Source organism: Cryobacterium sp. BB736, assembly GCF_014980265.1.
GTDB lineage: Bacteria > Actinomycetota > Actinomycetes > Actinomycetales > Microbacteriaceae > Terrimesophilobacter.
The window spans coordinates 1-43,389 of the sequence record NZ_JABXWQ010000005.1; the positions used below are offsets into that span (position 1 = coordinate 1).

Annotated in this window: 44 protein-coding genes and 1 pseudogene; 23 read left to right on the forward strand and 22 right to left on the reverse strand. The window is 67.1% G+C overall.

Features of this window, described 5'->3' with window-relative positions; genetic code table 11:
- Positions 1-121 precede the first annotated feature (121 nt).
- Positions 122-1,267 (reverse strand): acyl-CoA dehydrogenase family protein, encoded by a 1,146-nt coding sequence (locus IRG63_RS12005; protein WP_193510285.1) that lies wholly within the window; start codon positions 1,265-1,267, stop codon positions 122-124.
- A 67-nt stretch (positions 1,268-1,334) separates the two neighbouring features.
- Between IRG63_RS12005 and IRG63_RS12010 the strand changes: the two genes are divergently transcribed.
- Positions 1,335-2,366 (forward strand): hypothetical protein, encoded by a 1,032-nt coding sequence (locus IRG63_RS12010; protein WP_193510286.1) that lies wholly within the window; start codon positions 1,335-1,337, stop codon positions 2,364-2,366.
- Here the strand turns inward: IRG63_RS12010 and IRG63_RS12015 are convergent.
- Genes IRG63_RS12015 through IRG63_RS12030 form a run of 4 tightly spaced genes read right to left on the reverse strand, consistent with a single transcriptional unit; the run spans position 2,363 to position 7,715 of the window.
- On the reverse strand, positions 2,363-4,615 hold the full coding sequence (locus IRG63_RS12015; RefSeq protein WP_168627778.1) for an AAA family ATPase: 2,253 nt from the start codon (positions 4,613-4,615) through the stop codon (positions 2,363-2,365). The two genes, IRG63_RS12010 and IRG63_RS12015, sit on opposite strands and share 4 nt — an antisense overlap.
- A gap of 48 nt (positions 4,616-4,663) precedes the next feature.
- Positions 4,664-5,467: a hypothetical protein gene (locus IRG63_RS12020; RefSeq protein WP_168627779.1), complete on the reverse strand. Its 804-nt coding sequence runs from the start codon at positions 5,465-5,467 to the stop codon at positions 4,664-4,666.
- Positions 5,468-5,475: 8 nt separating this feature from the next.
- Positions 5,476-6,825, reverse strand: a complete 1,350-nt coding sequence (locus IRG63_RS12025) for an FAD-linked oxidase C-terminal domain-containing protein (RefSeq protein ID WP_168627780.1) — start codon at positions 6,823-6,825, stop codon at positions 5,476-5,478.
- Complete coding sequence (locus tag IRG63_RS12030; RefSeq protein WP_168627781.1) at positions 6,822-7,715, reverse strand: ribokinase; 894 nt, start codon at positions 7,713-7,715, stop codon at positions 6,822-6,824. The genes IRG63_RS12025 and IRG63_RS12030 overlap by 4 nt, the downstream gene beginning before the upstream one ends.
- Positions 7,716-7,781: 66 nt before the next feature.
- Here IRG63_RS12030 and IRG63_RS12035 point away from each other — a divergent pair, with 66 nt between their 5' ends.
- Together IRG63_RS12035 and IRG63_RS12040 are read left to right on the forward strand one after the other, a co-directional pair.
- Positions 7,782-8,288: a DUF6328 family protein gene (locus IRG63_RS12035; RefSeq protein WP_193510287.1), complete on the forward strand. Its 507-nt coding sequence runs from the start codon at positions 7,782-7,784 to the stop codon at positions 8,286-8,288.
- A 42-nt stretch (positions 8,289-8,330) separates the two neighbouring features.
- The gene (locus IRG63_RS12040; protein WP_193510288.1) at positions 8,331-8,747 is read left to right on the forward strand and encodes a YtxH domain-containing protein; all 417 of its coding nucleotides are present in this window, start codon (positions 8,331-8,333) and stop codon (positions 8,745-8,747) included.
- Between the two features lie 19 nt (positions 8,748-8,766).
- On the opposite strand, the gene IRG63_RS12045 is transcribed toward IRG63_RS12040, so the two are convergent.
- Complete coding sequence (locus tag IRG63_RS12045) at positions 8,767-10,212, reverse strand: aspartate ammonia-lyase (RefSeq protein ID WP_168627785.1); 1,446 nt, start codon at positions 10,210-10,212, stop codon at positions 8,767-8,769.
- Between the two features lie 72 nt (positions 10,213-10,284).
- Positions 10,285-10,710, reverse strand: a complete 426-nt coding sequence (locus IRG63_RS12050) for a DUF1761 domain-containing protein (protein WP_168627786.1) — start codon at positions 10,708-10,710, stop codon at positions 10,285-10,287.
- A gap of 161 nt (positions 10,711-10,871) precedes the next feature.
- Between IRG63_RS12050 and IRG63_RS13855 the strand changes: the two genes are divergently transcribed.
- The gene (locus IRG63_RS13855; protein WP_370566258.1) at positions 10,872-12,137 is read left to right on the forward strand and encodes a DUF2510 domain-containing protein; all 1,266 of its coding nucleotides are present in this window, start codon (positions 10,872-10,874) and stop codon (positions 12,135-12,137) included.
- Positions 12,138-12,144: 7 nt separating this feature from the next.
- Here IRG63_RS13855 and IRG63_RS12060 read toward each other — a convergent pair whose 3' ends face one another.
- Entirely contained in the window at positions 12,145-12,567 is a 423-nt protein-coding gene (locus IRG63_RS12060) for a hypothetical protein (protein ID WP_193510289.1), read from the reverse strand.
- Between the two features lie 87 nt (positions 12,568-12,654).
- Positions 12,655-14,109, reverse strand: coding sequence for an NCS2 family permease (locus IRG63_RS12065; protein WP_370566260.1), 1,455 nt, complete (start codon positions 14,107-14,109; stop codon positions 12,655-12,657).
- 105 nt (positions 14,110-14,214) lie between these two features.
- Here IRG63_RS12065 and IRG63_RS12070 point away from each other — a divergent pair, with 105 nt between their 5' ends.
- From IRG63_RS12070 to IRG63_RS12085, 4 genes are all read left to right on the forward strand, one after another.
- Entirely contained in the window at positions 14,215-15,876 is a 1,662-nt protein-coding gene (locus tag IRG63_RS12070; protein WP_168627788.1) for an MFS transporter, read from the forward strand.
- A gap of 88 nt (positions 15,877-15,964) precedes the next feature.
- Positions 15,965-16,141: a hypothetical protein gene (locus tag IRG63_RS12075; protein ID WP_193510290.1), complete on the forward strand. Its 177-nt coding sequence runs from the start codon at positions 15,965-15,967 to the stop codon at positions 16,139-16,141.
- A 19-nt stretch (positions 16,142-16,160) separates the two neighbouring features.
- On the forward strand, positions 16,161-16,652 hold the full coding sequence (locus tag IRG63_RS12080) for a glutathione peroxidase (RefSeq protein WP_349236210.1): 492 nt from the start codon (positions 16,161-16,163) through the stop codon (positions 16,650-16,652).
- Between the two features lie 43 nt (positions 16,653-16,695).
- Positions 16,696-17,301, forward strand: coding sequence for a DedA family protein (locus tag IRG63_RS12085; RefSeq protein ID WP_370566259.1), 606 nt, complete (start codon positions 16,696-16,698; stop codon positions 17,299-17,301).
- Positions 17,302-17,306: 5 nt separating this feature from the next.
- On the opposite strand, the gene IRG63_RS12090 is transcribed toward IRG63_RS12085, so the two are convergent.
- On the reverse strand, positions 17,307-17,897 hold the full coding sequence (locus IRG63_RS12090) for a YdeI family protein (RefSeq protein ID WP_193510291.1): 591 nt from the start codon (positions 17,895-17,897) through the stop codon (positions 17,307-17,309).
- A gap of 39 nt (positions 17,898-17,936) precedes the next feature.
- Between IRG63_RS12090 and IRG63_RS12095 the strand changes: the two genes are divergently transcribed.
- Complete coding sequence (locus IRG63_RS12095) at positions 17,937-18,221, forward strand: GNAT family N-acetyltransferase (protein ID WP_193510292.1); 285 nt, start codon at positions 17,937-17,939, stop codon at positions 18,219-18,221.
- Between the two features lie 8 nt (positions 18,222-18,229).
- Here IRG63_RS12095 and IRG63_RS12100 read toward each other — a convergent pair whose 3' ends face one another.
- Positions 18,230-18,982, reverse strand: a complete 753-nt coding sequence (locus tag IRG63_RS12100; RefSeq protein WP_168627793.1) for an SDR family NAD(P)-dependent oxidoreductase — start codon at positions 18,980-18,982, stop codon at positions 18,230-18,232.
- Positions 18,983-19,089: 107 nt separating this feature from the next.
- Between IRG63_RS12100 and IRG63_RS12105 the strand changes: the two genes are divergently transcribed.
- Positions 19,090-19,758, forward strand: a complete 669-nt coding sequence (locus IRG63_RS12105) for a histidine phosphatase family protein (protein WP_193510293.1) — start codon at positions 19,090-19,092, stop codon at positions 19,756-19,758.
- Between the two features lie 21 nt (positions 19,759-19,779).
- Here IRG63_RS12105 and IRG63_RS12110 read toward each other — a convergent pair whose 3' ends face one another.
- Together IRG63_RS12110 and IRG63_RS12115 are read right to left on the reverse strand one after the other, a co-directional pair.
- On the reverse strand, positions 19,780-20,511 hold the full coding sequence (locus IRG63_RS12110) for an alpha/beta fold hydrolase (RefSeq protein WP_168627795.1): 732 nt from the start codon (positions 20,509-20,511) through the stop codon (positions 19,780-19,782).
- Positions 20,512-20,733: a hypothetical protein gene (locus IRG63_RS12115; protein ID WP_168627796.1), complete on the reverse strand. Its 222-nt coding sequence runs from the start codon at positions 20,731-20,733 to the stop codon at positions 20,512-20,514.
- 124 nt (positions 20,734-20,857) lie between these two features.
- On the opposite strand from IRG63_RS12115, the gene IRG63_RS12120 reads away from it, so the two are divergent.
- From IRG63_RS12120 to IRG63_RS12150, 7 genes are all read left to right on the forward strand, one after another.
- Positions 20,858-21,769, forward strand: coding sequence for an oxygenase MpaB family protein (locus IRG63_RS12120; RefSeq protein ID WP_168627797.1), 912 nt, complete (start codon positions 20,858-20,860; stop codon positions 21,767-21,769).
- A gap of 34 nt (positions 21,770-21,803) precedes the next feature.
- A complete protein-coding gene (locus IRG63_RS14125; RefSeq protein WP_210422929.1) occupies positions 21,804-25,001 on the forward strand; it encodes a beta-phosphoglucomutase family hydrolase in 3,198 nt (1,065 codons plus the stop codon).
- Positions 24,991-25,398, forward strand: a complete 408-nt coding sequence (locus IRG63_RS12130; RefSeq protein WP_210422930.1) for a CoA-binding protein — start codon at positions 24,991-24,993, stop codon at positions 25,396-25,398. Before IRG63_RS14125 ends, IRG63_RS12130 begins: the two co-directional genes overlap by 11 nt.
- Before the next feature lie 34 nt (positions 25,399-25,432).
- Entirely contained in the window at positions 25,433-26,737 is a 1,305-nt protein-coding gene (locus IRG63_RS12135; RefSeq protein ID WP_193510296.1) for a GNAT family N-acetyltransferase, read from the forward strand.
- A 72-nt stretch (positions 26,738-26,809) separates the two neighbouring features.
- Positions 26,810-27,667 (forward strand): DUF4190 domain-containing protein, encoded by an 858-nt coding sequence (locus IRG63_RS12140; protein ID WP_193510297.1) that lies wholly within the window; start codon positions 26,810-26,812, stop codon positions 27,665-27,667.
- A 177-nt stretch (positions 27,668-27,844) separates the two neighbouring features.
- A complete protein-coding gene (locus IRG63_RS12145) occupies positions 27,845-28,063 on the forward strand; it encodes a hypothetical protein (protein ID WP_168627801.1) in 219 nt (72 codons plus the stop codon).
- Positions 28,064-28,066: 3 nt separating this feature from the next.
- Positions 28,067-28,330: an acylphosphatase gene (locus IRG63_RS12150; protein WP_168627802.1), complete on the forward strand. Its 264-nt coding sequence runs from the start codon at positions 28,067-28,069 to the stop codon at positions 28,328-28,330.
- Here the strand turns inward: IRG63_RS12150 and IRG63_RS12155 are convergent.
- On the reverse strand, positions 28,327-30,078 hold the full coding sequence (locus IRG63_RS12155; RefSeq protein WP_168627803.1) for a DUF2207 domain-containing protein: 1,752 nt from the start codon (positions 30,076-30,078) through the stop codon (positions 28,327-28,329). The genes IRG63_RS12150 and IRG63_RS12155 overlap by 4 nt on opposite strands.
- Before the next feature lie 20 nt (positions 30,079-30,098).
- The gene (locus IRG63_RS12160; protein WP_193510298.1) at positions 30,099-31,217 is read right to left on the reverse strand and encodes a winged helix DNA-binding domain-containing protein; all 1,119 of its coding nucleotides are present in this window, start codon (positions 31,215-31,217) and stop codon (positions 30,099-30,101) included.
- Between the two features lie 222 nt (positions 31,218-31,439).
- Here IRG63_RS12160 and IRG63_RS12165 point away from each other — a divergent pair, with 222 nt between their 5' ends.
- Together IRG63_RS12165 and IRG63_RS12170 are read left to right on the forward strand one after the other, a co-directional pair.
- Complete coding sequence (locus IRG63_RS12165) at positions 31,440-32,447, forward strand: DUF2510 domain-containing protein (RefSeq protein ID WP_168627805.1); 1,008 nt, start codon at positions 31,440-31,442, stop codon at positions 32,445-32,447.
- A gap of 28 nt (positions 32,448-32,475) precedes the next feature.
- The gene (locus IRG63_RS12170; RefSeq protein WP_193510299.1) at positions 32,476-32,994 is read left to right on the forward strand and encodes an O-acetyl-ADP-ribose deacetylase; all 519 of its coding nucleotides are present in this window, start codon (positions 32,476-32,478) and stop codon (positions 32,992-32,994) included.
- A 20-nt stretch (positions 32,995-33,014) separates the two neighbouring features.
- Here IRG63_RS12170 and IRG63_RS12175 read toward each other — a convergent pair whose 3' ends face one another.
- Positions 33,015-33,860, reverse strand: coding sequence for a CPBP family intramembrane glutamic endopeptidase (locus IRG63_RS12175; protein ID WP_349236212.1), 846 nt, complete (start codon positions 33,858-33,860; stop codon positions 33,015-33,017).
- A gap of 351 nt (positions 33,861-34,211) precedes the next feature.
- Positions 34,212-34,553 carry a DUF488 domain-containing protein gene (locus IRG63_RS13860; protein WP_349236213.1) on the reverse strand — a complete coding sequence of 114 codons (342 nt, stop codon included), beginning with the start codon at positions 34,551-34,553 and terminating at the stop codon, positions 34,212-34,214.
- Positions 34,554-34,613: 60 nt separating this feature from the next.
- Here IRG63_RS13860 and IRG63_RS13865 point away from each other — a divergent pair, with 60 nt between their 5' ends.
- The gene (locus tag IRG63_RS13865) at positions 34,614-34,940 is read left to right on the forward strand and encodes a cupin domain-containing protein (RefSeq protein ID WP_227412136.1); all 327 of its coding nucleotides are present in this window, start codon (positions 34,614-34,616) and stop codon (positions 34,938-34,940) included.
- Between the two features lie 24 nt (positions 34,941-34,964).
- Positions 34,965-35,531, forward strand: a complete 567-nt coding sequence (locus tag IRG63_RS12190) for a DUF1992 domain-containing protein (RefSeq protein WP_168627809.1) — start codon at positions 34,965-34,967, stop codon at positions 35,529-35,531.
- A gap of 55 nt (positions 35,532-35,586) precedes the next feature.
- On the opposite strand, the gene IRG63_RS12195 is transcribed toward IRG63_RS12190, so the two are convergent.
- From IRG63_RS12195 to IRG63_RS12210, 4 genes are all read right to left on the reverse strand, one after another.
- Positions 35,587-37,722 carry a DEAD/DEAH box helicase gene (locus IRG63_RS12195; protein WP_168627810.1) on the reverse strand — a complete coding sequence of 712 codons (2,136 nt, stop codon included), beginning with the start codon at positions 37,720-37,722 and terminating at the stop codon, positions 35,587-35,589.
- A gap of 223 nt (positions 37,723-37,945) precedes the next feature.
- Entirely contained in the window at positions 37,946-38,662 is a 717-nt protein-coding gene (locus IRG63_RS12200) for a DUF4097 family beta strand repeat-containing protein (protein WP_193510300.1), read from the reverse strand.
- Positions 38,663-38,702: 40 nt separating this feature from the next.
- On the reverse strand, positions 38,703-40,226 hold the full coding sequence (locus IRG63_RS12205; protein WP_193510301.1) for an FAD-dependent oxidoreductase: 1,524 nt from the start codon (positions 40,224-40,226) through the stop codon (positions 38,703-38,705).
- 101 nt (positions 40,227-40,327) lie between these two features.
- Positions 40,328-40,663 carry a DUF6804 family protein gene (locus IRG63_RS12210; RefSeq protein ID WP_193510302.1) on the reverse strand — a complete coding sequence of 112 codons (336 nt, stop codon included), beginning with the start codon at positions 40,661-40,663 and terminating at the stop codon, positions 40,328-40,330.
- Positions 40,664-40,841: 178 nt separating this feature from the next.
- Between IRG63_RS12210 and IRG63_RS12215 the strand changes: the two genes are divergently transcribed.
- Positions 40,842-42,188 (forward strand): M20/M25/M40 family metallo-hydrolase, encoded by a 1,347-nt coding sequence (locus tag IRG63_RS12215; RefSeq protein ID WP_193510303.1) that lies wholly within the window; start codon positions 40,842-40,844, stop codon positions 42,186-42,188.
- A 4-nt stretch (positions 42,189-42,192) separates the two neighbouring features.
- Here IRG63_RS12215 and IRG63_RS12220 read toward each other — a convergent pair whose 3' ends face one another.
- Complete coding sequence (locus IRG63_RS12220) at positions 42,193-42,798, reverse strand: GDSL-type esterase/lipase family protein (protein WP_193510304.1); 606 nt, start codon at positions 42,796-42,798, stop codon at positions 42,193-42,195.
- Positions 42,799-43,034: 236 nt separating this feature from the next.
- On the opposite strand from IRG63_RS12220, the pseudogene IRG63_RS12225 reads away from it, so the two are divergent.
- Positions 43,035-43,389: pseudogene (locus IRG63_RS12225) on the forward strand (hypothetical protein); the annotation flags it as partial.

Genomic DNA, 43,389 nt, shown 5'->3' on the forward strand with positions numbered 1-43,389 from the left:
CCCCCCCCGGCCCGCCCCCCCCCCCCCCCCCCCCGGCCCCCCCCCCCCCCCCCCCCCCACCCCCCCCCCCCCCCCCCCCCCGACTCGATGGGTGTTGGGGGCAGCGGATGCGCAGGGTGGTTCAGTCGAGCGGACCGAGCAGGTGGCGTGCCGCAGTCGAGTGGGCGGAGTCGACCGTCGACGGCTGGAAGACCCCCGCGATCACGTCACGGTAGAGCCGCCCGAGCTCGCTCGACGAGTTGAACGCAGCTCCCCCGGCCAGGCTGATTGCCTGGTCGACGACGTCGCGCACCGCGTGCACCGTGCGCACCTTGAGTCCGGAGAGCAAGCGATACCACTCTCCACCGCGGTCGACCTGCTCGTCGATGTCACGAGCGACCGCGTCCAGTTGCGGCCACACGCCGTCCATGGTGATCGCCGCATCAGCGACCCGCCAGCGCGTATCCGGGTCCTGCGAGCGTGGTGTGCCATCGCGCTGCTTTCTCGTGGTCGCAGCAGCCGTCGCGAGCTCGAGTGCCCGTGCTCCGATGCCCGCGTACACCGCGGACAACAGCAGTTCGAAATTGGCGAAGATCGACCACAGGAGCAGGTCGGCGCTCGGGCCGGGGTCGACGCGCCGTACGACACGGTCCGGCTCTGCCCGCACACCGTCCAGGCGTGTGCTGTTGCTTTGCGTCGCTCGCATCCCGAGCGTGTCCCAATCGTCGAGGGTCTCGACCCCGTCGGCGCCGCGCGGGATGAACGCGTAGACCAGCTTCGGCGCATCCGGAGACGACGTGTCCAGACCGTGCAGGCCGAGACGGGTCCACGCCGGAGACAGGCTGGTGAAGATCTTCGTGCCGGTGAACCGGAAACCGCCGTCCGCCTCCGGCGTCGCGCTCGTGGTGCTGCCGAACAGCATCAGATCGTTGCCTCGCTCGCTGATGCCGAAGCCGAACAGCTCGCCTGCGGCGGCCTCGTCGAGCACGAATTTCAGCGAGTCGTCGCCGCGGTCGAGCATCGCCTTGGCGACGCCGGTCCAGATCAGGTGCATGTTCACGCCGAGCGCGGTGGAGGGGGCGGCGGATGCCAGCCTCACCTGCTCGCGCACGACCGCCTGAGCGTCCAGCCCTGCTCCCCCGAGTGATGTCGGCACGAACGCGCGAAGGTAGCCGGCCGCTTTCAGGTCATCAAGGTCCTCGGCGAAGAAGGCGTTGGCACTGTCGTAACGGGCAGCGCGACTCCGGAATGTCTCGAGCAGCTCGTCGCTGAGCAGTGATTCGGCCACGTCTCAAGCATGCACCACCGTATGACCGCTGACATGATGAGGAGGTCCAATTTCGAAAGGGAGTCACGTGAAGGTCGACTACTCGGCTCTGACGAGAGCGGTCAGCAGGGACGAGTTGCGCGCCTACGCGAAGCGGAATCGCACCCACCTGGGCGGTGTCGGCGCCATCGCGATCGTGGTCGTCGCAGCCGTTATCGGTGTCATCCTCATTCCGATGGCCGTAGGCGAGGTCGGCCCTGGCTCGCTGTCGATGCTGACGTTCGCCATCATCGTCGTGATCGGTATCGCCGGCTTCACCTGGCTTTCGACAGCGATTGCGCTGCGGAAGAGCTTCCGGATGCACGCGTTCGCCGAGGCGAACGGCTTGCATTACACGGGCCGAGAGGCGGGCACCGACTACCCAGGGGCGATCTTCGGCATCGGCAATGCACGCACCATCACCGAACGCCTCTACCGCGACCATGACGGGTATTTCGATCTCGGCAGCTATCGGTACACGACCGGGTCGGGCAAGAACAAGCGCACCCACAACTGGGGTTACCTGGCCATCAAGCTTCCGCGCCGGCTGCCGCACATGCTGCTTGATGCCAAGGCGAACAACTTCTTCGGCAGTAACCTGCCGGTGTCCTTCGGTCGCAACCAGCGACTCTCCCTCGAGGGCGACTTCGACGACCACTTCACGCTGTATTGCCCGAGGGAGTATGAGCGGGACGCGCTCTACGTCTTCACGCCCGATCTGATGGCGCTGTTGATCGACGAGTCCGGCGAATTCGATCTCGAGATCGTCGATGATTGGCTGTTCGTCTACACCTCCGGTCCGCTCGAGTTGACCAACCCCACCCTGCTGTCGCGGCTGTTCCGCATCGTCGACACCGTCGGCGCGAAGACCTTGAGCCGCACCGTTCGCTACGCAGACGAACGCGTGGTCGGTGACTCGCTGGAATCCGGAACTCCGGGCGAGGCGCGGCTGGCGCCCAACGTCATCGCGCACGGCGGACGGCGGCTGAAACGGGGCGTGCCGGTCGTCGGTCTGATCATCTTCGCCGCGGTGGCGCTGTACCTGGTGTCGCGGTTCGTGAGCTCGGGCTTCTTCCTCTAGCCCGCCTGGCGCTGCTCTTCCATCAGGAACTCCAGGCCCGCCGGCAGTTCGCCGTCGCTGACGAGCGTCAATCGCTGCGTTGGGCGGGTCATCGACACGTAGAGGGCGGATGCGCCGCGCTCGGTGTCCCTGACGATGGCCGCGGGGTCGACGACGATGACCGAATCGAATTCGAGACCCTTCGCGTCGCGCGGGCTCAGCACGTTGATCAGGTTCATCAAGTTGTCGGCGCCGTAGCCCACCGTGAACTCGCGTGACAGCGTGGCGTGCAACTCGCCGAGGCGGGACGGCACGGCGATGACCGCGAGGGTGCCGGACGAGTCGACCTCGCGGTCGGCCCGCACCGCGTCGAGGACATCGGAGGCGACCTCGATCGGCCACTCCCCCTCGCGCACCGACGTCGCTTTCGTCACGGGGAGGTCATGGGCGACAGCCATTGATTCGGCCGCTTCGGCGATCTGGCTTGGCGTGCGGTAGTTGACGGTGAGTTCCTCGAGCCGCCAGCGGTCGCCTTCCGGCGTGTTGCCGATGAGGGCGTCCAGTGCGTGCTGCCAGGTCTCCGACGCGGTCACCGAGGCCGCCTGTGCGATGTCGCCGACAATCGTGAAGCTGCGGTTCGGACCACGCCTCAGCAGCAGGCGCCACTGCATCGGGCTGAGCTCCTGCGCCTCGTCGACCACGATGTGACCGTACGCCCAGCTGCGGTCCGCGGCCGCACGTTCGGCGGTCGTGGCGCCCTGTGCGAAGTCGGCAAAGCCATCCGCGACCGACTCGGCGTCGACGTAGCCGTCGAGTCCCATGTTGCCGATCGCGGCTTTCGCGTTCTCGATGTCGCGCTTGCGCTGCTGCTTCGCCTCGCGGCTCGCGTTGGCTCTGGCCAGTTCGAACTCCCCGAGGTGCTCGGCTGCCTCATCGAGCAGGGGGACATCCGAGATCGTGAACGGCGCGTCCCGGCCGCGGAGCAGAAGTGCACGTTCGTCGGCGGTCCAATCCGGTGTCAGCTGCGCAAGCCAGTTCGGGCGCGCGAACAGGTCCTGCACGAGCTTCTGCGGTGTCAGCGGAAGCCACGCGGTGTTCAGCAGCACCCGCACGTCGTGGCTGGTGCGCAGGTCCTCGCGCAAGACCGCCTGGTCCGCCTCATCGACGGTTCGCCTCTGGCGCTTGAGCTGGGAAACCAGTTGCCTGGTCAGCGCGTTCAGCGCGTGCTTGACGAACACCACGCGCGCTTCGTTGTACCGCTTGCCGCTCTCCTGCGCCTTCGTCATCGCGTTGGCGATGAGCTGCGGCTCGACGGTGATTCGCTCCCCATCGATCTCAATCGTCTGCGTCTCGCGTGGGATGCGCTGTCGCTCGCGCACCGCACGCGCGATCAGCTCGGCCATCCGCGCCTCGCCCTTGAGCGCGGCAACCGCCGGCACATCTTCCTCGGTCGCGTCGACGCCGGGGAACAGGCTGCCAAGGCTGGTGAGCACGACACCCGACTCGCCCAGCGAGGGAAGCACCGCTTCGATGTACTGCAGGAACGAGCGCGATGGCCCGACGATGAGCACACCGGATGACCGCAGCCGGTCGCGGTGCGAGTAGAGCAGGTAGGCGGCGCGGTGCAACGCGACGGCGGTCTTGCCGGTGCCGGGACCGCCCTGCACGACGAGCACGCCGCGCAGGTCGGACCGGATGATCCGGTCCTGCTCAGCTTGGATGGTCGCGACGATGTCGCTCATCCGGCCGGTGCGCTGCGCGGTCAGCGCCGCCAGCAGCGCGCCCTCGCCCTGCAGCGACGTGGACGACTCGTCGAGCAGCTCAGGGTCGAAGATCTCGTCCTCGATGCGAACCAGTTCCCGGCCCTTGGAGATCAGGTGCCTGCGCGCCCTCGCGCCCATCGGCTGACGCGCGGTCGCCTGGTAGAACGCGCTCGCCTGGGGCACGCGCCAATCCAGCAGGATCGGCTGCTGGTCGCGGTCGCGCAATCCGATCCGGCCGATGTAGCGGTGCACCGGCTCCGGGCTGTCGTCGGGCTCGAGTTCGAGACGCCCGAAAGCGAGCCGCTCCCCCACTTCCCGCAACTGCAGGATCCGGTCCTCGTACAGGCGCGCGAAACTGTCGCGTTCCGACCGGCTCTGGTCGTGATCGCCGACGTTGAGTCGACGCACCGCGCTCAACTGCTCCGTCGCCTCGCGCTGGAGCTCGTCGAGCCGGTCGTACAGTCCGCCAACGTAGTGGCGTTCGCGTTCGAGTTCGGCAGAAGTCACCTATGCCTCACATCCCCTTGGTTTTGCGGCATGCAAGTCTATCGGCTGCTACCTCCGGTGCTCCTGACCCTGTTGTTCGCGCAGGATGGCGAGGGCACGCGACACCCGGTCGGTCAGGCCGGCCGAGCGTTTCGGGGCCCGCCGGTCCAGTTCGTCAAGGAGCGTGAAAATCTCGGTGCGCTGCTTCTGCTGCACCGCGTGCACCGCCAGGTTACGGGCGAGGGAACGCCGTGCGCCGGCAACGGAGAGAGCCGCGCTCGCGATCACTGCTATCAGGAACGCCACCGCAACCCACAAAGGAAACACACCGCTGACGACCAGCATGATCGCCGTGACGAGGCCGATCAGCCCCACGGCCGGCGGGATGACGCGCAACCAGCGTCCGGCCAGGACGCGACGGCGGACGTCGCCCCTGCGTGAGTCGATGGTTTCCAGCCAGCGGCGGTAGTCGCCGACCCGGCCCTTCGCGACACGCGTTCCCTTGGCGTTGCGGAGCTCGTCCAGCAGCACGGGGTAGCCGGATGCCGGACGGCCGAGCACCCGCGCGGCGATCACGGCGCTCGACGCGGTGACCGCGATCAGCATGATCATCACGAAAGCGCCTGCGAACACCTGCCCGGCGTCGAGAATGATGCGGGCGGCCAGGACGACGCCGAAGACGACGAGTACCAGCACGATCGAGCAGACGATGATGGTCCATGTCAGCAGACGGTCGCGATCCCGCGTCCCGGTCGCGCGACCGGCGCGGCGCAATTTCCTCCCGGTGACGACATCGACGACCTGCACCAGGAACAGCAGCACCCACAGTGCTGCCGCGGTGTCGAAGATGACGATGAGGACCTGCGAATCCATGCCGCTCCTTAGAAAACTTTGCCGGGGTTCAGTATGCCGTGCGGATCGAACACGGCCTTCACCTGGCGTTGCAGCTCCAGCTGGTCCGAGCCGAGTTCTGCGGCGAGCCACCGCTTCTTGAGGGTGCCGACCCCGTGCTCGCCGGTGAGGGTGCCGCCGAGGCGCAGCGCGGCCTCGAAGACCTCGCCTGCGGCCCGCCACACGGTGTCGTCGATCTCGCCGGTGACCACGAAATTGGGGTGCAGGTTGCCGTCGCCTGCGTGCGCGACGGTGGGGATCGGGATGCCGTACTCGCGTTCGATACGGGTGATCTCCCGGAACATGTCCGGCAGCTTGCTGCGCGGCACCGCGACGTCTTCGATGAGCACCGTGCCGCGCGCGGCAAGCGACGGGTGGAACGCGCGCCGAATGGCCAGCAGCCGCTCGGCCTCGGCGGGATCGGAGCTCATAGTCGCCTCACCGCCCTGCGAGCGGATGATGCGCAGCGCCTCATCGGCCTCAGCTTCAGCAGCCGGGCCATCGGTCTGCACGAGCAGGTGCACAGCCCCGAGGCTCGACAGGTCAACACCCAAATGGTCGTCGATCGCCTCCAGACCACGAGAGTCGATGATCTCCATCACGGCCGGTTGCAACCCGGCCGCGGTGATCGCAGCGGATGCCACGGCCGCGTTCGTCACATCCGCGAAGTAGGCGGCGATGCTGACGGCGCCACCCCGCGGGAGGGGTCGGACCCGCACGGTGGCTTCCACGATCACGCCGAGGGTGCCCTCTGAACCGATCATCAGCGCGGTCAGGTCAAGTCCGGTGACGCCCTTGACCGTGCGATGTCCCAAGGTCAGCATCCGACCGTCCGCGAGAACGACCTTGAGCCCGAGCACGGCCTCCCGCGTCACGCCGTACTTCGCGCACAGCAGGCCGCCCGCGTTGGTGGCGATGTTGCCGCCGATCGTGGAGATGGCGCGGCTGGCCGGGTCGGGCGCGAACCACAGTCCGTGCTCGCGCAGCGAGTCGTTGAAGTCGCCGTTCAGGATGCCCGGCTCGACGACGGCAAGCTGGTCGGCGACGGAGAGTTCGAGGATGCGGTTCATGCCCAGCGTCGACAGCACGATCTCCCCCTCCCCGCCGATCGCTCCGCCGGCGAGTCCGGTGCCAGCACCGCGCGGCACGACCGGGACCCGGTGTTCGCTCGCGAGGCGCAGGGTGGCCTGGACGTCGCCCGCGTTGCGCGCGTTCACGACCGCGATCGGCGGAGCGCTGGAGGCGTGACCCGATTTGTCGGTGCGCACCTGGGTCAGTTGGGCCTGATCAACCGAGACGGCATCACCCAACTCGGCCCGCAGGGAGTCGAGCACGCTCACAACGCGGCCTCGATGTCTGCGCGGGTCGGGATCGACGGCACCGCGCCCAGAGCCTGCACCGAGAGGGAAGCGGCGACAGTCGCGAATTCGGCTGCGGCCACGAACTCGCGCCCCTCGGCGAGCGCCGCGGCGAAGGCTCCGCAGAACGTGTCGCCTGCGCCGGTCGTGTCGACCGGCGACACGACCCGCGCCGGCACGCGGGCGACTTGCTGACCCGCCTCGAACAGCACGCTTCCGGATGCGCCGAGTGTCACCACCAGACGCGGCACCCGCACCGCGAGCGAGCGCGACGCCGTCTCCGGGTCGTCGGAGCCGGCGAGGGCGATCGCCTCCGGCTCGTTCACGATCAGGCAGTCCAGGTCACCGATGAGGGCATCGGAGAGCGCATGCGCGGGCGCCGCGTTGAGGATGACGATGGTCCCGGACGCCTTGCCGGCCGCGGCTGCCTGCTCCACTGCCGACAGCGGCAGCTCGAGTTGCATGAGCAGCACCGACGCGCTCGCGATCGCGTCCAACTCGGCGTCGGTGAGCGTCTCGACATCCGCGTTGGCCCCGGATGCGATGACGATGGTGTTCTCGGCCGCGGCGTCGACGGCGATGAAGGCCTGCCCGGTGGCTGCGGTGCTGCCGCGGGTCAGGGCCCCGTCGATGCCGGCGTCCGTCATCACGGTCGCCAGCTCGCGGCCGTGCTCGTCGTCGCCGAGCGCGCCGATGAACACCGTTGCCAGGCCCGCGCGAGCCGCCGCAACTGCCTGGTTGAGGCCCTTCCCGCCTGGGTAGCGGGCCGTCGATGAGGCGATGGTGGTCTCGCCCGGCTGAGGGATCCGGTCGACGCTGAAGACGATGTCCATGTTGGCGCTGCCGACCACGGCGACGGATGCGGGACTCATGGTTCTCAGGCTATCTCCGCGTGATCCGGCTGTGAGCCGCCAAGGCTCGGCATTTATGCTGTGCGCATGAGCGGCGACGATACGAGGCACCGGCAGACCGAACCTGATCCCGATCGTCCGGATGAGACCGAGGCGGAGCGACTCGCGCGCAACTGGAGCGAGATCCTGCAAGAACTGCGCGTGACGCAGACCGGCACCCAGATCCTCACCGGTTTTCTGCTCACGCTCGCCTTCCAGTCCCGCTTCGCAGAGCTCGACGCCTTCCAGCTCACGCTCTACCTCGCGCTCGTGGTCGGGGCAGTGCTCGTGACGACGCTCGGCCTGGCGCCGGTGAGCATGCACAGGCGGCTCTTCCGCCAGGGTGAGAAGGAGCGCATCGTCGCACTCGCCGACCAGATGCTGAAATTCATGCTCGCCGCGCTCGCGGTGGTGCTCGCCGGCACCACCTGGTTCATCTTCGATGTCGTGCTCGGCCGCACGGCCGGCATCATCGCGGGAGTGATCTCCCTGATCGTCGTCTCCGTGCTATGGCTCGCATTGCCGAAGCGCGTGCGCACAACACTTCCCAGATGATTGCCACCTGAGCGCCTGGTGCCCCCGCGTAGCGTTGATCGCATGCGAACCACGATGCTCTTTCTGGTCGGCGCCGGTGTCGGCTATGTCTTCGGCACGCGCGCCGGTCGTCAGCGGTACGAACAGCTGAAGTCCGCCGCGAAGAACGCGTGGGAGGACCCTCGCGTGCAGAAGGCGATGAACGACACCGCGGACTACGTGCGTCAGAAGGCGCCCGTTGTCGGGGCGCGCGTGGCGGAGGGTGCCCAGGATGTCGTAGGCCGGGTGGCCGACACGGCGAAGGACATGACGGAGAAGGTCCAGCGGACCGCCGATGACGTCCGCGGGCGCATCAGCCACCGCGGCGAGGACGCGCGCGACCGGGCGATCGTCGCCGCCGCCGAGTTCCGCGAGGAAGCCCTCGAAGACTTCGACGACGAGTTCGACGACCGCCCGGACGAGGTCGACGACCGCCCGTAGGCGGTTCTTCTCTACGCGACTACTGCTGCGGTGGGATCACGTCGATGACGCCGGTCGCGGCCACCAAACCGCTCAGCCGCTCCGGTGACAGCACCTTGGCGACCTCCTCGGCGGTCATCAGGCCAGCGTCGACGACCAGTTCCGCGATCGACGCGTTAGTCGTCAGCGCGGTGTGCGCGAGCGTGGCCGACGCGGTGTAGCCGATGTACGGGGTCAGCGCGGTGACGACACCGACCGACGACTCGACCTGAGAGGCGAGGCGCTGGGTGTTGGCGGTGATCCCGTCGATGCAATTGACGCGGAGCGTGTGGCAGCCGTTCCGGAGCCACGCGATCGACTGCAGGATGCTGTGGGCGATGACCGGCTCGAAGGCGTTGAGCTGCAATTGCCCCGCCTCCGCGGCCGCGGTCACCGTGGCATCCGCGCCAATGACACTGAACGCGATCTGGTTGACCACCTCCGGGATGACCGGGTTGACCTTGCCGGGCATGATCGACGAGCCTGCCTGCCGCGCCGGCAGGTTGATTTCGCCGATGCCGGCCTGCGGGCCGCTGGAGAGCAGCCGCAGGTCGTTGCAGATCTTCGAGAGCTTGACCGCAGCGCGCTTGAGGTGTCCGCTCAGCGTCATGAAGACACCGGCGTCGCTCGTCGCCTCGATCAGGTCGGGAGCGGTGATCATCGGAACACCGGTGAGCTCAACCAGGTGGCGGCGCACGGCTTCCGCGTATCGCGGGTCGGCGGTGATGCCGGTGCCGATCGCGGTTGCGCCGAGGCTGATCTCGCCGAGCCATGGGAGCACCTCGCTCAGCCGCTCGCGGTCCTCGGAGATGGTTGTGGCGAAACCGTTGAACTCCTGGCCGAGGGTCATCGGAACGGCATCCTGAAGCTGGGTGCGGCCGACCTTGAGGATGTGAGCGAACTCCGCACCCTTGCGCGAGAACGCCTCGCGCAGCAGCGAGTGCTCAGCGAGCAGCCGCTGGGTGGCCATGATCATCGCGAGCTTGATCGCGGTCGGGTAGACGTCGTTCGTGCTCTGGCTGCGGTTGACGTCGTCGATCGGGTGCAGCGACGTGTAGTCGCCGAGTTCCTTGCCCATGAGCTCGAGGCCGCGATTCGCGATGACCTCGTTGGTGTTCATGTTGGTCGATGTGCCCGCACCGCCCTGGATCACCCCGACCAGGAACTGGTCGTGGAGTGCCCCGCCGACGATCTCCTCGCAGACCCGGTCGATGATGTCGGCCTTGTCCGCGTCGAGAACGCCGATCTCCTTGTTCGCGCGCGCCGCGGCCTGCTTGACGCGAGCGAGAGCGGTGATCAGGTCCGGGTAGACCGAGATCGGGCGCCTGGTGATCGGGAAGTTCTCCAACGCCCGTGCTGTGTGAATGCCCCAATATGCCTCTGCGGGAATCTCAAGTGACCCGAGGGAATCGGTTTCGACCCGGGTTGGCCCGGACGCGGTGCTCATTTCGCCTTTATCTCCTTCGAAAGCGCTACGCCCCAACTCTACTCGCGCGGGTGCGTCGCCTCGGGCGTCGCGCTAGGCGGCCGAGATGCCGAACAGCCCGATGATCAGCGCCATGATGACGAGCGTCACCAGTTCGTGGCTGATGTTCAGCAGCGTCAGCCCAGCCGGCCGCCCCTCGAACGCGTCATGGGTGATGAACCGCGCTGCGGTGAAACCGGCCCAGAGGATGATCGCGGTGACGATCGCGTTCAGCAGGAAGTTGCCACCGTAGAACTCCTGGGCGATCGCAGCGGACCCGGCAAGCACGAGCGCGCTGATGAAGCTGACGACGAGAGTCACGATCATCGGCACCACCGCGCTCGCGTTGCGGTCCATGTCGACCTTGGCCGCCTTGATCCACCAGTTGCCGAACACCGGTCGCGCGTACCAGATCGCGCCGACGACCATGCTCGACAGTGTCGCGAGCAGCACCGCCCAGATGTTGATCTCAGGAACCATGTCGAACTCCTCTGTTCGTCTCGCTCGTTGGGGTACAAAGCGTTGTGCCGATTGTAGGGACCGTTGACCCCAACACTGGGGCATATCTTGCTATTTCTCTGGGCTTTGTTCACCCCGTAGGCTCAGTGACATAAATTCTGACATTGTGGGGGACACTCGCCGTGAGCGATAACAGCTACTTCAGCGCGCCAGCCGGATGGTATCCGGATCCGCTGGGCCTTCCGCAACTCCGTTGGTGGGACAGCACGTCCTGGACGCACCAGACCGCGGAGGCACGTCAGCCGATGGTCATGCAGGAGACCACCTTCGCCTGGGCGGACGACGACATCGAGGAAGAGCCCTCGGCAGCCACGCGACGCGAGCGCCGCGAGCGCGAGCGCAAGGGCCCGATCGACAACGCTCCCCCGACCGCGCAGATGCTGCTGCAGCTGGAGCCGCCGTCGCGCGAGGACATCCAGGTCGACATGCCGGAGCCCGAGGGCGTGGCGCAGCCCACCCGGGACGACGAACCGTTCGTGGCGACCTTCACCGAGAGCACCTCGACCGAGTCCTCCGACGACGCCTACCGGATCTTCGACAACCTCCGCGACAACTCGCAGGAGCAGTTCGCCCAGCAGCCGTTCGGTCAGAACCAGTACGGGGCGCAGAACTTCCAGGGCGCGCCGCAGGGCTACCAGCAGCCGTTCCAGCAGGAGCAGGGCAATTGGGCCCAGTACGGGCAGCAGGAGAAGGCCGACTTCTTCGTGCACGGTCAGGCGCCCGACGCATCCGGATGGGCGCCGCAGCACCAGCAGCAGTTCGCCCAGCAGCAGCGCCACGCCGTGACCCACACCACGCCGGTGTGGATGATCGCGCTCATCCCGATGCTGCAGCTCGTGTTGAGCCTTCTGCTGCTCACCGCGTTCGGCATGGGAGACAACACCGCCGTGATGGCGGCCATCTGGTTCGCGCCGTACCCGTTCGTCGTGCTGTTCGCGTTCCTGGACCGCCGCACGCTCAAGAAGGCCGGCCACCAGCAAACCGCGCACTGGGCGTGGGCACTCCTCACCGCGCCGATCTACCTGATCGTGCGCGCTGTGGCCTCCATCCGGGAGTCCGGCAACGGCTTCGGCCCCGTCCTGGTCTGGTTCGCTCTCGCCTTGCTGCAGGTCGGCTCGGTCGTCGCAGTGCCCGGTCTGATCATCTCCAGCCTGCCCGCGGTCTTCGCCGCTGAGGCGGAGGCGTCGATCATGTCCGACGCCCAGGTGATCGGCTCCACGATGACCGTCACCTGCCCCGCCGCTCCCCCGGTGCTCATCGGACAGCAGTTCGAGTGCTCCGGTGTGCAGGCCAATGGCACGGAGCTCTCCATACTGGTGAGCCTCGAGCGCGTCAACGGCTGGATCGACTGGCGCGTCGACGACTGGGGCATCTACACCATCGGCTAGCCGGTCGTCACCACCGATAGTCGTCCTGCGGCATCCAGCGGACGCCACGCTTGTGGCACAGCAGGATGCCGCGGACGACTGTGCTCTGCGCGTCACAGGTTGCGTGCAGCAGGCGTGCCCAGGTGCGGTCCCGGTCGGTGAGTTCCCCGTCGTGCAGTTCCTCGAGCACGATCAGCACCGAAGCGGCGTCGAGGTCGCGCGCCGTGTCGCCGATCGCGAGCGCGAACGCACGCGCATCGTCCTCGGTCAGCTCGCCCGGCAGCGAGTCGACGGGGATGAGCAGCGGCAGCTGAACCTGCTCGTCATCGAGGAACATCAGCCACAGCTGCCGCTGGTTCGCATGTACGAGCAGCTCGGTGACGCGGTTCTCGATCTCGATCGGGTTGGTGAAGGGGCGTTCGCGGGTGTCGTCGTGGCTGGGTGGCTTCATCCGCCCATGATCAACGGCCGCCCGACGAGAATTCGTCGGGCGGCCGCCAGTTGGGGATGGACCGCTGGGCTCACGCCCCGGTGAGGACTAGCCGATCAGCGCCTCGATCGGGCCGCGCGCGAAGTAGAGCAGGAACCCGGCCGCAACGATCCACAGGAGCGGCGAGATCTCCCGGGCCTTGCCTGCCAGCGCGCGCACGATCACCCAGCTGATGAAGCCGACGCCGATGCCGTTCGCGATCGAGTAGGTCAGCGGCATCACCACGATGGTCAGGAACACCGGCAGGCCAACCGAGAACTCGCTCCAATCGATGAAGCGGATCTGCGACACCATCAGCACACCCACAACGACGAGGGCCGCGCCGGCGACCTCGAGCGGCACCACCTGGGTGAGCGGGGTGAAGAACATGGCGAGCAGGAAGAGCACACCGGTGACGATGTTGGCGAGGCCGGTGCGGGCACCCTCGCCGACGCCGGCGGCGGAGTCGATGAAGATCGTGTTCGACGACGACGAGGTCGCGCCGCCTGCCACTGCGCCGACGCCTTCCACGATCAGCGCTGACTTCAGCCGGGGGAAGTTGCCCTTGTCGTCCTGCAGGCCGGCTTCCTTGGTGAGCCCGGTCAGGGTGCCAACCGCGTCGAAGAAGTTGGTGAAGACGAGAGTGAACACCAGCATGATCGCGGCGAGTGCGCCGATCCGTTCGAACGCACCGAAGCTGAACGCTCCGATCAGGCCGAGGTCGGGGACCGCGACGATCGACTCGGGCAGTGCGGGCACATTCAGGCTCCAGCCGGACGGGTTTGGGCCGTCTTCGGTGAACGAGGGGCCGATCTTCAAGAGCGCCTCGGCGATGATCGCGATGACGGTGGTCGCGAGGATCCCGATGAGCAGCGCCCCCGTCACCTTGCGCGCCATGAGCACGCCCATGATCAGCAGCCCAATGATGAAGATCACGGTCGGGATGCTGGTGACAGAGCCGCCATCTCCCAGCTGCACCGGCGGAGAGGGGTTGCCGCTGGAGCGCACGAAGCCGGCGTCGACCAGCCCGATGAAGGCGATGAACAGGCCGATGCCGACGGTGATCGCGGTCTTCAACTGCGCAGGAACCGCCTTGAAGATGAGCTCACGCAGCTTGGTGGCCGACAGCAGCACGATGATGAGCCCGTTGATGACGACAAGGCCCATCGCCTCGGCCCAGGTGACCTGCCCGACAACGCTCACGGCGAGGAACGAGTTGATGCCGAGGCCGGCGGCCAGACCGAACGGCAGGTTGGCGACGAGCCCGAACAGGATCGTCATCACGCCGGCGGTCAGGCCGGTGACCGCAGCGAGCTGCTGGCCGTCGAGCATAGTGCCGGCGACATCCTCCGTGCCACCGAGGATGAGCGGGTTCAGGATGACTATGTACGCCATCGTCATGAATGTCACGAGACCACCGCGCACCTCGCGACCGACGTTCGAACCGCGTCGGCTGATCTCGAAGAAGGAATCGAATCTCTCCCGGAAGGAGTTTCCGGATCCGCGCTTGAGGGGACTCTCGATTTGCTGCTGGGACACTTGTATGCCTTTCACCACAATAGGGACGCGTTCAGCATAGAAGCGTTGAGGGTCGGGTTTCGCCGCCACACGGCGCGATAGCGTTGAGTGATGCACGATGGCGGATGGCTGAGCGACAAGGAGCGCAAGAGGCTCACCCGCATCCCCAGCGACACGGCCATGACGGCGACCCTTGCGGGCACCGGCCTCATCGTCTCGTCGATGCAGACGCTCGTGACGCCGATCGTTCCGCAGCTGCCCGCACTGCTCGACACCTCGGTCGCCGAGGCCCAGTGGGTGCTCACCGCGACGCTGCTTGCCGCGTGCATCGGCACACCCATCGCCGGGCGCCTGGGCGACATGTACGGCAAGCGCCGCATCACCCTTGCACTGCTCGTGCTGATGGTGCTCGGCTCGCTCATCGCCGCGATCTCCAACACGCTCATCCCGCTGGTCATCGGCCGCGCGCTGCAGGGGCTGAGCCTCGGCGCGATCGCGCTCGGCATCAGCATCCTGCGGGACGTCATCCATCCGTCCAAGCTCGGCCGGTCGGTCGCGCTTGTGAGCGCATCGCTCGGTGTCGGCGGGGCTGTCGGACTGGCTGCTGCCGCGCTGATCGCGGAGAACTTCGACTGGCACTACCTGTTCTGGCTGTCGGCTGCGCTCGGCGTGCTCGCGTTCGTGCTGGTGATCCGGATCATCCCGGTCAGCACACTGCGCACCGCCGGCCGCTTCGACTGGGTCGGCTCGATCGGGCTCAGCATCGGGCTCGTCGCGCTCCTGCTCGCGATCTCGAACGGAAGCGTCTGGGGCTGGACGAGCCCGCTCACCCTCACCCTGCTGATCGGCTCCGTCGTCGTCTTCGCTCTGTGGGGCTGGTACGAGGTGCGCGTCGTCGACCCGCTGGTAGACCTCCGCGTCGCCGCCCGCAAGCCGGTGCTGCTGACCAACCTCGCCTCCGTGGCGGCGGGCTTCGCGTTCTTCGTGACCGCCGGATCGCAGCCGATCCTGCTCGAGCTGCCGAGCGCAACCGGTGTCGGCCTCGGCCAGACGATCCTCGTCGCCGCCTTGTGCCTCATGCCGAACGGGATCGTGATGTTCCTGCTCTCCCCCGTCGCCGCAAGACTGTCCGATCGTCGCGGACCGCGCACGAGCCTCGTGCTCGGGATGCTCATCATCGCCATCGCCTTCGCCATCTCGGTGTTCCTCATGCAGGAGATCTGGCATGTCATCCTCGTGTCGACGCTCGTCGGGGCAGGCGTGAGCTTTGCGTACTCGGCCATGCCGACCCTGATCATGCATGCGGTTCCAGCCACGGAGACGGCGGCGGCCAACGGGCTGAACTCGGTGATGCGCACCCTCGGCTCGACCGTCGCGGCGAGTCTGATCGGGGTGATCCTGTCGTCCAGCTTCACCGTCTACCAGGGGATCGAGATCCCGACCCGAGGCGCCTTCCAGACAGTGTTCGCTGTGGGCGCCGGCGTCGCCTTCCTTGGCGCACTGCTGGCGCTCATCATCCCCCGTCGCGTACGGGTCTATGAGACCGCGAGCATCCCGATCCAGTTGCCTGAGGACTCCCCACACCTCTCCAGCATCCGTGCCTACACTGACGCCATGGACCGAGACCTGATCGAACCGAACCCCGACGACGAGCGTGAAGTCGAGTTGGACGAGGAAGAGCAACTTGACGCGCCACCCACCCTGGATCCGGATGAGCGTGTCGAGCAGGAGAACGACGAAGAGGCACTGCCCGATGAGGAGCGCCCGGTCTAAGGGTGAGTTCGGGGGTGGTTCTCAGAGGCGAACCAGAGAGCGCTCGTAGGCTCCGCACACCTGACCACCGAACGCAAGGGGCCCCGACATGAGTGACCTCAACCTTCCCCCGGGAGCGCACGACGAGTCGAACCTCGACGGGGACACCCTCGAGTACTCGGTCGTCAGAGAGCTGAGACGGAACCAGCCAGAGGAGGCGGAAGACCCGACCCTCCCGGGCGGGACGATCACCCTCGGGCTCGATGTCGGAGGCGCGCTGCGCTGACGACGTACACTCTCTAGGTGTGAGCCTTCGAGACATCCCGATTACAACCATCGACGGACGTGAGACGACCTTCGCCGAGTTCGCCGACGGTGTCGTCCTGGTGGTGAATGTCGCTTCGCATTGCGGCCACACACCGCAGTACGAACAGCTCGAGCAGCTGCAGCGCACCTACGGCGATCGCGGGTTCACCGTGTTCGGGGTCCCGTGCAATCAGTTCGGCTTCCAGGAGCCGGGCAGCGCCGAGGCGATCCAGGAGTTCTGCTCCACGACGTACGGCGTCTCGTTCCCGCTGGCTGAGAAGGCACGCGTCAACGGCGCCAAGCAGCATCCGCTGTACGCCGAGCTCACCACCGTCCCGGATGCCGACGGCGTGGCGGGCAAGGTGAAGTGGAATTTCGAGAAGTTCCTGGTCACCCCTGACGGCGCCGTGCGCCGCTTCCGCAGCGCGGTGAAGCCCGACGCGCCGGAAGTGGTCCGGGCGATCGAGCAGGCGCTGGCCACAGTCAGCTAGCTGGCGGCACCGCCCGTTCACCTTGGGCCGGTAGACGTGTGCCGTGCAGGAACTCGTCGACTGGGTGATCGAAGCCGCCGGTTCACCGTGGGTGTTTCCCGTCGTTTTCGCCCTGATCGTGGCCGACGCCTTCCTGATCGTCGTGCCCAGCGAGACGGTGGTGGTCGCGCTCGGCGCACTCGCGCTGTCGGCCGGGCAGCCAAACCTGTGGGTGCTGATCCCGATCGCCGCGATAGCCGCCATGCTCGGCGACAACCTCACCTACCTGGTCGGGCGGGCGGTGGGACTCGAGCGTTTCGGCTGGATGCGACGGCGCCAGGTCGCGTCGGCGTTCGCGTGGGCGCGCCGGTCGCTCGACCGACGAGCAGCGGTCGTCATGCTGACCGCCCGATTCGTGCCGTTCGGTCGCATCGCGGTGAACCTCACTGCAGGCGCCACCGGGTTCGCCTACGGGAGGTTCCTTCCCCTGAGCGTGATCGCCGGATGCGTGTGGGCCGTCTACAACGTCGTCATCGGGGCGGCGTTCGGTGCGTGGTTCTCGTCGAATCCGGTGCTTGCGGTAGTGCTGTCGATCGTCGTCGCGATCACTCTGGGAGTCGTCGTCGATCGGATCACGGCGGTGGTGGCCAGCCGCCGGTGGCACCTATGAGCACATCACGGCATGCGCTTCTGCGGGTACGGGGTCTCATGCCGCGCGAGCATGTCCACGAAGGCGGCGATGCGGCGCTCTCGCCCGGCTTGAGTCTTCAACTGGCTCAGCCGGAAGTACAGCGCGAACCGGTTCTGGGGGTTCAGCACCTCGAACATCCTCTGCGCCTCAGGCACCGCGGCGATCGCGGCGAGCAGGTCGGCAGGGAGCTCAGCCGAGGCTGGGCCGGCGTAGGCAGCCTCCCAACGACCATCGGCCTTCGCCGCTTCCACCGCTGCGCGGCCCGCATCCGTCATGCGGCCGTCGGCTTCGAGCCTCTCGATCCGTTCGATATTCTTCAGCGACCACGAACTGCGTTTGGTTCGGGGCGTGAAGCGCTGGAACCAGGTCTCATCGTCGCGCCGCAGTGACTGCCCGTCGATCCAGCCGAAGCACAGCGCCTCCTGCAATGCGCCCTCGTAGTCGAGCGCCGTGACCGTGCCGCCCTTCTTCGTGAGGATGAGGCGCACGCCCGGCGAGCGGTCGTGGTTCTGCTCCAGCCAGGAGCGCCAGGCGGCAGCATCCGAAAACAGCATGTCTTCGAGCGGGATGGCCATACAGGGAGCCTACGAGCGGCCACCGATATGGTGGAGGGCATGGCCAAGGAAATGGTGCACCAGAGCGATCAGAGCCGGTACGCGCTGTTCATCGACGGTGAACTCGCAAGCGTCGTCGACTACCGCATCAACGAGAACCAGATCTCCTTCCACCACACCTACACCGCGCCCAACCGTCGCGGTCAGGGCCTTGCCGGCGAGATCGTCAAGTTCGCGGTCAACGATGTCGAGGCCAACAGTGAGCGCCGCATCGTGCCGATGTGCTGGTACGTCGGCGTGTGGTTCGACGAGCATCCGGAGCGCGCCGAGCTGCTCAGCCGCTGACGCGACTGCTACTGCGCGGTGTACGCGCCGTCGACGAGGTATTGCGAGCCGGTGACGAACGCCGCCTCATCCGAGAGCAGGAACAGGACCAGGTTGGCGACCTCCTGCGCAGTTCCCAGCCGCCCGATCGGATGCTTGCCGACGAGCGCGTCGTACGCCTCCTTGGGTAGGCCCGCGAGCAGCGGAGTGTCGATGTAACCGGGGTGCACCGAGTTCACGCGGATGCCCAGCGACGAGTAGGCAAGCGCCGCGGCCTTTGTCATCCCGGCGACCCCATGTTTTGCCGTGACATACGGGACCGCGTTGGCGTCACCGACCAGACCGAGGATCGACGAGGTGTTCACGATCGAGCCGCCGCCCGCGGCCAGCATCGCCGGAATCTGGTAGTACATCCCGTAGAACACCGAGTGCAGGTTGACATCCATGAGCTGCAGGTAGCTCGGGATGTCGATGTCGGCGAGCGGGCCGAGCGGTCCACCGATCCCCGCGTTGTTGAATGCGAGATGCACGGCACCGAACTCGTCGACCGCGACGTCGACGGTGTCCTTGACGTCGTCCGGATTCCCGACATCGCCCGCTACCGCGCGCGCCCTGCCGCCGGCTCCAGTGATCTGGTCGACAACCTCCTGGGCGACCTCCTGCTTGAGGTCGTTCACGACGACCGCGGCACCCTCCGCGGCGAGCGCGAGGGCGACCGCTTGCCCGATGCCGGAGCCTCCCCCGGTGACCACGGCAACCTTGCCCTTGAATCGATTGTCCATGCCCTGCGCTCCCTTCCTCTCATGAGCGATGAGTGCCCAGTGAACGTCGTGTGGCTGGGAGGTTACCGCCCGGAGGGAGCGCGGGTCGCCGCGTTAGGCTGGGGGCGATGCGCCTCATCTTCATTCGCCACGGTCAGACACCCGCCAACGTCCTGGGGTTGCTCGATACCGCGCATCCGGGTCCCGGCCTCACCGAGCTGGGCACGACGCAGGCGGCGGCGATCCCGGATGCCTTGGACGGTCAGGGTGTCGATGCCCTGTTCGCCTCAACGCTGGTCCGCACCCAGTTGACCGCGCAGCCGCTCGCGGCCGCTCGCGGTCTGGGCGTCACTGTGCTCGGCGGGTTGCACGAGATCGAGGCCGGCGCGCTCGAGGGTCGAGGTGACCTGCCGTCGGTGCGCACCTACCTTGAGACGGTGTTCGCCTGGGGGTCGGGTGACCTGGACGCGCGGATGCCGGGCGGTCCCGATGGTCACGACTTCTTCGGCCGCTACAACGGTGACCTGGAGTCGATCGCGCGCTCCGGGGTGGACTCGGCAGCGGTCGTCAGCCATGGGGCGGCGATCCGGGTGTGGGTTGCCGCGCACGCGACGAACGTGGCGCCGACGTTCGCGGCCGAGAATCACCTGGACAACACCGGCATCGTCGTGCTCGACGGTTCGTTCGATGACGGCTGGTCGCTCGCCCGGTGGGCGGACCAGCCGATCGGCGGGGCCGTGCTGGCGGATGCGAGCGCCGAAGACCCGACCGGCGAGCTGCTCAGTGAGGCCGACTGACCGCATCCGTCGTCGGCAGCGTCAGGCGACCTGCTCGCGGTCCAGGGACGCGGCCGTGTCCTCGACGATGGACGCGATGAGGCGAGTCTCGCCGAGCACGCTGAGATGGTTCTTGCGCGGCACGCTGATCACCCGGGCGTGGTCGAGAGCTCTCGCGATCCTGCGCTCCTCGGCCCGAAACGGGTCCCGGGTGCCGTTGACGAGCCGGACCGGCCCACGGAACGAACCGAGAAGCCCGATCGGGTCCACCCCCGCGATGCCGCGCACCGCATCCGGCATGACCTGAACCGCGAGGCCGCCAGCGGACATCGCCGCCGCGACTTCCGGCGGCAGCATGAGCTGGAAGCCCTTCAGACTGAGCTTCTCGGCGCGCTGCGGGTTGCGGGCCATCGCGCGCGAGACGCCCAGGTAGAAGGCGACCCCCAGCCCACGCGGCCGGATGCTGCAGCCGATTCCGATGAAGCCGGCCACTCGCTCCGGATGCCGGGAGATGGTCGCCATGCTCGTGAAGCCGCCCAGGGAGTGCCCGACGAGGACCGCTCGTCCGCCAGCGCGGTCGATGCCATCGCGCACAGCGTCAACGGCGGAGTCGAGCGTGAACCTGTCGTCCAGACGGTTCCCGTGGCCCGGCAGATCGACGAGCTCGACCCGCCTGGTGCGCTCGAGTTCGCCGGCGAGCGGCCGCCACATGGTGCTGCTGATCCGGATGCCGTGCACGAGCACGACCGGAATCGGCGAGTGCGGCACCGCCACTCAGGCGCCGATCCGCGTGAGGAGCGCGCGGAACTCCTCCTCCGTGACCTGAATGCCGGAGTCGCCCAGCCGCTGGCTGAGGATGGATGCGGCATCTTCCGCATCTCCGCTAGCGATGTCGGCTCGGATCTGCTCGACCAGCCCGTCGACCTTCTCATTCACGGTCGCGTCCAGCGCGCCCTCCTGTTCGGGCGTCGTCCGCGGCTCCTCAGCGTCAGTCATGCTCCTATCGTGCCACCGCGACGCACGGCTTCCGCCCAGCGGTCGTTCAGGTTCGACCCGAGTGCATTGTTTCTGGGGTGAGTTCCTCTGGAGCGCACAGAACCGGGCGAGTAGCCTCGCACCCATGGCTCGACTCGCCGACCGCCTCCGGGCGAACCTGCTCAGCACGCTCACCGGCGAACCGGACGGTCGACCGTATTGGGTGGACAAAATCGAATCCGGCTCTGATCAGGGGTTCTTCGCTCCCGGCTCCGCCACCTGGACGGTGCACGGCGGCATCCCGACCATGGTGGCCGGCATCCGGGCCCTGCTCATGCAAACCCTGCACCCCGGTGCGATGGCGGGCGTGCACGACCACTCACGATTCCGGGAGGATGCACTCGGCCGTCTGGCGGGGACGGTGCAGTGGCTCACCATCGTCACCTTCGGAGACACCCACCTCGCGCGCGAGGAAACGGCTCGAGTGGCGCGGTTTCACGAGCGCGTGCGCGGCACCTATCTTGACAAGACCGGGGTCGAACGGCCCTACGCGGCCAACGATCCGGAACTCCTCAGCTGGGTGCACATCGTATTCGCCGACGCATTCCTCGGCTGCCACGAGCTGTGGGGCAAGCCGATCCCGGGCGGACCCGATGCGTACGTGCGCGAGTGGGCCATCGCCGCCGAGCTGCTGGGGATCCCCGACCCGCCACGCAGCGAGGCCGAACTGCAGGCGCAACTGCATGCCTTCAACCGGACGGGCGTGCTGCATCATGACGAAAGGGTCGAGGCGGCGGTGAGCTTCATCCGGAACCCTCCGCTGAAGCGCTCGATGATGCCCGCCTACCGCATCATGTTCGCCGCCGCCGTGAAGTCCATCCCCGCCGAGTACCGGAGGGTGCTCGGGCTGAAGGCAACCAGGCTGCCGGCGATCTGGGCGACCGGGGTGCTGCTCGGCAGTCTCCGGATGCTGCTGGGCGGCTCGGCACCAGCGGAAGAGGCCGCACGGGCGAGGCTCGCGCGCATCGCGAGCGCCCATCCGCTGCCCTCCGCCTGAGTCCCGCGCAATTCGCGAAGCTAGAATCGCCCGTGTGACTGACCGCATAGAGTCCGACACGTTCGAAGCTGTCATCTTTGACATGGATGGCGTCGTCACAGACACGGCCAGCGTTCACGCCGGCGCGTGGAAGGCGCTCTTCGACGAGGTGATCCCCGAGCTGGCCCCGGATGCCGCGCCGTTCGACGAGACCCTCGACTACCGACGATCGGTCGACGGCCGCAGCCGCGAGGACGGAGTGCGCGCCTTCCTTGCGACTCGCGGCATCGACGTGCCCGAGTCCGGCGACGGCGTGACGATCGAGTCGCTCGCGGCGCGCAAGCAGCACCACTTCGACCTGTATCTGGAGGAGAACGGCGTCAAGGCGTATCCGGACACGGTCACGCTGTTGAACCGGCTGCGCTCGCGCTCCGTGCCCATCGGGCTCGTGACCTCCAGCCGCAACGCCGACCGCGTCCTCGAGGCCGCCGGGGTCAAGCAGTACTTCGACGTCTTCGTCGACGGGAACCGCGCGCGTGAACTTGGACTGCCGGGCAAGCCGGACCCGGCAACCTTCCTTGAGGCGGCGCGCGAGCTCAAGGTGCGGCCGGCGAGAGCGGCAGTGCTCGAAGACTCGGTGGCCGGCGTCGCCGCCGCAGCCAACGGGGGTTTCGGCTGGGTCGTCGGCGTGAGCCGCCGCGGCGGAACCGCCGGCGGCCTGCGGGTTGCCGGCGCCCATCTGGTCGCAACCGACCTGAGCAACCTCGACACGAGACTGGAGGCCGCGCATCCCGGCTGGGCTGGCGGCGAGACCGAAAGCGACCCGTGGCGGCTGCACTACACCGGCTACGACCCCGCGACCGAACCGCTTCGGGAGACCCTGTGCACGCTCGGAAACGGGTACTTCGCCACCCGCGGCGCCGCGCCGGAGTCGAGTGATAACGCCCCCCACTACCCGGGCACCTACCTCGCCGGGGTGTACAACCGGCTTCAGACCGACCTCGGCGGGCATGTGGTCGAAGATGAACATCTGGTCAACGCCCCGAACTGGCTGCAACTGACGTTCCGAGTGGACGGCGGCAACTGGTTCAGCGTCGACGACGTGGAACTGCTCGACTACGAGCAGACCCTCGACCTGCGTCGCGCGGTTTTCACCCGCGAGCTCCGGATGCGGGACGGCGTCGGCCGGATCACCAAGGTCACCCAGGCTCGCTTCGTGTCCCAGGCGGCGTCGCACCTCGCCGGACTGGGCATGACGATCGAGGCGGAGAACTGGTCGGGCGACATCGTCGTGCGGTCGGGCATCGAGGGACGAGTCGCCAACCGCAACGTGCCCGAGTACCGGCTGCTCGCGAACCAGCACCTCGAGCCGCGAGCCATGGAGCAGGTCGACTCCGAGTCGCTGCTGCTGGAAATGGAGACCAACCAGTCGGGTATCAGCATCGCAATGGCGGCGCGGACTCGAGTGAGCGTCGACAGCGTGGTGCTGCACAACCTGCACAGGACGCTGAAGACGGATGCGAAGGGCTGGATCGCACAGGACATCGACGTCGAGTTGACGAAGGGCGTCCCGCTGACGATCGAGAAGACGCTGGTCGTGAACACCTCCAGGGACCGGGCGATCTCGTCACCGTCGCTGTCTGCGACCACCTCGATTCGGCGGCTGCCTAACCTGCAGACCCTGGTGTCCGAACACGAGCGTGCGTGGCGCGTGCTGTGGAACGAGTTCACTGTGCTGCTGAAGGCGGACGAGCGCCAGCAGCTCGCATTGAACATCAACACCTTCCACGTGCTGCAGTCGGTGGCATCCGTCACCGCCGACCTCGACGCCGGACTGCCAGCACGCGGGCTGCACGGCGAAGGGTATCGGGGCCACATCTTCTGGGACGAGATGTTCGTCTACCCGACGCTGTCCATGCACCGACCGGAGATCAGCCGCGCGCTGCTGGGCTACCGGTACCGGCGACTCGCCGAGGCGAAGGCCGCGGCTCGTGAGAACGGACACGCGGGAGCGATGTTCCCCTGGCAGAGCGGCATCGACGGGCGTGAGGAGACGCCGACGCAGCTTTACAACCTGCGCAACCTGCAGTGGATGCCGGACAACTCGTCCAGGCAGCGCCACGTCGGGCTCGCGATCGCGTACAGCGTGTGGCGCTTCTACGAGATCACCGGCGACCTCGACTACCTCGTCGAGCAGGGCGCCGAGCTCATGATCGAGGTCAGCCGGTTCTTCGCATCGCTCGCGGTGCACGACCCGGTCGACGACCGGTTCGACATCTCAGGCGTCATGGGGCCGGACGAGTTTCATGACGGCTACCCGGGTACCCCCGGCCTGGGCCTGAAGAACAACGCGTACACCAACGTCATGGCGGCGTGGGTGCTGCAACGCACGGCGGAAGTGGTGGACCTGCTGAAGGTGCGCTACTCGGCCCAGGTCTGGACCCGAGTCCAGCTTCGCCCCGGCGAGCAGGCCCGCTGGCGAAACATCGGCCGGCGGTTGCGGGTGGCGTTCCACGAGGATGGGGTGATCAGCCAGTTCGAGGGATTCGACACACTGAAGGAATTCGACTGGGACGGCTACCGCGAGAAGTACGGGTCGATCGGAAGACTCGACCTCATCCTCGCGAGCGAGGGCGACAGCACCAACAACTACAAGCTGTCGAAGCAAGCAGATGTGCTCATGCTGCTATACCTGTTCAGCGCCGACGAGCTGCGGGAGGTGCTCGGCGGGCTCGGCTACGAGTTCCCGGATGAAGCGGTGCGGGCGACCGTGGAGTACTACCGCGACCGCTCCACGCACGGCTCGACGCTGAGCAATGTTGTGCACTCATGGGTGGAGGCGAGACTGGATCGAGCCCGCTCATGGGGATTCCTGGTCGAGGCGCTCGAGAGCGACCTTGCGGACATCCAGGGCGGCACCACGCAGATGGGCGTGCACCTGGGTGCGATGGCAGGTTCGATCGACATGGTGACGCGTTGCTACACGGGACTCGACGTGCGCGCCGGCCGACTGAAGCTCGACCCTGTGCTGCCACCGGAACTGCGCCAGATCGACTTCACGTTGAACTTCCAGCACCAGTTGCTGCGCTTGACGGTGGACGAGCGGCTCATGCGCGTGCAGGTCAACCCGGGCGGCACCGCACCGATTGAGTTGGAGATCCAGGGGCAACGGCACATGATCTCGCCCGGAGAGACGCTCGAGTTCGCCCATGACGACCGCACAAGCATGGCAAACTCCCCGCATGACCGATGATGAACTCCGCGCCCTCCTGACCTCCGTTACGACCATTGCCGTTGTGGGCGCATCAGCGAACCCCGAGAAGCCCTCCGGTGAGGTGCCGATCTGGCTGGTAGAAGCGGGGTTCACGATGATTCCGGTGAATCCGAAGGCGGACGAGATCGCCGGTCAGAAGGTTTACCGCTCCCTCGCCGAAATACCGGTGCCGATTGATGTCGTCGACGTCTTCCGGCCGTCCGAGGAGACACCGGATGTCGCCAGGCAGTCCGCGGAAGTCGGCGCCAAGGTGCTCTGGCTGCAACTCGGCATCACCTCAGCCGACGCGCGAGCGACGGCAGAGAACGCGGGGATGACCTACCTCGAGGACATCTGCATCGGAGCGACGGTGCGTCGGCTGGGCATCCGCAAGTAGCGCATCCGGGGCCCGCCTGCGCAAGACTGGGGCGGTGACTGCAGACTTCCGCACCGCGCCCGTTGACGCGGCATCCGCCGCCGCCCTCGCCGATGACAAGCTCCGCTACGAGCTCGTCGACACCAAGGATCCGGTCGCGTTCCGGCACTGGCTCAGTGCGGTCGGGCGCGGCTTCCACGACCCGGCCGGCGACGCCGACAGCGCCGAGCTGCGCCGCTTCGCCTACCTCGAACGGCGTGCGGTAGGCGTCTGGGATGACACGCTCTCGGACGCCCCGACACCGGTCGGCACGCTCGGGTCGTGGGTCACCGACCTCACCGTCGCCGGGGAGGCCAGCATCCCGGCATGGGCGATCAGCGCGGTGACGGTGGCTCCAACCCATCGCCGGCGCGGCATCGCGCGCAGCCTGATGGAGGGCGAGCTGCGCACCGCGAAGGCGTTGGGCATCCCGGCCGCGATTCTCACCGCATCCGAGGCCACCATCTACGAACGATGGGGCTTCTCCCCCGCCGCGATGATGGCCGAGTGGGAGATCGATGTCGCACGCGCGAAATGGAGCGGCGCGATCCCCGGTGGGCGGGTACAGCTGGTCACGACCGAACAGCTGCGCGATCACGACGGCCCGGCGATCCTGGAACGCGCTCGCCTCGCGGTGCCCGGTCAGATCCGCTTCTGGGGCATCCTGTGGGATCGGCTCTTCGGCCTCCCCAGCGACGATGCGGCCAAGAGCGCCCGCTGCGTGCGGTATGACGACGAGCACGGCACACCGCAGGGTTTCGCCATCTACCGGCCGGACCGCGGCGAGGCAGAGGGCAAGCTCTCGCTCGGCTACCTGATCGGCGCCACCGATGACGCCTACTCGGCGCTCTGGCGCTACTTGCTCCAGGTGGACCTGATCACGACCATCACGGCGTCACTGCGCCCCGTGGACGAGCCGTTCCGCTGGCAGGTGGCCGACTTCCGCGCGGTGAAGAAGACGTGGGAGTCCGACCACCTCTGGTTGCGCATCCTCGACCCGAGGGCGGTGCTCGAAGCGCGGCGGTACAGCGCGCCGGGGCGGTTCCGGCTCACGGTGACCGATCCGCTCGGATTCGCCACCGGCGACTACCTGCTCGAGGTCGACGCGGATGGAGTCGGCCTGGTCAGCGACGGCGACGCCCCGGATGCGGCTGGAGTGGCGCTGTCGGTGAATGAGCTCGCCGCGATCAGCCTCGGCGCGGTGTCGGCGACGACCTTGGCCAAGGCCGGGCGGATCCTGGAACAGACGCCGAGCGCTGCAGTGGCGGTTGATCGAGCGTTCGCGTCGCCGGTCGCGCCCTGGTTGAGCATCTGGTTCTGACCTGAGTCCACCCCCATTGGGGGTGGAGCTTGAACGACCGTTGTCGTGGGCTGCACCTACAGTGGAAGAACTATGACGCTTACACCACCAGTCTCCGAAAATCCTGAGCAACCAACGACCCCTTACGCCCCCGCACCACAGCCCGCCGAGCCTAAGTCCAGCAACGGGCTCGGCATCGCAGCACTGATCGTCGGAATCGTGGCGTTTGTTGGCTCCTTCATTCCCTTCCTGAACTTTGTGACAGGATTCGTCGCGTTCGTCGGCCTGGTGCTTGGCATCATCGCGCTGTTCCTCAAAAACAAGTCAAAGGGTGTCGCGATCGCCGGAACAGCCGTTTCGTTCGTCGCGATGATCCTTTCGATCGTCCTGGCAACGGCTTACACCGCCGGCTTCATCGCGGCAGTTGACAACTCCCTTCCCAAGACCGAAATTGTCGACAACGGCCAGGCTCCCGCCGATGAGCAGTCGGATGACTCGGCCGATGAGGTCGGTACTCGCGAAAATCCCGCACCGATCGGCACAACGATTGAACTCGCCAACTTCGGAGAAGCCGAGTTCGAGGTCACCCTGGGTGCACCGATCCTGAACGCTAACGACGCCGTGAAGGCAGCGAATCAGTTCAACGACGCGCCGAAGGATGGGTTCCAGTACGCCGTTGTGCCACTCACTGTCACCTACGTCGGCGATGAGACCGGCCTTCCGTCATTGGGGGTGCGCGTTGAGTTCGTCTCGGCCGCAGGAACGACGCACACGCAGATTGACTCGTGGGTGGTGGACCCTGAGCCAGCCTTCAACGGAATCAATGAGCTCTTCCCAGGAGGCACTGCATCCGGCAACATCACAATCCTCATTCCGACGGCCGATGCCGAAAGCGGCACGTGGGCCGTGTCGAGTCTCTTCGGAGACAAGTTCTTCTTCGCTGCTCAATAGGTAACCCGAAGAGGCGGCTCTCATCCTGAAATGGATGAGAGCCGCTTCTGCGTTATGCGTCGTCCACCGGGCGCCAGGTACCTGCTAGATCGCTGGCAACTGCGCATCCGGATGCCGTGCGCGCCTACGTTCGGGAACGAGCGGAAGTCCCGCGCCAACGAAGAATCAGGAGCCTTCATGAGCGACCCCAACAACCCCGAGACTCCGAGCGAGCCGGACGTGCCGTCGATCCCCAATCCGGCATCGCCAGAAGTGCCGATCCCGCCGAAGGAACCTGACGGTGGCCCGGATATCGACGAGCCGGGCGAGGACCTCGGTCTCGAAGATCCGGATGAGCCGCTCGAGAACCTGCCCCGGAACCCGCGTGCCGACGGCGACATGGGCGGGCTGCCGTAAGCCGTGCGCAAGCTCGTCATCGTGCGCGGACTGGTGCAGGGGGTCGGATTCCGCTGGTCGGCCGGGCGCGAGGCCGAAGCGCTCGGCCTGAGTGGGCACGCCCGGAACCGTGCAGACGGCAGCGTCGAGGTCGAGATTGAGGGTCCGGATGCCGCAGTCGAGCGGATGACCGCCTGGCTGCGGCAGGGGCCGAGTCACGCCCGGGTCGACGCGATCGACGTGACCGAGTTGGGCGAGACGGGGCAGGCAGGGTTTCAGCTTGGCTAGACGCCACCTCCCCCGCCGCCACCACCGCCGCCGCCCGACGAGCCACCGCCGCCGGAGCCACCCGAAGACGCACTGAAGGATGACGACGCGGTCGACGACACGGATCCGATGCTGCTCGCGAACAGTGCCGCATTGAATCCGCTCGTCCCGGAGTACCACTCGGGCTGCGAGCCGGTCTGCTCGTAGTAGCGGCCCAGCTCCTGCGCCCAGCGCTTCTCCTCGCCGAACAGGACCGCGTACGGCAGCAGCCGCTCGTTCAGTTTCACGACCTGCGCCGGGTCATCCACCGACACCCGGGACCGCAACGCGCCCTCCGGCGACTGCAGGAACTGCAGCCGATCCGTCTCCGCGAGGTCGATGTACTCGTGCAGCCCCTTCAGATAGTCGCGCAGCTCGACGCCCTTGGCGGCCAGCGGCGACTTGGACACGAGCATGTAGGTTGCGATCGCCGCAGCCACCGAGACGACCAGGGTCAAGACCGGCCACGCACCGCCGTAGTCCTGATCCAACGAGACGATGCTGAACAGCACGCCGGCAACCGACGCGAGGGTCGCCGCGATCACCACCCAGGCAACCCTCATCGCCGGGACCTTCCGCCGGTAGCCCTTTTCCACCATGTACTTGGACACCCGGCCGTTCAGCGACAGGATGCGCTTCGCCGCCCTGCTGTCCGACGACTTCAGCTTCTTGCGTGTGCCGGGGGCCGGCTTGTACTCGAAGATCGCGTTGATGAACGACTTCTCGTCCTTGTCGAGCCCGTCGTCGTGGAGGAACTCGAGGGTGAACTTGCCGCGCCTCTCCTCTTCAAGGATCCGGATGTTGCCGTCGACGGCAAGCTTGATGAGCTCGGCCGCGGTGGCCCTGCTCACCTGGTGAATCGTGTTCGCCGAGTAGAACAGGTTCACGCCCTTCGGCGGGAGGTATTCGGGGATGATCAGCCCGCGGCTCGGTGCGTCGCGGAGCAGCCGCAACCTCACGAAAACGGCTGCGATCGCCGCGCCCACCGCCAGCGCGGCGCCGATCGCGGCGAGGATCGGCCAGATCGAGTCGGTGAAGCCGCTTGGCCGCGGGGTGAAGGTGCCTGGCTCGAAGGCGATCGCCAGTGTGACGTTCTGGCCGGCTTGCAGGTTCGTTGCCGAAAACGAGAAGCCATCCGGCAACTCCGCAATCGTCGCCGGGTCGGTCGAGCTCTCGTAGCCGGCGTAGCCGGCCACCTGACCGGTGAGCGAGTCCCGTAGCGCGTCGGCAATGTGCACGTTGGCGGTGACCGAACCGAACGGCTGCCCCCATCCGGTGCCGTTAGTGTCCCAGTAGAACTCGTCGACGCCTGTGTCGTCGAAGTACCTGGTCACGAAGCGCTGTTCGTACGTGATCACATAGGTCTGCTCGCCGTGAACATAGTTGTCACCGGCGATGGTGAGCACCACGAAATCGCCGTCGCTCTCTGACTCCCACTCGCGTGGTGCGCCGAACTCGTCTGTGACGCTGACGACGTCGATGTCGGTCGGATGCCCGTCGTAGCGGTCGACGAGTTCGCGCCGGATGCCCCGGTTCTGGTCGAAGTCGGGGAACACCGCGACGAGCGTCTCCACGGTGCGCAGCGTCGAGTGTCCGCTCTCATCGGCGCTGAGGAAGTATTCGCCGGTGAAGCTGTCGAAGTGGAAGTCGTCGACGTCGGCAGCGGCCGGGGCGGCGAAGCCGACTACGAGAGCGAGGGTGAGGGAGACGAAAGTGAGGAGGCGCTTCACGCTCTCAACTCTATTGACGATCAGGCGTGGGGCCCGACGCTCACCTCGCCGAAGCTCACCGACACCGACGCTCCCTGGATCGCTCCGATGCGTTCCGCGCGGTGCTCGACCTCCCGCCGCTGGCCGGCGCTGAGCCTGCTGAACGCCTCAACCGTGATGGCGATGCGCTTGCCGCTCTTCTTCTGATGCCACACACCCTGGACCGTGCCGTCCACCACCAGAACCGGGTAGTTGCCCGCCTGCCCACGAGCGAGTGCCCGCTCGTAGGCCCGGCGGGGAAACAGCTCGGACCGGGGGTGGCTGCCGACGACGAAGGCGTCGAAGTAGGGCAGGAGCAACACCGCGCTCGAGGCTGCGTCGGGAAAGCCGGTGTCCCCAGCATTCACGAACACGTCAGCGATCCGCTCGACGGATGCGCGCTCGAACACCGAGTCAGCCCAGGCGATCGGGGCCGACAACCACCGGGCGAAGTCGCGCGGCGCTGCCGGGCCGTAGGCGTGCAGGTAGCGCTGGAGCAACTGAACCTCGGGTTCTTCTACGCGCACGTAGTCGGGTGCCCGGACGTAGGTGATGGTGCGGCCACGGCCAGGGCCGAACGCCAGCGCGCCCCGGGCCGCGGCGCGCGAGATGACCTGTCGCCACCGAGGCCACCAGGTCTGGAAGGCCGGCATCACGAGTTCTCCAGCCCACGAACCCGTTCGGGCAACGACCTCCTTGTCCAGCTCGTCCAGTGTGAGCCCGTCCTCGATGCCCGGCTGAGCGAGCGCGTCGCGAACGGCTTCGACCACCGCGGTGGTCTGGTCGCCGTCCAGTCGCACATCATCCGGCCCTCCCCCGGTCACCGGCACGGCGTCGAGCGCGGGCAGCCACATGCCGAGTTCGTCGGTAGCGAGGTAGTGCACTGTCCCGCGCGGGCCGTAGGTCTTGGTCAGGGTGCGGTGCGGCCACAGCGCCTCGCGCACGTCGGCAGCACCGCCGGCCGCCATCCGGATGCCGATCGAGACTTCCGCGGACGACGCGATCTGCGCGTGGGTGCCGACGGATGCGGAGGCGGCAGCGGCGGCATCCGGTGCATGGGGCTCCTCAAGCAGGTGGCGCGCGAGCCTGCGCGCCGCGACCAGCTCCGGACCCCGCGCCATGCACGAATGGTAGCCGGGCGGCGCGGCGCAGAAAATGCGCGCGCGCAGAGAGCATTCGTCGCTAAGGTGAATCAACCGTACCCAGTTGTGGGGACTCGCCTGCCGGTCGCCGCAACTCGACTACGACCGATATATCCGGCCAAACTGGGGGCATCCGGATTGGGTTCAGCCTGTTTACACTCGGAACCAATCCTCGCTAACCCGAATTCGCAAGGAGGACGATTGTCTGATCAGGGAGACGTCGCGCCCGCTGCGTGGTATCCGGACCCCCACGGGGTCGCCGAACTCAGGTGGTGGGACGGAACCCAGTGGACGGATGCCGTTCACGGGACGACTCCGCCAACAACCGGTTCGACGGCCGTGTTCCCGGCGCTGCCTCCCACGGATGTACCGCTGCATGCTCCGGCGGTACCCGCTGTGCAGTCGGCCGCCGTGGCCGAGCCGGTCGCCGTGGCCGAACCAGCAACCGTGGCGGAGCCGGTCGCAGTAGCCGAGCCGGCAACACTGCCGGAGGCCGCCGCGGTGCCAGCGCCGGTCGCCGCCCTGGACGTGCTCGTTGACGCCCAACTGACTCAGCAGCCGGGGATTCTCACCGACCCGGAAGGCACCGGCCTCGGCACCGAGACCTGGCCGCCTGCCCTGGCTGTCGGCGACGGGCCGTCGCGCTCGCAACTGCGTGAGGTGCAGGCTGATTTCTCCCAGCCGGGTGAGCAAGCCTACGAGTGGGGTCGTGAGACGACTCGCTACAGCACGATGCCCGGCCAGGCGAACCCCGCGGGCGCGCGCTGGCGGGGGCTGTCCGGTCCGACGAGGCCGACCCGGTCGAACACCGCGTCATCCTGGGTGATCGCGTTCACGCCATTGATCACAGCGCTGCTGACTTTCGGCGCCATCTTCGCGCTGGTCAACATCCCCGGCCTCGAAGCAGCGCCGATGCAACTGGTCCTCGCGGTTGTGGCGGCGGTGATGTTCGCGGTGACCCTCCTGCTCGCCATCAGTGACCGCAGCCGGCTGTCCAGCTTTGGGCACATCACACCAGCGCACTGGGCGTGGGCGCTGCTCGGCTCGCTGGTCTACCTGATTGCGCGCACGATCTCCGTGTTCCGCAACACGTCGAAGATGACCTGGCAGCTGTGGGTCAACCTGCTGCTGACGGTCGGCGTCATCACGGTTGCTGTCGCCGCAGTGTCGATGTTCATCTCCTTCGCCCGCCAGTTCCTGGGGTTCTAGCAGGCCTCGGTGACTGGAGGGGATGCTCATGGGCAGCCTTGAGATCATCCGGGGCGACATCACCCGACAAGAGGTCGACGCGATCGTCAACGCGGCGAACTCGTCCCTGCTCGGCGGCGGCGGAGTCGATGGCGCGATCCACGCGGCGGGTGGCCCCGACATCCTCGCCGAGTGCCGGATGCTGCGCCGGGACCGCCTCCCGCACGGGTTGCCTGCCGGGCAGGCCATTGCGACAGGCGCAGGGCGGCTTCCGGCCCGCTGGGTGATCCACGCCGTCGGCCCCGTGCACTCTCCCAGCGACGATCGCACCCACCTGCTCGAGAGCGCCTACCGCAGCTCGCTCGACGTCGCGGCTGAGCTCGGTGCCGAGTCGGTCGCGTTCCCGGCAATCTCGGCGGGAGCATATGGATGGCCGAAGGAGAGCGCTGCGTTCGTCGCGGTGAGCAGCGTCGCCGACCGGCTCGACGACTTCGAGCTCGTGCGATTCGTGCTGTTCAGCGACGAGCTGCACGAGCTCTTCCACCGGGCGGCGAGCGAACTGCTCTGAGGCCTGCGCACCCGCGGTCGTCAATACAGGAAGATCGGCAGAGCGCCCGGATTGTGGGCGTGCACGATCACCAGGAACACGACGACGTCGAACAGCAGGTGCACCGCCACGACGTAGCTCAACGACTTCGACAGCATGAAGATGTAGCCCTGCAGCAGCGCGAACGGGATCGTGAGCAGCGGACCCCAGCTCTGGTAGCCGAGCTCCCAGAGGAACGAGACGAAGATCGTCGCCTGCAGGATATTCGCCTGCCACAGCGGGAAGTGCTTGCGCAGCAGAGCAAACACCGTGCAGATGAAGAACAGCTCATCCCAGATGCCAACAGCGTTAACGCCGACGAACAGGCGCGCGATCTCATCCGGTGCGCTGACCGCCGGCCAGTTCAGGTACGCGCCGGAGTGGATGAAGTACGTCGGCAGGATGAGCCAGCCCAGCAAAACCACGACGACGAGGTACACCCACTGCACACGCGACCAGCGCCGCCCGGTCAGAATCGGGAAGACGATCGGCTGCGTGCCCGGGCGGCGGTTCACGACGTGGCGCGACAGCAGGTACGGCACGACGACGGCGAGCGCGAGCACCGTTCCCATGACAACCATGTTCAGGTAGCTGATGTCCGCCTCGAGCCGGATGGTGCTGATGATCCCCATGCCGATTGCGATGAGGCCGAGGTCGGCGGCGAGTTCGCGGTCGATGGCGAACGCGGAACCGACGCCGGCCACCAGGAGCAGGTAGCCGGCCAGTCGCGGGACCAGGTCGTGGTCAGCACCGACACCGAAGAGCAACACCGCGGATGCAGAAACCAGCGCGGCGGGAAGAAGGCGCCAGGAGACTCCGGTGGCCGGGCGCAACTCGATCACGTTCACCGTTCCAGCTTAAACGCCAGGAGGCGGTGGGATCCTTGGCTGGCCGTTACCCCCGTACCGTCCAGCGCTTCTGTGATCTCACCGCCCCCGGGTGCCCCCCGTATTGCGTAGAGACACAGTAACCCCGCGTCAAGCGGCAAATAATCCCCCAAAGGGGGGCGCTGCCGAGATCGAGACCTGTGTGCGACCATCCAGCGTCCATCGGCACCGGATGCACATGGCGAAGGCCTCCGAACCTGCATTGCAGCTTCAGGAGGCCTTCTATACCGTCGAGTTTTACCTCGTTAGTGGCCACAGACTACTCCCCAAACGGGGGACGCAAGCCCTAAAGTCTCGCTGGATGGTTGAGGGTCAGCTGAGCCAGTCGGCCAGCACCAGCGCCTGGTTGTGGTGCTCGTCCTTCGCGCTGAAGAGCAGTGTGACAACCTTGTGTCCGGCCAGCGAGTCGCGCAGCTCTGCCGCTGCCGGATTCTTGTCGAGCTCTGCCCGGTAGCGCCGCTCGAACTCCGGCCAGTTCGGCACTTCGTGGTGGAACCAAGTGCGCAGCTCGTCGCTCGGCGCGACCTCCTTCGCCCACTCACCAAGCGCCGCACGCTCCTTGCTCACTCCTCGCGGCCAGAGACGATCGACGAGAACGCGGTAGCCGTCATCCGGGCTCGGATCGTCGTAGATGCGCTTCGTTCTCAGTTCCACGTTCGACCTCCTGTGAGTCAACAGTGCCAGTTGACAGCGCCTGCGGCTACGGTGGCGAGCATGGAATCCGATACAGTGCTCACGTTTGTCGAGGATCTGCTGACCACCGCGCCCGTGCCCGCCGAGGGGATGAGCCACAACACGGTGCTCTCCGACGGCGGAGTGCGCGTCGTCATGCTGTCGTTTGCCGAGGGTCACGTGCTGAAGGACCATGCCGCGCCGGGCCAGCTGCTCATGCAGGCGGTTGACGGCGAGCTCAAGGTGCGCGTGGCGCGTGAGGAGCTGATCCTGAAGCCGGGTGGGCTGATCAGCCTGGCCGCGAAGACACGCCACGAGGTGGAGGCTGTCACGGATGCGCGGCTGATGCTCACGCTCGTGACCAGATAGCGTCAGCGAAACTATGCTGGGAAGATGTCCGCGAAGCACCCCGACGAGGATGCGCGGATCCGGGCTATGCGCTACCGCCTCGACGAATCGACACCGGATGCCGAAGAGCAGGAGCAGCAAGCGCCGACCGCGCAGCAGCGGTCGCAAGCCGTCGAGATGGCGATCCAGCAGGCAATCCGCCGCGGGGACTTCGACAACCTGCCTGGAGCCGGTAAGCCCCTGACCAACCTGGGGCGGGTGTACGACCCCGACTGGTGGATCCGCCAGAAGATCCAGAGCGAACGCATCACCGGGCTAGGGCCACCGGCCCTGACACTCCGCACCGAGGATGTCCAGCTCGAGGAGAGGCTCGATCGGGCCTTCACTGAGGCGGACGTCCGTGGCATCCTCGAGGACTTCAACAAGCGTGTGATCGAGGCGCGGCGTCAGCTGCTGGGCGGACCGCCGGTCGTCACGATGACGCGCGACATCGATGCCGAGGTTGCCGCGTGGAGGGCACGGCGCCGGGCACGGCAAGCGGAGCGGGTGGAGGATGCTCAGCCGCAACCGCGGAAATCGTGGCGTGACAGGCTGCGCAAGCGCGCTGATTGAGCTGGTTTCGAGACGATCGCTTCGCGATCCCTCAACCAGCGAGCCGTGCGATCCGTCAACCAGCGGACGCGTCGAGCGCGTCGCGCAGCAGCGCCGACAGAGCCTCCAACTGGACGTTCGACTCGGCGACCACTTCCTCATCGGACCCATCGAGCGCCCGGGCGGCGAGCCCGGCCTTCGAGTCGATGAGCTCGGCGATCTTCGCATCGATCGTGTGGGCAGCGATGATGCGCCAGGCGGTCACCGGCTCCGACTGACCGATGCGGTGCACACGGTCGATCGCCTGCGTCTGCTCGGCGCTCGTCCAGGACAATTCAGCGAGCACGACGTTGGACGCCGCCTGCAGGTTCAAGCCGACCCCGGCCGCGGTGAGTGACGCGACCGCGACGTGCACCTCTGGGTCATTGGTGAACGCGTCGATCTCGCGCTGGCGCTGGGCGCTCGTCTGGTCACCGCGAATCGAGATCGACTTGAGCCCGGTGCGTGCGAAGTGCTCCTCCGCGGCATCCATCACGTCGATGTGCTTGGCGAAGAAGACCACCTTGCCGACCGACCGGGCGAGCTGAGCCGTGTAGTCGGCGGCCAGCACGGCCTTGGCCTGCCCGATCTTGCGCACCATGGTGAAGACGTTCTCGCCCGACTTGGTGCCCTTCGACTCCTCAAGTTCTGCGTGCGCGACCGCGCGGATCAGGTCCTCGCGCGCACCATCCGGCTTGGCGGCGAGCACGCGGCGGTACTTGTCGAGCAGACGAGCGACGAGGGCGTCCTCAGCCGCCCGGATGCTGCGCCCGGCCTCACCGTCAAGCTCGACCGGCAGGTCGGCGATCCGGCGTGCAGGGATGTCGGCCGCGACATCCACCTTCTTGCGCCGCACGATGCCCATCTCGACGACGGCCTTGCGGGCCTCGGCGAAGAAGCCGAAGTCGGCCGGTGTCAGCCCGGTCTCCTCAAGCTTGTCCATCAGCAACGGCTGCGGCTTCTTGTCGTCGATCCAGCCGAGGAACTGCCAGATGGCGCGGAAGTCCTCGATGTCGTTGATCAGCGGGGTACCGGTCAGCGCCATCATGAGCGCGTCCGGTTTCAGTGTGCGAATGCTCTTCGACAGTGCGAGCACATGCTTGGAGCGCTGCGACTGCATGTTCTTGATGAAGTGCGCCTCGTCGACGACCATGCCCTTGAAACCGAACCGGCTGAGCCAGCCGACGTGGCGGTCGAGCACCTCGTAGTTGACGATCACGACATCGCTGAATGCGTCGACGTCGTCACCGTCGCCGTGCACGACCGTCGCGGTGCGCTTCGGCGTCCACAGTTCGACCTCGCGTGCCCAGTTCGTCTTGACGACGTTGGGCACGACCACCAGCAGCGGGTAGGCCTTGCTCGCTGCAGCAGCTAGCAGGGCCTGGGCGGTCTTGCCGAGGCCGGGCTCGTCGGCGAGCAGGAAGGTGCGGTGCCCCTCCTTGACCTTGGCCATCAGCCTGGCCTGGTGCCGCATCAGTTCCATGCCGCCGGGCGTCGCGTGCGGGCCGTCTTCGGGGAGGTCCATGGTGGCGGCTCCCCCGCCGGCGCCGTACTCGAACGACTTGAACAGCGGGTCGAGCAGCTCCCAGTTCGCGAGCCGGCTGGCCTGCGGCTTCGGCTGCGACTGGATGGCGGTGAGGTCGGGGGCAAGGAACGGATTCGCGAGCTGAGCCTGCCGCACCGACAGCGGAACGACCTGCTTCTCGACGAGCGGGTTGGGTGCCTCCGGCTCCTTCACGATGATGAGGTCGTCCGGGGACAGCTCGGTGCCGGATGCGATCAGCATGTCCCGGCGGAGCTTGTGTGCGGCATCCGATACCTTCGCGTCCTCCGCGAGCAACTGGATCAGCGACGTGTCGCGCGCCGCCGTCTTCGCCAGGATGGTCGCCACGCCATCGAGCCGCTTGAGCGTCTCGGCACGCTCCGCGTCGGTGAGTTCGGGGTCGGCCTTGGCGTGCTTGCGCTCCTCGCGCATGAGCAGCGCGATCACCTGGAACTTGGTGCGGTTGGCCGGGCTGGCCTTGCCGCGCTCCACCGAGCTCTCCACTTCGCGCACCGCGCGAGCGAGCACCGGGATGATGCCGACATCGTCCCCCGGGCGGGACCGCCGCTGTGATGAGCGCCTCTGCGCTCCGCCGGATCGTGCCGACGTCTTCTGGCCCGATCGAGCCATGCTCCTCCTCGGGAGGGATACCCCTCCGCCACTGTGCGTGACCGAAGCGGTCACGAGTCAACTCCGCGTATTCGGCGGCTATCCGACACCCGATTCGAGCAACCCACCGTGAAGCAAGGTCGAATCGCGATTGGTGTCACGTTCGAGTCGAGTTTACGCCATAAAAGGGCAATCCGCCCAGTGCGCGCGGCAAATCCGGCGCACGCGGCGGATTCTGTTGACCTCAGCGCTCTCTCACGTCGATGCTGCCGTTGCTCGTCCGCAGCTCGAGCTGGAACTGGCCGCCGTCCTCATCCGGCACACCGATGTTGGCGCTGCCGTTGCTGGTTTCCGCAGTTACGTCGTACGAGTCCTCCGGCACGGTCAGGCTGATCGACCCGTTCGATGTCGTCGCCGAGACGTTCTGGGCGGTCTCCAACTCGAGCTCGATCGCGCCGTTGGAGGTTTCCACGCTCGTGTCGCCCTGGAGCCCCTCGCCGCTGATCCTGCCGTTGCTTGTACGCGCCGAGACTGTGCCCGTGACGTCGTTCAGCTCGACTCGACCGTTCGACGTACGCACGTCCACATCAGCGACGTGGCTGAGTTCGATCCGCCCGTTGCTCGTCTCACCCTCGACCGATACGTCCTCTGCCAGTTCGATCACGTACTCCACGGAGCAATTCCGGCCGCACCCCTCGAGCACCAGTTCCCCGCTGTCGACGCTGTAGGTGTCCTCATCCGGCTCGTTGCCGCGGTAGCTGAAGGTGCGCTTCATCGTCACCTCGGACGCCCCTTCGGTGCCAGTGATGACGACGCTCCCGGAATCGTTATCGATCGCGAGGCGTACCGAGTTGACCTGGTCCGTGATGACTGTGTCGTCTGACATGGTCGACTGGGGAAGGATGAAGCATCCAGCGAGCCCGACCGCCGCTGCGCTCGCCAGGATTCCTGCTGATGTCACTCTTGCCAAGCTGCGCATGTTGCTCACCAGATCTCCGAAATCAGCGGCGGGGCAGATCCCACCGCGCGGGTCCCTCGAGACGTGCACCATCCGCCGCGAAACGTGAACCGTGCAGCGGGCAGTCCCAGCTCAACTCCGCGTCGTTCCAGGTGACGACGCCGCCGAGGTGCGGGCAGCGGGCTGAGACCCGGGAGGTCTCGCCGGCGACGGTGCAAACGCCGACAGGTCTCAGCCCGTTGTGGGTGACGATGGCTTCGCCCTCGGCGGGCGGCGTCTCCGGTTCTGCCGTTTGCCACGCGCTCAGATACCCGCGCACCAGGTGCACCGCGACCGCCGCGTTCGCGCCGATGCCCGCCGCGACATCCTGCGGGCTCGTGATGCGATTGTGCAGCGTGCGGGCCCACGAGATGCTGCCGCCGAGAATGTCGGACGCCAGGGTCAGGCTCGCGGCAACCGAGTTGGCCATGCCCCACTTGTTGTAGCCCGTCGCCAGAAATACGCGGCCGCGACCGCGCGGGAGCCAGCCGACGTAGGGAACACGCCCAGCGGGTTCATAGTCCTGCGCCGACCAACGGTGGGTGGGCACGGCTCCCGGAAAGTGTTCGCCGGTCCAGCGCTCGAGGTCATCGAACTGGGCCTGCGGTGATGGTTCCCGACCGGTCACATGACCGTTGCCACCGACGATGAGCAGTTCGTCGCCGGTGTTCCCCTCTGGCAGCATCCGGTCGGCGGCGGTTCGCAGTGAGCGCGTCGGCGTGTCCGCCGAGATGTACATGCCCTTGGGGAACTCGCCGGGGACCCGGAACGCCATGGCATAGGACCGCTGCGGGACAACCTTCGCCCAGTACAAACCGCGGTCCAGGATCGGCATCCCGGTGGCCAGGATGAGCTTGCCTGCGAGCACCACACCGCGGTTGGTCTCTACGTCGACCGGCTTCGATGCCCGCACCCTCCTGACGTTCGACTTCTCGTAGATGACGCCGCCATGGTCGCGGACATCCGCGGCGAGCGCCGCGAGCACCAGCATCGGGTCGACCTGCGCCTGGTCGGCGAGGCGCACAGCTCCGTGAGTCTCGAAGGGCAGCTCGGTCGGCTCGACGAGGTCGGTTGGAAGGTCGAGCCGCCGGGTGGCCTCGTATTCGCGCCGCACCGCATCCGCGGCATCCGGGGTCGCAGCATACGTGAACGCGTCGCGGCGCTGGACGGGAACGCCATGCTCTTCGCAATAGCGGATGAGCCAGTCGCGGCCCTCCCGGTTCGCCTCGACATACGCCCTGGCGGTACGCAGCGTCGTGTGGGCGAGGATGTCGCTGAGGCGCGTGCCCTGCAGCACCGACAGTTTCGCGGTCGAGTTGCCCGTCGTCACCGCACCGACCGAGCGCGCCTCGAGCACCGCAACGCTGAGGCCCGCCCGGGCGAACAGGAGCGCCGTGGTGAGACCGGTGATGCCGGCGCCTGCGACAACGATGTCGAAGCGGCGGCGCGCGAAGTCGATCGGTGGAGGATCCGTCTCGATCCCGGGTGACTGAGCCCGCCAGAGAGAGGTCTCAAGTCTCGTCAGCATGGGCACCTCCGTGGGACTCACGGTAGGCGGCATCCGGATGCCCGACCAGAGGATTCAGCCGGTTCCCTGCCGACTTGCAGAGTCAGCGTCGGGTACGAGCTTTACGGATTCGGGACCTTGACGAGCACACCAGCGAGGATCAGCACGAGAGCCGCCGCGTACTGCCCGGCCACCCAGAACTGACCACTCAGCTCGAAAGGCCAGACCGGGTTCCACACCACGACGATCGCTGCCAGCGGCGGCAGCCACCACCAGTGCCGCGCTTGCACCGCGAACACACCGACGATGGCCGCGAGGATCGCGACCGCGAAGCGGATCCAGAGGAACCCACTCGGGTTCTCGATCAGCAGCAGGCCGGCCACAAGGACGACGGCCCCGAGGATGCCGGGGGCGAGCGCTGGGCGGGTGAAGGGCGGTGGTGAGGGGTAGGAGGTCATCGTGGTCAAGGGTACTGGTGGTCGTGGCCGGGACGCTCCGGCCGCTTCGCGAGGACGGAACGTGAGACAGCCGCCCGTAGACGCCCACCACACCCGCGGCCTCACGTTCCGTCCCCGCTTCGCTCGCTGTATTGGCGGATCGAGCCTGCCGTGACCACGTGCCGCTAGGGTCTGGAGGGTGGAGAGTGGCGGGTTCGACGAGGTTCGCGCGGTGGAACGGCTGCAGGCGCTCGTGCGCGTTCCGACGGTGTCGAGGCTCGACGAGTCCCAGACCGAGTGGGCCCGTTTCGACGAGTTCATCGAGCTGCTGCCTGACCTGTACCCGGAGACGCACTCGGCGCTCACGCGTGAGGTGGTAGCTGGTCACTCCCTCCTCTACCGCTGGGCGGGACGGGAGCCGGGCGATCCCGCTGTGCTGATGGCGCACTACGACGTCGTCCCTGCCGCCGTGGACGGATGGGAGCATCCGCCGTTCGCCGCGGAGATCGTCCCCACCGAGCACGGCGACGTGGTCTGGGGACGCGGAACGCTCGACGACAAGGGGTCGCTTGCGACCATCCTGGAGGCGGTCGAGGCCCTGGCGGCATCCGGATTCCAGCCCAAGCACGACCTATACCTGAATTTCGGGCACAACGAGGAGACCACCGGCGGCGGAGCAAGCGCGATCGTCGACCTGCTCGAGGAGCGCGGCGTCCGGCCGCGACTGGTGCTCGACGAGGGCGGCGCGGTCGTTGAGGGGGTCTTCCCCGGAGTCGGTGACCCGATCGCGGTGGTCGGGGTGAGCGAGAAGGGCATCCTCAGCCTCACGATGACCGTGGAACAGGAGGGCGGTCACGCCTCCACTCCCCCGCGCATGACTGCGACGGCTCGGCTTGCGCGCGCGATCGTGCGGCTGAACTCGAAACCGTTCCCGAAGGCGTTCACGGCGCCGAACCTAGAGATGATCCGCACGCTCGGAGCGCGAGCGCGGCAGCCGTTCAAATGGGTGTTCACCAACCTGTGGCTGACCCGGCCGCTGCTGCTCGGGTTGTTCACCAAGCTCGGCGACGAGACCAACGCGATCGTGCGCACCACCGGTGCGGTGACGCAATTGCAGGGTGCGGATGCCGCGAATGCGCTGGCGGAGCGCGCCGTCGCGGTCGTGAACGTGCGGGTCGCGGTCGGCTCGAGCGTCGCGGAAGCCGTGGCGCACGTGCGGCGCGCCATCCGGGATCCGAAAGTGCGGCTCGACGCCCAGTACCCGAACGAGCCGAGCCCGGTGTCCCCAACGCACGGGCCGGCGTGGACGCTCATCAAGGAGACGATCGAGCACACCTACCCGGGCACGATCGTCACGCCGTACGTCATGCTCGGCGCCAGCGACGGTCGGCACTTCACGCGTATCAGCGCGAACGTGTACCGGTTCAGCCCGTTCCAGATGTCGAAAGCGGAGCGGGGCACGTTGCACGCGATGAACGAGCGGATACGCGTGAGCACCTACCTGAGCGGAGTGCTGTTCTACCGGCAGCTGGTTGCCGGACTGTGACGGGCTAGCCGGACTGCCGGATGACCTGCAGCGGGCGCGTCATCGGCGGCGCCTCGACGAGTCGTTCGAGCGCCGGGTGCAACTCCGCAAGCCACGCCTGATAGCCGGCGTCGTTCAGGTGCAGGCCATCGGTGCTGAAGTCCGGGTTCAGCTCGGTGCTGCCGGCAGCGAGAGCAGGCCACAGGTCGAGGTATTGCGCCTTCACAGTGGCGCAGAACTGCCGCAGGTGGATGTTCGCCTCGCGAATGCGAGCCGCGAACTCCTGCTGGCGCGGCGGGATGGACTGCACGAGCATCCGGACACCCGGGAGTTCGCGGCGCAACTCGACCATCATCAGCTGAATGTTGCGGACCACGTGTTCGACGCTCGACCGCTGGCCGAAATCATTAGTGCCCGCCATAAGGACGATCTCATCCGGATGCGTGTCAACGACATCTCCGAAGCGCTGGAGGACGTCATCTGTGGTCGCGCCGTTGACTGCGAAATTCACCACGCGGGCATCGGGCAGCCACGCGCCCCAATCGAAACCGGCGGTCAGACTGTCACCAAGGAAGGCGATGAGCGGCCGAGCATCATCGCCCGCGCCGACGCTGCTGTGGGAGTTGCTCATGAAAATCCTTCCGCCTCTGCAGAAAATTGTGTCGGTGAGGCCTGAGAAAGTGCCGGAGGTTGGCGTCGGGTGGGCTGGTGGGCGGCTGGGCAATGCTTGGCTGCTTCGTGTGCGCCGCGGGGCCATAAACGAGCTCGCCGGCCGCTCTGCTCCTTCACAGGTGGCCCGGAAAGTAGTTTCTAACAGATTCTCAAATATGCTTGGGTAGCTGTGTTCGAGGCTGGGACAATTGATGCATGAGATCTTCCGCAGCTACGTTCAGCACCTCGCTCGAGGTCCTGCTTACTGCTGCCGCCCGGATCGGCGCCGACGCGCCGGGTGCCCGGGGGCTGGGTGACAAGCAGCTACTGGCGGCGCAGGCGTCGTTGGCGGAGGCCAAGCGCAGTCTTGATGCTTGCGCGTCGGTGCTGGCCGGTGAGGTGGTGCGCCGCTCATCGGTGGAGGCGGGTTTCGGTGGGTTGGCCCGGAAGGAGGGGTTCCGCACCCCGGAGGCTTTGATTCGTGGGGTTACCGGGTCGACGGCGCGGGAGGCGACCACGCTCGTGCGGGTCGGCACCATGATGAATGACGCCGACCTGCTGCAGAACGCCG

What these genes read in the sequence shown, in the direction of transcription:
- IRG63_RS12020 (WP_168627779.1), bottom strand. Translation starts at nt 5,467, where the DNA reads ATGGATTCGCAGGTCCTCATCGTCATCTTCGACACCGCGGCAGCACTG.
- IRG63_RS12030 (WP_168627781.1), bottom strand. Translation starts at nt 7,715, where the DNA reads ATGAGTCCCGCATCCGTCGCCGTGGTCGGCAGCGCCAACATGGACATC.
- IRG63_RS12035 (WP_193510287.1), top strand. Translation starts at nt 7,782, where the DNA reads ATGAGCGGCGACGATACGAGGCACCGGCAGACCGAACCTGATCCCGAT.
- IRG63_RS12040 (WP_193510288.1), top strand. Translation starts at nt 8,331, where the DNA reads ATGCGAACCACGATGCTCTTTCTGGTCGGCGCCGGTGTCGGCTATGTC.
- IRG63_RS12045 (WP_168627785.1), bottom strand. Translation starts at nt 10,212, where the DNA reads ATGAGCACCGCGTCCGGGCCAACCCGGGTCGAAACCGATTCCCTCGGG.
- IRG63_RS12050 (WP_168627786.1), bottom strand. Translation starts at nt 10,710, where the DNA reads ATGGTTCCTGAGATCAACATCTGGGCGGTGCTGCTCGCGACACTGTCG.
- IRG63_RS12060 (WP_193510289.1), bottom strand. Translation starts at nt 12,567, where the DNA reads ATGAAGCCACCCAGCCACGACGACACCCGCGAACGCCCCTTCACCAAC.
- IRG63_RS12070 (WP_168627788.1), top strand. Translation starts at nt 14,215, where the DNA reads ATGCACGATGGCGGATGGCTGAGCGACAAGGAGCGCAAGAGGCTCACC.
- IRG63_RS12075 (WP_193510290.1), top strand. Translation starts at nt 15,965, where the DNA reads ATGAGTGACCTCAACCTTCCCCCGGGAGCGCACGACGAGTCGAACCTC.
- IRG63_RS12090 (WP_193510291.1), bottom strand. Translation starts at nt 17,897, where the DNA reads ATGGCCATCCCGCTCGAAGACATGCTGTTTTCGGATGCTGCCGCCTGG.
- IRG63_RS12095 (WP_193510292.1), top strand. Translation starts at nt 17,937, where the DNA reads ATGGCCAAGGAAATGGTGCACCAGAGCGATCAGAGCCGGTACGCGCTG.
- IRG63_RS12100 (WP_168627793.1), bottom strand. Translation starts at nt 18,982, where the DNA reads ATGGACAATCGATTCAAGGGCAAGGTTGCCGTGGTCACCGGGGGAGGC.
- IRG63_RS12105 (WP_193510293.1), top strand. Translation starts at nt 19,090, where the DNA reads ATGCGCCTCATCTTCATTCGCCACGGTCAGACACCCGCCAACGTCCTG.
- IRG63_RS12115 (WP_168627796.1), bottom strand. Translation starts at nt 20,733, where the DNA reads ATGACTGACGCTGAGGAGCCGCGGACGACGCCCGAACAGGAGGGCGCG.
- IRG63_RS12120 (WP_168627797.1), top strand. Translation starts at nt 20,858, where the DNA reads ATGGCTCGACTCGCCGACCGCCTCCGGGCGAACCTGCTCAGCACGCTC.
- IRG63_RS12130 (WP_210422930.1), top strand. Translation starts at nt 24,991, where the DNA reads ATGACCGATGATGAACTCCGCGCCCTCCTGACCTCCGTTACGACCATT.
- IRG63_RS12140 (WP_193510297.1), top strand. Translation starts at nt 26,810, where the DNA reads ATGACGCTTACACCACCAGTCTCCGAAAATCCTGAGCAACCAACGACC.
- IRG63_RS12145 (WP_168627801.1), top strand. Translation starts at nt 27,845, where the DNA reads ATGAGCGACCCCAACAACCCCGAGACTCCGAGCGAGCCGGACGTGCCG.
- IRG63_RS12160 (WP_193510298.1), bottom strand. Translation starts at nt 31,217, where the DNA reads ATGGCGCGGGGTCCGGAGCTGGTCGCGGCGCGCAGGCTCGCGCGCCAC.
- IRG63_RS12170 (WP_193510299.1), top strand. Translation starts at nt 32,476, where the DNA reads ATGGGCAGCCTTGAGATCATCCGGGGCGACATCACCCGACAAGAGGTC.
- IRG63_RS13865 (WP_227412136.1), top strand. Translation starts at nt 34,614, where the DNA reads ATGGAATCCGATACAGTGCTCACGTTTGTCGAGGATCTGCTGACCACC.
- IRG63_RS12190 (WP_168627809.1), top strand. Translation starts at nt 34,965, where the DNA reads ATGTCCGCGAAGCACCCCGACGAGGATGCGCGGATCCGGGCTATGCGC.
- IRG63_RS12195 (WP_168627810.1), bottom strand. Translation starts at nt 37,722, where the DNA reads ATGGCTCGATCGGGCCAGAAGACGTCGGCACGATCCGGCGGAGCGCAG.
- IRG63_RS12205 (WP_193510301.1), bottom strand. Translation starts at nt 40,226, where the DNA reads ATGCTGACGAGACTTGAGACCTCTCTCTGGCGGGCTCAGTCACCCGGG.
- IRG63_RS12210 (WP_193510302.1), bottom strand. Translation starts at nt 40,663, where the DNA reads ATGACCTCCTACCCCTCACCACCGCCCTTCACCCGCCCAGCGCTCGCC.
- IRG63_RS12220 (WP_193510304.1), bottom strand. Translation starts at nt 42,798, where the DNA reads ATGAGCAACTCCCACAGCAGCGTCGGCGCGGGCGATGATGCTCGGCCG.